55 protein-coding genes, 1 tRNA gene and 1 pseudogene (1 of these 57 cut by a window edge) are annotated in these 56,272 nt (G+C 72.0%); 24 read left to right on the top strand and 33 right to left on the bottom strand.

The features are described from left to right. The 4 genes from IF06_RS0125885 to IF06_RS0125870 form a co-directional block, all read right to left on the bottom strand. Window positions 1-1,502: the 5' portion of a glycoside hydrolase family 13 protein gene (locus IF06_RS0125885; RefSeq protein WP_030274108.1), read on the bottom strand. Its footprint begins 310 nt before the window's first position; the window shows 1,502 of its 1,812 coding nt (coding positions 1-1,502); its start codon is at window positions 1,500-1,502; the stop codon falls past the left edge of the window. A gap of 142 nt (window positions 1,503-1,644) precedes the next feature. Beyond that, window positions 1,645-2,544, bottom strand: coding sequence for a sugar ABC transporter permease (locus IF06_RS0125880; protein ID WP_013283974.1), 900 nt, complete (start codon window positions 2,542-2,544; stop codon window positions 1,645-1,647). Beyond that, entirely contained in the window at window positions 2,541-4,184 is a 1,644-nt protein-coding gene (locus IF06_RS0125875; RefSeq protein ID WP_013283973.1) for an ABC transporter permease subunit, read from the bottom strand. The genes IF06_RS0125880 and IF06_RS0125875 overlap by 4 nt, the downstream gene beginning before the upstream one ends. Continuing rightward, window positions 4,184-5,437, bottom strand: a complete 1,254-nt coding sequence (locus tag IF06_RS0125870) for a sugar ABC transporter substrate-binding protein (protein ID WP_030274105.1) — start codon at window positions 5,435-5,437, stop codon at window positions 4,184-4,186. Before IF06_RS0125870 ends, IF06_RS0125875 begins: the two co-directional genes overlap by 1 nt. A 199-nt stretch (window positions 5,438-5,636) precedes the next feature. Here IF06_RS0125870 and IF06_RS0125865 point away from each other — a divergent pair, with 199 nt between their 5' ends. After that, window positions 5,637-6,713, top strand: a complete 1,077-nt coding sequence (locus tag IF06_RS0125865; protein ID WP_013473959.1) for a LacI family DNA-binding transcriptional regulator — start codon at window positions 5,637-5,639, stop codon at window positions 6,711-6,713. 266 nt (window positions 6,714-6,979) lie between these two features. Further along, entirely contained in the window at window positions 6,980-8,614 is a 1,635-nt protein-coding gene (locus IF06_RS0125860; RefSeq protein WP_030274103.1) for a glycoside hydrolase family 13 protein, read from the top strand. A gap of 153 nt (window positions 8,615-8,767) precedes the next feature. On the opposite strand, the gene IF06_RS0125855 is transcribed toward IF06_RS0125860, so the two are convergent. The 6 genes from IF06_RS0125855 to IF06_RS0125830 form a co-directional block, all read right to left on the bottom strand. After that, a complete protein-coding gene (locus IF06_RS0125855; RefSeq protein ID WP_030274101.1) occupies window positions 8,768-9,211 on the bottom strand; it encodes a hypothetical protein in 444 nt (147 codons plus the stop codon). A gap of 73 nt (window positions 9,212-9,284) precedes the next feature. Beyond that, window positions 9,285-9,659 (bottom strand): GntR family transcriptional regulator, encoded by a 375-nt coding sequence (locus tag IF06_RS0125850; RefSeq protein ID WP_030274100.1) that lies wholly within the window; start codon window positions 9,657-9,659, stop codon window positions 9,285-9,287. Continuing rightward, complete coding sequence (locus IF06_RS0125845) at window positions 9,656-10,597, bottom strand: YhjD/YihY/BrkB family envelope integrity protein (protein ID WP_013283967.1); 942 nt, start codon at window positions 10,595-10,597, stop codon at window positions 9,656-9,658. Before IF06_RS0125845 ends, IF06_RS0125850 begins: the two co-directional genes overlap by 4 nt. A 56-nt stretch (window positions 10,598-10,653) precedes the next feature. Next, window positions 10,654-11,241 (bottom strand): 2'-5' RNA ligase family protein, encoded by a 588-nt coding sequence (locus tag IF06_RS0125840; RefSeq protein WP_013283966.1) that lies wholly within the window; start codon window positions 11,239-11,241, stop codon window positions 10,654-10,656. A gap of 22 nt (window positions 11,242-11,263) precedes the next feature. Next, entirely contained in the window at window positions 11,264-12,289 is a 1,026-nt protein-coding gene (gene trpS, locus IF06_RS0125835; RefSeq protein ID WP_030274098.1) for a tryptophan--tRNA ligase, read from the bottom strand. Window positions 12,290-12,322: 33 nt separating this feature from the next. Beyond that, window positions 12,323-13,339: a hemolysin family protein gene (locus IF06_RS0125830; protein ID WP_176739734.1), complete on the bottom strand. Its 1,017-nt coding sequence runs from the start codon at window positions 13,337-13,339 to the stop codon at window positions 12,323-12,325. A 177-nt stretch (window positions 13,340-13,516) separates the two neighbouring features. Between IF06_RS0125830 and galE the strand changes: the two genes are divergently transcribed. Next, entirely contained in the window at window positions 13,517-14,503 is a 987-nt protein-coding gene (gene galE / locus IF06_RS0125825) for a UDP-glucose 4-epimerase GalE (protein ID WP_013283963.1), read from the top strand. Beyond that, window positions 14,500-15,651 carry a galactokinase gene (galK, locus tag IF06_RS0125820; RefSeq protein WP_030274095.1) on the top strand — a complete coding sequence of 384 codons (1,152 nt, stop codon included), beginning with the start codon at window positions 14,500-14,502 and terminating at the stop codon, window positions 15,649-15,651. Before galE ends, galK begins: the two co-directional genes overlap by 4 nt. 90 nt (window positions 15,652-15,741) lie before the next feature. Here galK and IF06_RS0125815 read toward each other — a convergent pair whose 3' ends face one another. The 9 genes and pseudogenes from IF06_RS0125815 to IF06_RS0125775 form a co-directional block, all read right to left on the bottom strand. After that, the gene (locus IF06_RS0125815; RefSeq protein ID WP_013283961.1) at window positions 15,742-17,043 is read right to left on the bottom strand and encodes a sulfate adenylyltransferase subunit 1; all 1,302 of its coding nucleotides are present in this window, start codon (window positions 17,041-17,043) and stop codon (window positions 15,742-15,744) included. After that, the gene (cysD, locus tag IF06_RS0125810; protein WP_013283960.1) at window positions 17,043-17,954 is read right to left on the bottom strand and encodes a sulfate adenylyltransferase subunit CysD; all 912 of its coding nucleotides are present in this window, start codon (window positions 17,952-17,954) and stop codon (window positions 17,043-17,045) included. The genes IF06_RS0125815 and cysD overlap by 1 nt, the downstream gene beginning before the upstream one ends. A 79-nt stretch (window positions 17,955-18,033) precedes the next feature. Beyond that, on the bottom strand, window positions 18,034-18,867 hold the full coding sequence (locus IF06_RS0125805) for an inositol monophosphatase family protein (protein ID WP_030274093.1): 834 nt from the start codon (window positions 18,865-18,867) through the stop codon (window positions 18,034-18,036). Between the two features lie 65 nt (window positions 18,868-18,932). Continuing rightward, on the bottom strand, window positions 18,933-19,523 hold the full coding sequence (pth, locus tag IF06_RS0125800; protein WP_030274091.1) for an aminoacyl-tRNA hydrolase: 591 nt from the start codon (window positions 19,521-19,523) through the stop codon (window positions 18,933-18,935). A 100-nt stretch (window positions 19,524-19,623) separates the two neighbouring features. Next, window positions 19,624-20,319, bottom strand: a complete 696-nt coding sequence (locus IF06_RS0125795; protein ID WP_013283957.1) for a 50S ribosomal protein L25/general stress protein Ctc — start codon at window positions 20,317-20,319, stop codon at window positions 19,624-19,626. A 284-nt stretch (window positions 20,320-20,603) separates the two neighbouring features. Then, window positions 20,604-21,584, bottom strand: a complete 981-nt coding sequence (locus IF06_RS0125790) for a ribose-phosphate diphosphokinase (protein ID WP_013283956.1) — start codon at window positions 21,582-21,584, stop codon at window positions 20,604-20,606. A 56-nt stretch (window positions 21,585-21,640) separates the two neighbouring features. Continuing rightward, a pseudogene (glmU, locus tag IF06_RS0125785) lies at window positions 21,641-23,164 on the bottom strand (bifunctional UDP-N-acetylglucosamine diphosphorylase/glucosamine-1-phosphate N-acetyltransferase GlmU); the annotation flags it as partial. A gap of 73 nt (window positions 23,165-23,237) precedes the next feature. Further along, window positions 23,238-23,308: transfer RNA gene (locus IF06_RS0125780), tRNA-Gln, on the bottom strand. A gap of 47 nt (window positions 23,309-23,355) precedes the next feature. Then, window positions 23,356-23,976: a resolvase gene (locus IF06_RS0125775; RefSeq protein WP_145754449.1), complete on the bottom strand. Its 621-nt coding sequence runs from the start codon at window positions 23,974-23,976 to the stop codon at window positions 23,356-23,358. Window positions 23,977-24,168: 192 nt separating this feature from the next. On the opposite strand from IF06_RS0125775, the gene IF06_RS0125770 reads away from it, so the two are divergent. Continuing rightward, window positions 24,169-24,837 carry a TetR family transcriptional regulator gene (locus IF06_RS0125770; protein WP_013283952.1) on the top strand — a complete coding sequence of 223 codons (669 nt, stop codon included), beginning with the start codon at window positions 24,169-24,171 and terminating at the stop codon, window positions 24,835-24,837. 41 nt (window positions 24,838-24,878) lie between these two features. Here the strand turns inward: IF06_RS0125770 and IF06_RS0125765 are convergent, their stop codons facing one another. The 6 genes from IF06_RS0125765 to IF06_RS0125740 form a co-directional block, all read right to left on the bottom strand. Continuing rightward, complete coding sequence (locus IF06_RS0125765; protein ID WP_030274086.1) at window positions 24,879-25,346, bottom strand: DUF4383 domain-containing protein; 468 nt, start codon at window positions 25,344-25,346, stop codon at window positions 24,879-24,881. A 115-nt stretch (window positions 25,347-25,461) separates the two neighbouring features. Beyond that, window positions 25,462-25,917: a DUF4383 domain-containing protein gene (locus tag IF06_RS0125760; protein WP_013283950.1), complete on the bottom strand. Its 456-nt coding sequence runs from the start codon at window positions 25,915-25,917 to the stop codon at window positions 25,462-25,464. Between the two features lie 97 nt (window positions 25,918-26,014). Continuing rightward, window positions 26,015-27,814 carry an ABC-F family ATP-binding cassette domain-containing protein gene (locus IF06_RS0125755; RefSeq protein ID WP_030274084.1) on the bottom strand — a complete coding sequence of 600 codons (1,800 nt, stop codon included), beginning with the start codon at window positions 27,812-27,814 and terminating at the stop codon, window positions 26,015-26,017. Between the two features lie 65 nt (window positions 27,815-27,879). Beyond that, window positions 27,880-28,833, bottom strand: coding sequence for a 4-(cytidine 5'-diphospho)-2-C-methyl-D-erythritol kinase (locus IF06_RS0125750; RefSeq protein ID WP_013283948.1), 954 nt, complete (start codon window positions 28,831-28,833; stop codon window positions 27,880-27,882). A gap of 86 nt (window positions 28,834-28,919) precedes the next feature. Further along, complete coding sequence (gene rsmA, locus IF06_RS0125745) at window positions 28,920-29,789, bottom strand: 16S rRNA (adenine(1518)-N(6)/adenine(1519)-N(6))-dimethyltransferase RsmA (RefSeq protein ID WP_013283947.1); 870 nt, start codon at window positions 29,787-29,789, stop codon at window positions 28,920-28,922. Between the two features lie 101 nt (window positions 29,790-29,890). After that, a complete protein-coding gene (locus IF06_RS0125740; protein WP_030274082.1) occupies window positions 29,891-30,796 on the bottom strand; it encodes a TatD family hydrolase in 906 nt (301 codons plus the stop codon). Window positions 30,797-30,877: 81 nt separating this feature from the next. Between IF06_RS0125740 and IF06_RS0125735 the strand changes: the two genes are divergently transcribed. Together IF06_RS0125735 and IF06_RS0125730 are read left to right on the top strand one after the other, a co-directional pair. Beyond that, window positions 30,878-32,122 (top strand): hypothetical protein, encoded by a 1,245-nt coding sequence (locus IF06_RS0125735; protein ID WP_030274080.1) that lies wholly within the window; start codon window positions 30,878-30,880, stop codon window positions 32,120-32,122. A 61-nt stretch (window positions 32,123-32,183) separates the two neighbouring features. Next, window positions 32,184-33,035 carry an alpha/beta fold hydrolase gene (locus tag IF06_RS0125730; RefSeq protein ID WP_013473944.1) on the top strand — a complete coding sequence of 284 codons (852 nt, stop codon included), beginning with the start codon at window positions 32,184-32,186 and terminating at the stop codon, window positions 33,033-33,035. Between the two features lie 56 nt (window positions 33,036-33,091). Here the strand turns inward: IF06_RS0125730 and metG are convergent, their stop codons facing one another. Next, a complete protein-coding gene (gene metG / locus IF06_RS0125725) occupies window positions 33,092-34,894 on the bottom strand; it encodes a methionine--tRNA ligase (protein ID WP_030274078.1) in 1,803 nt (600 codons plus the stop codon). A gap of 127 nt (window positions 34,895-35,021) precedes the next feature. Here metG and IF06_RS0125720 point away from each other — a divergent pair, with 127 nt between their 5' ends. Beyond that, window positions 35,022-35,852 carry a hypothetical protein gene (locus tag IF06_RS0125720; protein ID WP_232236769.1) on the top strand — a complete coding sequence of 277 codons (831 nt, stop codon included), beginning with the start codon at window positions 35,022-35,024 and terminating at the stop codon, window positions 35,850-35,852. Window positions 35,853-35,912: 60 nt separating this feature from the next. Here the strand turns inward: IF06_RS0125720 and rsmI are convergent, their stop codons facing one another. After that, on the bottom strand, window positions 35,913-36,752 hold the full coding sequence (gene rsmI / locus IF06_RS0125715) for a 16S rRNA (cytidine(1402)-2'-O)-methyltransferase (RefSeq protein WP_030274076.1): 840 nt from the start codon (window positions 36,750-36,752) through the stop codon (window positions 35,913-35,915). Window positions 36,753-36,844: 92 nt separating this feature from the next. On the opposite strand from rsmI, the gene IF06_RS0125710 reads away from it, so the two are divergent. From IF06_RS0125710 to IF06_RS0125700, 3 genes are all read left to right on the top strand, one after another. Beyond that, the gene (locus IF06_RS0125710; protein ID WP_013283940.1) at window positions 36,845-38,515 is read left to right on the top strand and encodes a dolichyl-phosphate-mannose--protein mannosyltransferase; all 1,671 of its coding nucleotides are present in this window, start codon (window positions 36,845-36,847) and stop codon (window positions 38,513-38,515) included. A 306-nt stretch (window positions 38,516-38,821) separates the two neighbouring features. Then, complete coding sequence (locus tag IF06_RS0125705) at window positions 38,822-40,111, top strand: VWA domain-containing protein (RefSeq protein WP_013283939.1); 1,290 nt, start codon at window positions 38,822-38,824, stop codon at window positions 40,109-40,111. 2 nt (window positions 40,112-40,113) lie between these two features. Further along, window positions 40,114-40,887, top strand: a complete 774-nt coding sequence (locus IF06_RS0125700) for a hypothetical protein (protein WP_013283938.1) — start codon at window positions 40,114-40,116, stop codon at window positions 40,885-40,887. Between the two features lie 52 nt (window positions 40,888-40,939). Here IF06_RS0125700 and IF06_RS0125695 read toward each other — a convergent pair whose 3' ends face one another. Next, window positions 40,940-41,215, bottom strand: coding sequence for a hypothetical protein (locus IF06_RS0125695; RefSeq protein ID WP_013283937.1), 276 nt, complete (start codon window positions 41,213-41,215; stop codon window positions 40,940-40,942). 126 nt (window positions 41,216-41,341) lie between these two features. Between IF06_RS0125695 and IF06_RS0125690 the strand changes: the two genes are divergently transcribed. The 5 genes from IF06_RS0125690 (at window position 41,342) to IF06_RS0125670 (ending at window position 44,808) form a co-directional block, all read left to right on the top strand. Next, window positions 41,342-41,998 carry a 4'-phosphopantetheinyl transferase family protein gene (locus IF06_RS0125690; RefSeq protein WP_030274071.1) on the top strand — a complete coding sequence of 219 codons (657 nt, stop codon included), beginning with the start codon at window positions 41,342-41,344 and terminating at the stop codon, window positions 41,996-41,998. A 75-nt stretch (window positions 41,999-42,073) separates the two neighbouring features. Next, window positions 42,074-43,114, top strand: coding sequence for a hypothetical protein (locus IF06_RS0125685; protein ID WP_030274069.1), 1,041 nt, complete (start codon window positions 42,074-42,076; stop codon window positions 43,112-43,114). 127 nt (window positions 43,115-43,241) lie between these two features. Beyond that, a complete protein-coding gene (locus IF06_RS0125680) occupies window positions 43,242-43,958 on the top strand; it encodes a hypothetical protein (protein WP_030274067.1) in 717 nt (238 codons plus the stop codon). Between the two features lie 111 nt (window positions 43,959-44,069). Then, on the top strand, window positions 44,070-44,261 hold the full coding sequence (locus tag IF06_RS0125675; RefSeq protein ID WP_013283933.1) for a hypothetical protein: 192 nt from the start codon (window positions 44,070-44,072) through the stop codon (window positions 44,259-44,261). Window positions 44,262-44,346: 85 nt separating this feature from the next. Then, a complete protein-coding gene (locus IF06_RS0125670) occupies window positions 44,347-44,808 on the top strand; it encodes a hypothetical protein (protein WP_030274065.1) in 462 nt (153 codons plus the stop codon). Between the two features lie 35 nt (window positions 44,809-44,843). Here IF06_RS0125670 and IF06_RS0125665 read toward each other — a convergent pair whose 3' ends face one another. From IF06_RS0125665 to IF06_RS0125655, 3 genes are all read right to left on the bottom strand, one after another. Then, on the bottom strand, window positions 44,844-45,707 hold the full coding sequence (locus tag IF06_RS0125665) for an alpha/beta fold hydrolase (protein ID WP_030274063.1): 864 nt from the start codon (window positions 45,705-45,707) through the stop codon (window positions 44,844-44,846). A gap of 110 nt (window positions 45,708-45,817) precedes the next feature. Continuing rightward, window positions 45,818-47,938 carry a cellulase family glycosylhydrolase gene (locus tag IF06_RS0125660; RefSeq protein ID WP_030274061.1) on the bottom strand — a complete coding sequence of 707 codons (2,121 nt, stop codon included), beginning with the start codon at window positions 47,936-47,938 and terminating at the stop codon, window positions 45,818-45,820. 131 nt (window positions 47,939-48,069) lie between these two features. Next, a complete protein-coding gene (locus tag IF06_RS0125655; protein ID WP_030274059.1) occupies window positions 48,070-49,080 on the bottom strand; it encodes a saccharopine dehydrogenase family protein in 1,011 nt (336 codons plus the stop codon). A 94-nt stretch (window positions 49,081-49,174) separates the two neighbouring features. On the opposite strand from IF06_RS0125655, the gene IF06_RS0125650 reads away from it, so the two are divergent. From IF06_RS0125650 to rox, 3 genes are read left to right on the top strand one after another with little or no spacing between them, the layout of a single operon-like run. Next, window positions 49,175-50,113, top strand: coding sequence for a helix-turn-helix domain-containing protein (locus IF06_RS0125650; RefSeq protein WP_030274057.1), 939 nt, complete (start codon window positions 49,175-49,177; stop codon window positions 50,111-50,113). 53 nt (window positions 50,114-50,166) lie between these two features. Continuing rightward, window positions 50,167-50,346 carry a hypothetical protein gene (locus tag IF06_RS0125645; RefSeq protein WP_030274055.1) on the top strand — a complete coding sequence of 60 codons (180 nt, stop codon included), beginning with the start codon at window positions 50,167-50,169 and terminating at the stop codon, window positions 50,344-50,346. 20 nt (window positions 50,347-50,366) lie between these two features. Next, window positions 50,367-51,794, top strand: coding sequence for a rifampin monooxygenase (rox, locus tag IF06_RS0125640; protein ID WP_030274053.1), 1,428 nt, complete (start codon window positions 50,367-50,369; stop codon window positions 51,792-51,794). A gap of 25 nt (window positions 51,795-51,819) precedes the next feature. On the opposite strand, the gene IF06_RS0125635 is transcribed toward rox, so the two are convergent. After that, on the bottom strand, window positions 51,820-52,578 hold the full coding sequence (locus IF06_RS0125635) for a hypothetical protein (RefSeq protein WP_030274051.1): 759 nt from the start codon (window positions 52,576-52,578) through the stop codon (window positions 51,820-51,822). A 146-nt stretch (window positions 52,579-52,724) separates the two neighbouring features. On the opposite strand from IF06_RS0125635, the gene IF06_RS0125630 reads away from it, so the two are divergent. From IF06_RS0125630 to IF06_RS0125610, 5 genes are all read left to right on the top strand, one after another. Then, a complete protein-coding gene (locus tag IF06_RS0125630; protein ID WP_030274049.1) occupies window positions 52,725-53,351 on the top strand; it encodes a DUF1963 domain-containing protein in 627 nt (208 codons plus the stop codon). Window positions 53,352-53,378: 27 nt separating this feature from the next. Next, window positions 53,379-53,726 (top strand): ArsR/SmtB family transcription factor, encoded by a 348-nt coding sequence (locus IF06_RS0125625; RefSeq protein ID WP_013473924.1) that lies wholly within the window; start codon window positions 53,379-53,381, stop codon window positions 53,724-53,726. Beyond that, complete coding sequence (locus IF06_RS0125620; RefSeq protein WP_030274045.1) at window positions 53,723-54,202, top strand: SRPBCC family protein; 480 nt, start codon at window positions 53,723-53,725, stop codon at window positions 54,200-54,202. The genes IF06_RS0125625 and IF06_RS0125620 overlap by 4 nt, the downstream gene beginning before the upstream one ends. Before the next feature lie 78 nt (window positions 54,203-54,280). Continuing rightward, the gene (locus IF06_RS0125615; protein WP_013283921.1) at window positions 54,281-54,499 is read left to right on the top strand and encodes a hypothetical protein; all 219 of its coding nucleotides are present in this window, start codon (window positions 54,281-54,283) and stop codon (window positions 54,497-54,499) included. 152 nt (window positions 54,500-54,651) lie between these two features. Further along, window positions 54,652-55,347, top strand: coding sequence for a 20S proteasome subunit A/B (locus IF06_RS0125610; protein WP_013283920.1), 696 nt, complete (start codon window positions 54,652-54,654; stop codon window positions 55,345-55,347). An 81-nt stretch (window positions 55,348-55,428) separates the two neighbouring features. Here IF06_RS0125610 and IF06_RS0125605 read toward each other — a convergent pair whose 3' ends face one another. Further along, window positions 55,429-56,154, bottom strand: coding sequence for an RICIN domain-containing protein (locus tag IF06_RS0125605; RefSeq protein ID WP_013283919.1), 726 nt, complete (start codon window positions 56,152-56,154; stop codon window positions 55,429-55,431). Between the last annotated feature and the right edge of the window lie 118 nt (window positions 56,155-56,272).

Raw genomic sequence — 56,272 nt, 5'->3', positions numbered from 1 at the left:
TGGCGCCGGTGCCACGGCATCGGGGTACGCGAGCCCTCCCCGTTCGTGCCGGTCAGGCCCAGCTCGTCCCCGGCGAAGACCACAGGCGTGCCGGGCATGGTGGCGAGCAGTCCGGCCGCCACCTCCTGCCGGGCGGCGTCGCCGACCACGGTGCGGATCCGGGCCGAGTCGTGCGAGCCGAGCAGCTGCCACGAGTGCGTGTAAGACCGCCAGGACACCAGCGACCGGTAGGTGTTCATGGTGGCGAGCACCGCGCTCGCGTCGCGCCGCCGTACCCCGCCCGGGGTGCCGAGGAAGTTCGGCACCGGCTCGTCGCCGTGGCGCAGCCAGGACCAGACCGGGTCGGTGAAGCCGACGTAGTTCATCGTCCCGTGCCAGCCGTCGCGGTCCAGGTCACCGGTGTGGTCGTGGCCGTGCTCGGCGAGCAGCAGCCCGCCCGGCCGGGTGTCGGCGACCACCTCGCGCAGCAGCCGCGCCACCTCGTGGGTGTACGCGTCCGCACCCCGCCGCCCGGTCATGTTCGCCACGTCCACCCGCCAGCCGTCCAGCCCGTACGGCGGGCGCAGCCAGCGGCGCAGCAGCGAGTCCTCGGCGGTGGCGAACCGGCGGCGCAGTTCGGCGCTGCCCCAGTTCAGCTTCGGCAGCGACTTCACCCCGTTCCACGACTCGTAGTCCGAGCCGGGCAGGTCGAAGTAGTACAGCTCCCGTTCGGGCGCGTTCACGTCGGAGACGGCGGCGGTGAACCAGTCGTGGGCGTCGCCGGTGTGGTTGCTGGTGATGTCGCCCAGCAGCCGCCAGCCCCGGGCGTGCACCGCGTCGGCGAGCCGGGCCAGCGCCGCGTCGCCGCCGAGCAGCGGGTCGACGGTGTCGAAGCTCGACGCGTCGTACCTGTGGTTGGACCGCGCCGGGAAGACCGGCGTGAGGTAGACGGTGTTGACGCCGAGCCGGTCCAGGTGGTCCAGGTGCTCGGTGACGCCGTCGAGGTCGCCGCCGTAGAACTGGCGGGGCGTCTCCGGGCCGCGGCCGACGACCGGGGTGTCCCAGTCGCATGGAATTGCCCAGTCCGGCACGGTCCGGCCGTCGGCGGCGGCCGAGCGGGCGAACCGGTCCGGGAAGATCTGGTAGATCACCGCGTCGCGGGCCCAGGCCGGCGGCGGGGCGTAGCTGACCAGCTTGAAGTCGCCGTTGTCCGGCACGTCGTGTCCGGCCAGGCCGGCGGCGTTGAGCCAGCGGGTGCCGCGTTCGCCGTCGAGCAGGAAGCGGTAGTTGCTGACCGGGTTGCGGACCTCGACGTCGGCCCGCCACCACACGTCGCCGCTCTCGGTGCGGTCGATCCGCGCCTCGGCGAAGCGCGGCTCGCCGTCGCCGGTGGTGCGCACGTGTACCTGGGAGACGCCGGTTCCGGCCGGTACCCGGACGAAGACCGGCACGGTCTGCCCGAGCGCGGGCTCCTGCTCCGGGACGTAGGTTGCGGAGCCGTCGTGGTGCGGCTGAAGGGACATGGTGCTGCCTTTCGCGTCGTACCGACAGGGAGAGGGGGCGGGCACCCGCCGCGGTCGGTTCACCCGACCACGGCGGTCCGCCCGAGAACCGCTCCGGTGTACGCCGACACGACGCCCTTGCCGCAGCGTGAGCCGAGGAGGCTCAGCCCTTGACCGCTCCGGAGGTGAGTCCGGAGACGATGTAGCGCTGGAGCAGTTGGAACACCAGCACCGTCGGGATCGCGGTGAGCAGCGTGCCCGCCGCGAACATCCCGAAGTTGTTGTTGCGCTCGCCCGCGACCAGGCCGAACATGCCGACCGCGAGGGTCTTCGACTCGGGTTCGGTGAGGAACACGTTCGCGATGATGAACTCGTTGATCGACCCGATGAACGCGAGCAGGCCGGTCACCGCCAGGATCGGCGCCACCAGCGGCAGCATGATCCGGAAGAAGACCTGCACGTGCGACGCGCCGTCCATGGTCGCCGACTCGTCCAGCTCCTTCGGCAGCGTGTCGAAGAAGCCCTTCATCAGCCAGGTGTTCGCGCCGAGCGCCCCACCCATGTAGAGCAGGAACAGGCCCCACGGGGTGTTGAACCCGATCACCGGGTAGAGGTCGGTGAGCGTGGTGAAGATCAGGAAGATCGCCACGATCGCCAGGAACTGCGGGAACATCTGGATCAGCAGCAGCGCGAGCAGGCCGACCCGGCGCCCGGCGAAGCGCATCCGGGAGAACGCGTACGCCGCGAGCGACGACAGGAAGATCGACGCGAAGCTGGCCACGCCTGCGAGCAGCAGCGAGTTGAGGAACCAGTGGCCGAACGCGGTCTTGTCGAACAGGTTCGTGAAGTTCTCCAGCGACGCCCCGGTCGGCAGCAGCTCGGTGGAGGAGAGCGTGCCGAGCGGGTTGAACGCCGCCGAGATCACGAACAGGATCGGGAAGAGGCTGAACGCCACCGCCAGCACTCCGACCAGGTGCCGCCAGCCCACCTGCGCGAACCAGCGGCCGCGCGAGCGGCGGGCCGGCCGGCGGGTGGTCGTGGGCGTCTCCGCGATGGTGGTCACGAGTACACCTCCTCCTGCTTGCGGGTCCGCCGGAAGCTGATCGCCGACACCGTCGCCACGATCGCGAAGATGAAGATCGAGACGGTGGCGGCCAGGCCGAACTCGGCGCCCTGTGCGCCGAACGCGAGCCGGTACGTGTAGGTGATCAGCAGGTCGGTGGCGCCGTTGGTCGGGTTGTCCGGCGCGAACGGGCCGCCCTCGGTGGTGAACAGGATCGCGTTGACGTTGTTGAAGTTGTACGCGAACGACGCGATCAGCAGCGGCGACAGCGCCACCAGCAGCAGCGGCAGGGTGACCGCCCGGAACGACTGCCAGGGCGACGCGCCGTCGACCGAGGTCGCCTCGGTCAGCTCCCGCGGAATGGCCTGCAAGGCGCCGGTGGCGACCAGGAACATGTACGGGTAGCCGAGCCAGAGCTGCACCAGCAGCACCGCGATCCGGGCCGACCAGTTGCCGCCGAACCAGTCGACGTCCAGCCCGAACAGGTTGTTGAGCAGGCCGAAGTCGGTGTTGAACATGTCCCGCCAGATCAGCAGCATGGCGAACGACGGCATGGCGTACGGCAGGATCAGCACCATCCGGTACAGGTTGGTGCCGCGCATCCGGGGTGAGTGCAGCGCGAGCGCGATGGCCATGCCGAGCAGGAACGTCAGCCCGGTGGAGCCGATCGCGAACGCGAAGTTCCAGGCGAGCGTGCCGAAGAACGGCCCGGAGATGTTCGGGTTGGTGAGCACGGTGCTGAAGTTCTTCAGCCCGACGTCGACCTTCCAGCCCTGGGCGAGGCGCTCGCCGTCGGCGGCGACGAAGGAGCCGGACTTCTCGTCGGCGGTCCACGTCCTGCCGGTCTCGCTGTCCTTGACGCAGTCGCATCCGGCGTCGTACGCCCGGATGGCCTTGCCCTCGTACGCCCGGGTCAGGCCGTTGGAGCGGATGGCGCCCTCGTCGGTGGGCACGATGAGCGCGGTGACGGCGTCGCTGCGGTTGCTGGCCTGCCCGATGTTCAGCAGGGTGTAGCCGTCCGCCGCGGTGATCTTGCCGCTGAGGCTGCTCACCTCGACGTCGGCGGCGTCGAGCTTGCGCAGCCCGTCCGCGTCGCCGGCGAAGACGTCCTTGGTCTTCGGGTCGCTGAGCAGGAAGGTCAGGGCGCCGGTCGCCGGGTCGCCCTTGGTGGCGATGGTGAGGTTGTACTCGGTCGAGCCGGGCACCTGCTTCACCGAGGCGGTCTGCACGGCGACGATCGCGTCGTCCTTGCTGCCGCGGTGGCCGTCGCCGAAGTTCGTGAACGCGGTGCTCGCGGTGTAGAGCACCGGGAAGACCTGGAACGCGATCAGGAAGAGCGTGCCGGGGACCAGGTACTTGGCCGGGATGTGCCGGCGGCTCAGGTAGAGGTAGAACAGGCCGGCGGTGGTGACCGCCAGGACGCCCAGCGCGAGCCAGTGCTCGGCCTCGATGAGCGGGAAGGCCGCCCAGATCGCGATCCCGGCCACCAGGCCGAGCAGGACCACCTTGACGACGAGGCCGGTCGCGGTGATCGGCGCGTGTTGCCGCGCGGTACGGGACGTGCGCGGGAGCCCACGGCGTACGGGCTCCCGGCCCGGGGCCTGCGGTGCAGACCCCGGGCCGGACAGCGGCGCGCTCATTACTTGATCTGACCCTGGATGGTCTTGCCGGCGGCCGTGATCGTCTTGGCCGGGTCGGCGCCACCGATGATGGCGGCCTCCGCCTTGCCGAACGGATCCCAGATCGCGGCCATGGCCGGGATCGCCGGGAGCACCTGGCCGTTCTTGCCGGCCTCGGAGAACTTGGCCAGGTCCGGGTCCTCGCCCTTGACCTGGTCGAAGGCGGCGGTCAGCGCCGGCGGGCGCGGCTCGGCCTTGTACAGCGCGACGGCCAGCTCGGGCTTGGTCACGTAGTTGGTGACGAACTCCTGGGCCAGGGCCTTGTTCTTGCCCTTGGCGGCCACGTAGAACGCCTGGACACCCACGAACGGCTGGGCCTCCTTGCCACCGGCGAAGCCGGGGACCGGGGAGATGTCGTACGCGATGTTGGCCTTCTTGGCGTCGGCCACGGCCCACGGGCCGGAGACCAGGAACGCGCACTTCTTGCCGGTGAAGGTGGCGATGGAGTTCTCGCCGGTGATGGAGCGCTTCAGCGCACCCTCGCCCTTCTCACCCAGCTTGGCGATCTTCTGGAAGGCAGCGATCGACTCCGGCTTGCCCACGCCCAGGTCCTTCGGGTCGTAGTCGCCGTTCGCCGCGGTGCCGAACAGGTAGCCGCCGCCCGAGGTGTAGAGCGGGTAGATGTGGTAGGCGTCGCCGTTCTGGCCGGACTGCAGGCACAGGATCTCGCTGGCCTTCTTCTCCGCCTTGAGCTTCTTGCCGGCGGCGACCAGGTCCTCGATCGTCTTCGGCGCCTCGGGGGCCAGCTCGGTGTTGCGGATCAGCGCGACGTTCTCGGTGGCGTAGGGCACGCCGTAGAGCTGGCCGTTGAACGTGACGGCCTTGATGGCGGTCTCGTTGAAGCCGGACTTCTGCTCGGCCGGGAGCTGCACCGGGTCGATGGCGCCGTTCTGGACCAGGTTGCCGATCCAGTCGTGCGCGCCGACCACGACGTCCGGGCCGCTGCCCTGCTGCGAGGCGGTGACGAAGTTGGTCTGCAGGTCCTTGGAGACGGCCTGGACCTCGACGGTCACGCCGTTCTTCTTGCCGAACTCCTCGGCGAACGGCTTGAGGGCGGCCGTGCGCTTGTCGTCGGCCCAGATGACCAGCTTGCCGCCGGTCGCCTTGGCGGACTCGCCGGCGGCCGGCTTGTCGTCGCTGCCGCTGTCACCACAGCCGGAGGCGGCGAGCGCCAGGCCGAGGACGGCGACCACACCCGCGGTACGGATGCGCATCGGTACTCCTGTCGTCATGGCGGCCCGCCGGGGGAAGGGCGGCCCGCCAGTGGAAACCTCTGTAATTTCTTGCTGACCGGCGCCGGGGTGCTGCGCCGCTGCTCTCGCATGTTGCGGGGACGTTAGCAAGAGGTTGCAGAGAATGGAAGGGCTTGCAGAAGTGTACGCAAGACTTTGCCGTTGGGCTAAAGTGCCGCACATGCGCGCTCGACTGTCCGACATCGCCCAACAGGCTGAAGTCAGCGAGGCCACGGTGTCGCGGGTGCTCAACGACCGCCCCGGTGTGGCCCCCGAGACCCGGCAGGCCGTCCTCACCGCCCTCGATGTGCTCGGCTACGAACGACCGGCCCGGCTGCGCAAGCGCAGCGCCGGGCTGGTCGGTCTGGTCGTGCCGGAGCTGGACAACCCGATCTTCCCGGCGTTCGCCCAGATCATCGAGTCCGCGCTCGCCCCCACCGGCTACACGCCGGTGCTCTGCACGCAGACGCCTGGTGGCGTCCGCGAGGACGAGTACGTGGAGATGCTGCTCGACCGGCAGGTCTCCGGCATCGTCTTCGTCTCCGGCCTGCACGCCGACACCGCCGCGGACCACGACCGCTACCGCACGCTGCTGGCCCGGCCGCTGCCGATCGTCATGATCAACGGATACGCCCCGGGCATCCCCGCGCCGTTCGTCTCCTGCGACGACCGGGAGTCCGCCGAACTCGCCGTCGCCCACCTGGTCGCGCTCGGGCACCGCCGGATCGGCCTGATCACCGGCCCGGACCGGTTCGTGCCGGTGCAGCGCAAGGTCGCCGGCTACAAGGCCGCGATGGGGCGCCTGACCGACATCAGCGAGGACGAGCTGGCCGAGCTGACGGAGCTGTCGCTGTTCGGCGTGGAGGGCGGCGAGGCGGCCGCGGGCCGGCTCATCGAGCGCGGCGCGACCGGGCTGGTCTGCGGCTCGGACCTGATGGCGCTCGGCGCGATCCGGGCCGCCCGCCAGCGCGGGCTGTCGGTGCCGGGCGACATCTCCGTGGTCGGGTACGACGACTCCCCGCTGATGGCGTTCACCGACCCGCCGCTGACCACCGTGCGCCAGCCGGTCGCCGCCATGGCCGTGGCCGCGGTGCGGGCCCTGGTCGACGAGATCAACGGCCACCCCTCCCCGAACTCGGAGTACCTGTTCCGGCCCGAGCTGGTGGTACGCGGCTCCACAGCGGTGGCCCGCCCCGCCGACCCTCCGAAGCGCCAGCGCTCCGCCACCCCCACCCCGTCCCTCCCCATCCCCGCCTGACCCCACCCGCCCCTGAGCGGGGGCGATCATGAGGTTGGCGGGGACAAATCGGGCGACGAAGGCCGCCAACCTCATGATCGACGGGAGTCGGCGGGCGGTGAGGGTGGGTCGGTGTCCCGGGATTCGGGAGAGGGTGCCGGAGCATCGGCGGGTGATGGCCGTCATTTCTTGCGCAAGGAATGCTTGACTCTTGCAGTGCGATGGCGGCATTCTGCTCAGACACCCTGCGCCGCACCAGAAGCCGCCACAGAACGGGATCGACACCGATGACCTCCGTCCCCAGCACCACCCCACGCACCGCCGACGACGACTGGTGGCGGTCCGCGGTCGTCTACCAGGTGTACGTCCGCAGCTTCGCTGATGCGAACGCCGACGGTGTGGGTGACCTCCAGGGCATCCGGCAGCGCCTGCCGTACCTGCGCGACCTCGGCGTGGACGCGCTCTGGCTGACGCCGTTCTACACGTCGCCGCAGGTCGACGCCGGCTACGACGTGGCCGACTACCGCGACGTCGACCCGCTGTTCGGCAACCTGACCGACTTCGACGAGATGATCACCGACGCGCACGCGCTCGGCCTGCGGATCATCGTGGACATGGTGCCGAACCACACCTCCAGCGCGCACCCGTGGTTCGCCGCCGCGCTGGCCGCCGGACCGGGTTCGCCGGAGCGTGAGCGCTACCTGTTCGCCGACGGCAAGGGCGAGCAGGGCGAGCTGCCGCCGAACGACTGGGAGAGCATCTTCGGCGGTCCGGCGTGGACGCGCGTGGTCGACGGCCAGTGGTACCTGCACCTGTTCGACCCGGCCCAGCCCGACCTGAACTGGCGCCACCCGGAGGTGCGGGCCGAGTTCGAGGACGTGCTGCGCTTCTGGCTGGACCGTGGCGTGGACGGCTTCCGGATCGACGTGGCGCACGGGATGATCAAGGCCGAGGGCCTGCCGGACGTGGGCTTCAACTCGATGACCACCGGCCAGCGCCAGTCCGAGCTGCTGGGCAAGGGCCGGCTGCCGTACTTCGACCAGGACGAGGTGCACGACATCTACCGCGCCTGGCGGCCGATCCTGGACAGCTACCCGGGTGGCCGGATGGCGGTCGCCGAGGCGTGGGCCGAGACGCCACAGCGGCTGGCCCGCTACATCGGCCCGGACGAGCTGCACCAGGCGTTCAGCTTCGACTTCCTCGACGCCACCTGGTCGGCCGACTCGTTCCGCAAGGTGATCGACACGGCGCTGGCCGAGTCCACGATCGTGGGCGCGCCGACCACCTGGGTGCTCTCCAACCACGACCGGCAGCGGCACGTCACCCGGTACGGCGACGGCGAGGTCGGCCTGCGCCGTGCCCGTGCCGCCGCGCTGCTGATGTTCGCGCTGCCCGGCTGCGCGTACGTCTACCAGGGCGAGGAACTGGGCCTGCCGGAGGTGCTCGACCTTCCCGACGAGCTGCGTCAGGACCCGGCGTTCCGGCGCACCGGGGAGAGCCGGGACGGCTGCCGCGTGCCGATGCCGTGGGGCGGCGAGCTGCCCCCGTACGGCTTCGGGCCGGACGGCAGCGAGCTGAGCTGGCTGCCGGCGCCGGCGACCTGGCGGTCGCTGTCGGTGGCCGCCCAGACCGGGGTGCCCGGCTCGACGCTGGAGCTGTACCGGACCGCGCTGCGCACCCGGCACGAGCACCCGGCGCTGGCCGGCCTGGACGCCATCACCTGGCTGGAGACCGAGCCCGGCGTCCTGGCGTTCCGCCGCACCGCCGGGGACGCCGAGGTGACCTGCGTGGTGAACATCAGCGGCGCCGAGGTGACTGTGAGCGGCTACGGCCGCCCGCTCGTCGCCAGCGCCGAACTCACCGAGCGGGGCGACGGACACGTCCTGCCGGTGGACGCGGCTGCGTGGTTCGAACGGCGCTGAGCCGGGTAACCCGCCAACGACCTGGCCGTCCGTTGTGCCCCGCGCCGACGGGCGGCTGGGCTGCCGACCCCTTGTGGTGGGGGGTGAGGTGGCCCCGGCCCCTCGGGAGTCCGCTCCCGGGGGGCCGGCGTCCATCGGGGAGCGCGCGCGTCCTCAGCCGCCCTTGGCGGTGAGCAGCGCGGCGATCCGGGCGAACCCGGCCCGGATCTCCTCCCGGTCGGGCGCCTCCACCGGCTCGGGCTCCGGCTCGCGTTCGGCGGCCCGTTCCAGTTCCTCGTCGATGACGTCCTCGAAGTCGCCGTAGAGGTCCGCCTGGTCGATCTCGGCCGCCTCGTCCTCGGCGGCGATCTGCGCGGCCGCGATCTCGCCGCGGATCTCCTCCGGTGTGAGCGCCGGCAGCAGCGGCTCCACCACCGCCATCAACTGCTCGTCTGCCACCACCGCCTCGGCCAGCGCCAGCGCGTGCGGTCGCTCGTACGGGCCGCAGACCACCGGCTCCCAGTCGTCCTCGGCACCGAGCGGGCCGAACGTGATGATCCACGGCAGACTCCGGATCGGGGAGTCGTCCGGCAGGTCCAGTGTCACGAGTGCGCCCACCGGCCCATCATGGTCGCCGCACATCGGCCCGGGGAACGCATTCATCGGACTCTCCCCGCTTCGGGGACCACGCTCAGCCACGCGTACCGGCGTCCAGCGCCGCACGGACCAGCGCGACAGCCCGCTCCGGCGCGACACCCAGGCGCCGCGCCTCGGCGGCGTACTCGGCGGCGGCCCGCTGCAGCCGGTCGGTGGCGTCGTCCCGGCCGGGGGCCACCACCGTGCCGTGCCGGCCGCGCGTCTCCACCAGGCCGGCGCCCTCCAGCTCCCGGTACGCCCGCGCCACGGTGTTCACGGCCAGCCCCAGGTCGGCGGCGAGCTGCCGCACGGCCGGGAGCCGGGTGCCCACCGGCAGCCGCCCGTCGCCGATGCGCGCGGCGAACTGCGCCCGCACCTGCTCGTACGGCGGCACCGCCGACTCGGCGTCGATCCGGATCCGCGCGCTCATCCCGCTCCCCCCGGTGTCCCCGGTTCCGTCTCCTCGTCGAGCACGTCCGCCTCCACGTCCACCTCCCGGGCACCGCCCTCGGCCAGGTCCACCACCCGGCCGTACCGGCTGGTGGCGGCGAGCGCGGCGCCGAAGAGCACCAGCTGGTTGAGCAGGTAGAGGTAGAGCAGCAGGCCCACGGCGGTGGCGACCACTGTGTACGCGGGGTTCCGCTCGGTGCGTACCACGTAGTAACGCCCCACGGTGTTCAGCAGGGTGATACCGACGGCGATGGTCAGGATCGCCGGGCGCAGCCGGCGCCGGCTCATCCGCAGCCGGGGCACTGCGAGCAGCAGCGCGGCGGCGAGCACGGCGTTGACGAGCACGCTCAGCAGCGCGCTGATCGTGGTCAGGCCCACCGAGCCGGTGCTGCGCAGCAGGAAGCGCAGCAGCGACTCCAGCGCGTCCACGGCGGCGACCGAGACGAACAGCAGCACGAAGACCGCCACCAGCACGCCCAGGTCGACAAGCCGCCGCACCACGAGGTTGCCGGGCTGCTGGTTGAAGCCGTACATCAGCCGCTGCGAGGAGCGGATCGCCTCCACCCAGCCGATGCCGGTGAAGACCAGGATGACCAGGCCGACCACGCCGACGGTGCTGCTGCTCTCGGCGATCTGCACCGGGTCGAGGAAGGGCAGGTTCTCCTCCAGGAAGTGGGCCGCGCCGCGGCTGACCTCCTCGTTGTCGCGCAGCACCGCGCCGAAGATCCAGTACGCGACGAGCGCGAGCGCGAACACGGCGAAGAAGCCGTAGTACGCGATGGCGGCGGCGAGCCGCCCGGCGAGCAGGTCGGCGTAGAGCGTCCCGGCCCGCCAGACGTGGTCGAAGACCGACGAGCGGCCCCGGGCCGCGTCGATGCGGCGCCCCACCGCCGCCTCGATCCGGCCGAAGACGTTCACCCCGTCATCCTCGCCGATCTCCGCCCGTGGCGGAGGGGCCCCGGCCGGTCGGATGTTCAGCTCCGGCCGCCGAGCCGGAAGTCGCGGCGGGGCTGCCACCGGGTCGCCCCGCTGTGCGAGAACAGCGTGAACGCGTCCACCTGGAACAACGCGGAGAAGTCGGCCAGGTCCTCGTACGCCCTGTCGAGCACCTCGGGCGGCACGTCCTGCGCCACAGTGACGTGCGGGTGGTACGGGAAGCGCAGCTCGCGCCGCAGCTCGGGGGCCGAGTTGATCGCGGCGGCCAGCAGTTCGCACTCGCTGATCCCGGCCGCCACCGCCACGAACACCACCTGGGTGACCGGGCGGAACGTGCCGGTGCCGCGCAGGTGCAGCGTGAACGGCAGGTGCGCGGCGGCGACCCGGTCCAGGTGCTCCTCGACGGCGGGCAGCGCGCGTACCGGAATCTCGGTGGGCCCGAGGAGGGTGACATGCGCGGGGACGGCGAGCGGGTCGCCGGCCTCGACCCGGCGGCGGGTGAGCAGCCCGCCCCAGGGCTCGGGGACGTCGACCGCGATCCCGATCTGGATCGTGTCCGCGCCGCCCGGCGCCGTGTCACTGCCCGCCACGTCGCGCGCCACCCCTCCGGCCACCGGCTGCGTCACCCGTTCCCGCCCGTCCGGGCCGTTACTCGAACCGCACCGGCGGGAAGAAGCCGACCCGCTCGTACGCGTCCCGCAGCGTCCCGGCGGCCACCGACCGGGCCTTCTCCGCGCCCCGCGCCAGCAGCTTGTCGAGCTGGGCCGGGTCGTTCAGGTAGGCGTTCGTGCGTTCCTGGATCGGCGTGACGAACTCCCGCACCACCTCGGCGAGGTCCTTCTTCAGGTCGCCGTAGCCCTTGCCGTCGTACGCGGCGACCAGGTCGTCGACGGACCGGCCGGACAGCGCGGAGTAGATCGTCAGCAGGTTGGTGATGCCCGGCTTGCCCTCGGCGTCGAAGACGATCTCGCGGCCGGTGTCGGTGACCGCCGAGCGGATCTTCTTGGCCGACCGGGCCGGGTCCTCCAGCAGGTCGATGATGCCGGCCGGCGAGGACGACGACTTCGACATCTTGGCCGTCGGATCCTGCAGGTCGGTGATCTTCGCGGTGTCCTTCACGATGTGCGGGGAGGGCACTGTGAAGGTGCTGCCGAACAGCGAGTTGAACCGCTGCGCCAGGTCGCGGGAGAGCTCCAGGTGCTGCCGCTGGTCCTCGCCGACCGGCACCGCGTTCGCCTGGTAGAGCAGGATGTCCGCGGCCTGGAGGATCGGGTACGTGAACAGGCCGACGCTGGCCCGCTCGCTGCCCTGCTTCTGCGACTTGTCCTTGAACTGGGTCATCCGGCCGGCCTCGCCGAAGCCGGTGATGCAGCCGAGCACCCAGGCCAGCTGCGAGTGCTCGGGCACCTGCGACTGCACGAACAGCGTGCTGCGCTCCGGGTCCAGGCCGAGCGCGAACAGCTGCGCGGCGGCGAGCCGACTGCGGCGCTTGAGCACCAACGGGTCGTGCCCCGCGGTGATCGCGTGCAGGTCGACGACGCAGTAGTAGGCGTCGTGGCTGTCCTGCAACGCCACCCAGTGCCGCAGCGCGCCCAGGTAGTTGCCGAGGTGGAACGAGTCGGCCGTCGGCTGGATGCCGGAGAAGACGCGCGGGCGGGCGGGTACGTCGGACATGGCGGCAATTCTGTCAGCAAGCCCCGGCGTCCGTCATGACGGGCCGGTGGATCGGGCGGGTACGGGCGGAAGCGGACCGTTCACCTCACGCCGGGGCTCGGGCAGCCGCGCGGCGGAGACCGCCAGGCGGGACACCCGCCGGCCGTCGAGCGTGAGCACCCGCAGCAGCCAGCCCGCCGGATCGGCGGGGACCGATCCGGTGGCCGGGTCGACAGCCACCGGCACCTCGTCGCCCGCCACGGGCAGCCGGCCCAGGGCGGCCATCACGTACCCGCCCACCGTCTCGTACGGCCCGGCGGGCAGCGGCACCCCGGTGCGCTCGGCGAAGTCGGTCAGGTTGAGCCGGCCGTCGACGACCGCGGGCAGACCGGCGGGTTCCGGTTCGAGCGGGCCGTGCTCGTCGTCGCGGATCTCCCCGACCAGCTCCTCGACCAGGTCCTCGCAGGTGACGATGCCGGCGGTGCCGCCGTACTCGTCGACGACGACGGCCAGGTGGTGGCCCTCCCGGCGCATCTCGGTGAGCGCCGCCAGCACGCGTTTGCTGTCCGGCAGGCGCTTCACCTCCCGGATCAGGTCGCCGACCAGGAGCAGCCGGTCCGCGTCTGGGCGCAGCAGCACGTCCCGCAGGTGCACCAAGCCGACCACGTCGTCGTGGGTGCCGTCGACCACCGGGTAGCGGGTGTGCGGGTCGGCCCGGACCAGCCGCTGGGCCTGTGTCAGCGGGAGCGCCGCGCTGAGGAAGACCACCTCGGTGCGGGGCACCATCACCTCGCGGACGAGCCGGGCGCCGGCCACCAGCACCTCGTCGATGATCCGCCGCTCGTCCGGGTCGAGCAGCGTGTTCGCCGCGACCAGGTCACGCAGCTCGGCCTCGCTGATCCGTTCCCGCCCGGCGGTGGGGCTGGCCCCGAGCAGGGCGGTGACCAGGCGGGTGGCGCCGTCGGCGCCGCGCACCACGAGACGGGCCACGGTGCGGGCCAGCGGGCCGGGTTCGCGTCGGGGCCGCCCCGACGGTCGCCGCCGGGGCCCGGGACCACCACCCTCCCGCATGAGAAGGATGGTAGACAGCGGCCACCCTACGCTCGGCCCAATGTTCGGATCTGTTCAATCATGAAGGATTGTGATGGAATGGAGGCGGACTCAACTCGACAGCCGCGACACAGCCCCCGGCCGTAGGGTGATCGCGGGACGGCCGCCGCGGGACGCGGCCCAGGCAGGAGGACCGACGTGAAACTGCTCGTCACCGGCGGCGCCGGCTACATCGGCAGCGTGGTGACCCGGATGCTGCTCGACCACGGCCACCAGGTGACCGTGCTGGACGACCTGCGCACCGGTCACCGGGAGGCCCTCGCCCCCGACGCCACCCACGTCGAGCTGCCGGTGCACGAGGCCGCCCGGGTGCTCACCCCCGACGCCGGGTTCGACGGCGTGCTGCACTTCGCCGCCCTGATCGCCGCCGGCGAGTCGATGATCCGCCCCGAGCTGTACTGGCACACCAACACGGTCGGCTCGATCGCGCTCATCGACGCGGTCCGCGCCGCCCGGGTGCCCCGGATGGTCTTCTCCTCCACCGCCGCCGTCTACGGCAACCCCACCGAGCTGCCCATCCCGGAAACCGCCGTCAAGGCGCCCACCAGCACCTACGGCGCCACCAAGCTGGCCGTCGACATGGCGCTCACCTCCGAGGCGATCGCGCACGACCTGGCCGCCGTCTCGCTGCGCTACTTCAACGTCGCCGGGGCGTACCTGCGCGACGGGCTGGCCATCGGCGAGCGGCACGACCCGGAGACGCACCTCATCCCGATCGCGCTCGACGTGGCCGCCGGACGGCGGGAGAAGCTCCAGCTCTTCGGCGACGACTACCCCACAGTCGACGGCACCTGCGTCCGCGACTACATCCACGTCGAAGACCTGGCCCGCGCCCACCTGCTCGCGCTGGACGCGGCCACCCCGGGCCGGCACCGCATCTACAACCTCGGCAACGGCAACGGCTTCACCAACCGGCAGGTGGTCGACGTGGTCCGCGAGGTCACCGGGCACCCGGTGCCGGTCGAGGTGGCCCCCCGCCGCGAGGGCGACCCGGCCGAGCTGGTCGCATCCTCCGCGCTGGCCCGCGACGAGCTGGGCTGGACGCCGGCCAAGCCCACCCTGCACGACATGGTCGGCGACGCCTGGGCGTTCTACCGGGCGCACGTCGCGGGACAGCCCTCATGAATGTCGCCGACCGCGCCACGGCCGGCTTCCGGCAGCGGTACGGCACCGAGCCGGCGGGCCGCTGGGCGGCTCCCGGACGGGTCAACCTGATCGGCGAGCACACCGACTACAACGACGGCTTCGTGCTGCCCTTCGCGCTGCCGCTGCGTACCGTGGTCGCCGCCGCGCCCGCCCCCGACGGGCGCTGGACCGTCTGGTCGGAGCTGGACGACGAACCGGTCGAGTTCGGCGCGGCGGAGGCCGACGAGCCCGGCCGGGTCGACGGCTGGGCCGCCTACGTGGCCGGGGTGGTGTGGGCGCTGCGCGCCGACGGCCACGACGTGCCGGGCGCACGGCTCGCCGTCGCCTCCGACGTGCCGGTCGGCTCCGGGCTCTCCTCGTCGGCGGCGATCGAGTCGGCGGTGCTGGCCGCGCTGGTCGACCTCGGCGGGCTCGACCTGCCCGCCGGGCGGTGGCCGCGGCTCGCCCAGCGGGCCGAGAACGACTACGTCGGCGCACCCACCGGGATCATGGACCAGTCCGCGGTGATCCGCGGCCGGGCCGGGCACGCGCTGTTCCTCGACTGCCGCACCGAGGAGGTCGAGCAGATCCCGTTCGACCTGGACGGCGCCGGGCTGGCCGTGCTGGTGATCGACAGCCGGGCGCCGCACCGGCACGCGGACGGCGAGTACGCCGCTCGGCGCAAGAGCTGCGAGCAGGCCGCCGCGACGCTCGGGGTGACAGCGCTGCGCGACGTCGACGTGGCCGGCCTCGACGCCGCGCTGGCGCGCCTCGACGACGACGAGACCCGCCGCCGGGTCCGGCACGTGGTGACCGAGAACCAGCGGGTGCTCGACACCGTCGCGCTGCTGCGCGCCGGGCGGGTCCGCGACACCGGTCCGCTGCTGACCGCCTCGCACGCCTCCATGCGCGACGACTTCGAGATCACCGTGCCGGAGATCGACACCGCGGTCGAGGCGGCGCTGTCCGCCGGGGCGTACGGCGCGCGGATGACCGGCGGTGGCTTCGGCGGCTGCGTGCTCGCCCTGGTCGATGCCGACGCCGCCGACGCGGTGGCGGCCGCCGTGACCGAGGCGTACGCCGAGCGCGGCTTCACCGCCCCCGGCACGCTCACCGTCCTGCCCGCCGGTGGCGTCACCCGCCTGTAAGGAAGGGCCCCTTATTAACGCCTGCGGTAGAGGAAGGGCCCCTTGTTAACAGCGCACTGTTAACAAGGGGCCCTTCCTTACAAACCAGGGTCAGCCGGCCTCGACGATCATGCCGGCGCCGACCGTACGGTTCGTCGACTCGTCGATGATCACGAAGCCGCCGGTGGTGCGGTTACGGCGGTACTCGTCGGCCAGCAGCGGAACCGTGGTGCGCAGCCGGACCCGGCCGATCTCGTTGAGCTTCAGCTCACCGGCCGTCTCGTCGCGGTGCAGCGAGTTGATGTCCAGCCGGTAGTGCAGCCCGCGCACGATCGCCCGCGCCGAACGGGTCGTGTGCTTGATCGCGTACTTGCCGCCGACCTGCAACGGCCGCGTCTCGTCCATCCAGCAGATCATCGCCTCGATGTCCTGCACGGCCATCGGGGCGTTGTTCGGCCGGCAGATCATGTCGCCGCGGGAGATGTCCAGCTCGTCGGTCAGCCGGACCGTCACCGACATCGGCGGGAACGCCTCGTCCACCGGGCCGTCCGCGGTCTCCACCGCGGCGATCCGGCTGGTGAAGCCCGACGGCAGCACCATCACCTCGTCGCCCGGCTTGAGCACGCCGGAGGCCACCTGACCGGCGTAACCCCGGTAGTCGGTGACGGTGGTGGACTGCGGCCGGATCACGTACTGCACCGGGAACCGCACGTCGACCAGGTTGCGGTCCGACGCGATGTGCACCCGCTCCAGGTGGTGCAGCAGCGACGGGCCCTCGTACCAGGGCATGTTCTCCGAGCGGGTGACGATGTTGTCGCCCTGCAGCGCGGACACCGGCACCACAGTCAGGTCCGGCACGTCGAGCTTCGCGGCGAACGCGGTGAACTCGTCCGCGATCCGCTCGTAGACCTCCTGCGACCAGTCCACCAGGTCCATCTTGTTCACGCACAGGACCAGGTGCGGCACCCGCAGCAGCGAGCAGAGGAACGCGTGCCGGCGGGACTGCTCCACCAGGCCCTTACGCGCGTCCACCAGGATCAGCGCCAGGTCGGCGGTGGAGGCGCCGGTGACCATGTTCCGGGTGTACTGGATGTGCCCCGGGGTGTCGGCGATGATGAACTTCCGCCGCGGCGTGGCGAAGTAGCGGTACGCCACGTCGATGGTGATGCCCTGCTCCCGCTCGGCGCGCAGGCCGTCGGTGAGCAGCGCCAGGTTCGTGTACTCGTCGCCCCGGGCCGCGCTGACCGCCTCGACGGCGGCGAGCTGGTCACTGAACAGCGACTTGGTGTCGTAGAGCAGACGGCCGATCAGCGTCGACTTGCCGTCGTCGACGCTGCCCGCGGTGGCGAACCGCAGCAGGTCCATCGGCCGCGCGGTCTCACTCTCGGCCGGGGCCAGGGTCTCGACGCTCATCAGAAGTAGCCCTCTCGCTTGCGGTCCTCCATGGCGGCCTCGCTGACCCGGTCGTCGCCGCGGGTCGCGCCGCGCTCGGTGATCCGCGTGGCGGCCACCTCCTCGATCACCTTCTCCACCGTGTCGGCGTCCGAGCGGACCGCCGCGGTGCAGGAGGCGTCACCCACGGTCCGGTACCGCACCTGCGCCTTGAACGGCTGCTCACCGGCGCGGGCCCGGAAGAACTCGTTCACCGCGTAGAGCATGCCGTCGCGCTCGATCACCTCGCGCTCGTGCGCGTAGTAGATCGACGGCAGCGGGATCCGCTCCCGCTCGATGTAGTGCCAGACGTCCAGCTCGGTCCAGTTCGACAGCGGGAACACCCGGATCGACTCGCCCGGGTGGTGCCGGCCGTTGTAGAGCGCCCACAGCTCCGGACGCTGGTTCTTCGGATCCCACTGGCCGAACTCGTCGCGGAAGCTGAACACCCGCTCCTTGGCCCGCGCCTTCTCCTCGTCGCGCCGGGCGCCGCCGAACAGCGCGTCGAAGCGGTGCTTCTCCACCGCCTCCAGCAGCACCGGCGTCTGGATCCGGTTGCGCATGCCGTCGGCCGACTCGCGGACCAGGCCCTTGTTCAGCGCCTCCGGCACGCTCGCCACGATGAGCTGCAGGCCCAGCTCGGCCACCCGCTGATCGCGGTAGTCGAGCACCTCGGGGAAGTTGTGCCCGGTGTCCACGTGCATCACCGGGAAGGGGATGTTGGCCGGCGCGAACGCCTTCTGGGCCAACCGGAGCATCACGATCGAGTCCTTGCCGCCGGAGAACAGCAGCACCGGCCGTTCCATCTCGGCGACGACCTCGCGCATCACGAAGATGCTCTCCGCCTCGAGCGCGTCGAGGTGCGACACCTGGTACGCGGCGGGGGACGTCATGACACGAACTCGATTCGCACGGATCCGTACATCGGATTCCAGACCTTTCAGGTCGGACTCGTGAAGAAGAACGCTCAGGTTACCCGGAATGCCGCTGCAACGCTGCAAGCAACCGACTCGCGAGATCCTTGCGGCAGACCAGCAGATCCGGTAGGCGTGGGTCGGCCCCGTTGTATTTCAGCGCAGAACCGTCGATCCGGGAAGCATGCAGACCGGTGGCCGTCGCCACAGCGACCGGAGCGGCCGAATCCCACTCGTACTGACCGCCCGCGTGGATGTACGCGTCGACCTCACCCGTGACCACGGCGGCGATCTTCGCGCCCGCCGAGCCCATCGGAACCAGATGAGCGCCGACGTCCTCTGCCAGGTCGGTCAGGAAAACCGGCGGACGGCTACGGCTGGCCGCCAAGCGGATGACCCGCGCGCCGCCCCCGGTGGCCGCCTCCACTGTCATCGGCGGGTACGCCGGCGGGTGGTCCGTGCCGAGCACCCGGTGCTGGGCCGGCAGCGCCACCGCGCCCGCCACCAGACCGTGCGGCCGCGACGCGTTACGCGACCAGAGCGCCACGTGCACCGCCCAGTCCGCGCGCCCCTCCTCCGCGTACTCCCGGGTGCCGTCCAGCGGGTCGATGATCCAGACCCGGTCCGCGGTCAGGCGCGACAGCGCCGCGTCTGTCACCTCCGCCGTCCAGGCCAGCCGCGAGCCCTCGTCCTCCTCCGACAGCACCGCGTCCGCCGGCCGCCACTTCGCCAGCTCGGTGCGGATCAGATCGTGCGAGACCTTGTCGCCGGCCGACCGGAGCGCGCCCGCGTCGGCGAAGCCCATCTCCGCGCGCAGGGCCGTCAGCGCCTGACCGGCCCGGGACGCCAGCCACCGGGCGAACCCGCCGTCGATCATCGGAGGACTGCCCATGCTGCTCCCGTCACCCGCCTTCGCTCCCGTCGCCCGAGGCTACCGGCCGGGCTCCGCCCCGCCGCTCAACTCCCGTGGTACAGGTTCTGCGTCGGCTCCACGCCCTTCAGAACCACGGACTCCACCACGTCCGCCGCGCGGTCCACCAGGAACTCCAGCTCCTTGCGCTCCGACGAAGAGAAATCCGAGAGTACGTAGTCAGCCGGGTCCTGCCGGCCCGGCGGCCGGCCGATGCCGAACCGCACCCGCACGTAGTCCTTGGTGCCGAGCGACTTCGACATCGAGCGCAGGCCGTTGTGCCCGCCCTCGCCGCCGCCGCACTTCACCCGCACCTGCCCGTACGGGATGTCCAGCTCGTCGTGCACCGCGATCACGTGCGCCGGCGGGATCTTGTGGAACTGCGCCAGCCCGGCCACCGGACCGCCGGAGAGGTTCATGTACGTCAACGGCTTCAGCAGCACCAGCTTCGGACCGCCGAACCCCAGCCGCCCCTCCGCGGCCTCGGCCATCGCACGCTTGTGCCGCCCGAACTTCGCGCCCACCCGGGCCGCCAGCAGGTCGGCCACCATGAACCCGACGTTGTGCCGGTTGCCCGCGTACTCCCGGCCGGGGTTGCCCAGGCCGGCCACCAGCCACGGTCCCGCCTCGTCCGTCACCCGACGCCCCTTCCCGCTCGCTCGCCCGACCAGCCGTCCCGATACGCCGACAGGCGCCCCCGGGAACCGGGGACGCCTGTCGCACAGCCTTGCGGACCGGTCAGGCCTCGGTCTTCGCCTCGGCCGGGGCCTCCTCGCCCTCGGCGGCCGGAGCGCCCTCGGCACCCTCGGCGGTCTCCTCGCCGACCTCGGCCTCGGCCTCCTCGGTGGCCTCCTCGACCTCGGGGAGGGTGGCCTCGAGCTGCTCGGCGGTCGGAGCGGCGGTCACCGAGGCGACAGCGGTCTCCTCGTCGGTGGCCAGCTCGACGCCGGCCGGCAGCTCGACGTCGGCGGCGGTGATCGTGGTGCCCGGCTCGGCGCCCTCGATCGACGCCTCCAGGTGGTCCGGCACCTTGGTCGCGTCGGCGGTTACCGACAGCGTGTCGTGGTCGTGCACGATCAGGGTGTCCTTCGCGGCCTCACCGGTCAGCTGGACCGGGACCTCGACGGTGACCTTCTCGCCACGGCGGACCAGCAGCAGGTCCACGTGCTCGAAGGTGTCCTTGATCGGGTCACGCTGGATCGCCTTCGGCAGCGCCAGCACCTGGGTGCCGTCGCTGACCTCGATCGCGAAGAGCTGGTTCGCGCCGCCCTTACGGATCGCGGCGGCGAACTCCCGCGCCGGAAGCGCGATGTGCTTGGGCTTCTCGCCGTGGCCGTACAGCACGGCGGGCACCTTGCCGGCCCGGCGGGTACGACGGGCACCACCCTTGCCGAACTCGGTACGGGGCTCGGCGCTGATCTTTACCTCGGACACGGGGAAACTCCTGATGCTTCGCTGCGGCGGCTTGTCGTCTGGCGGTGCTGGGGCGAGGGGCTCGCTGGGGCTAGGGTCATGAACGACCGCCCGGAGCACCGCGTCGATGACGGCGCCTCCGTGCGGTGCTTGTCAGCAGCCCGCCGGGCACCCTCGCCGTGGCAACCGCACCAGTCTACCCGAGGGAATTCCCGGCTCTCCGGCAGTCCCCCATATCACCGCCCCGCCGGTTCCGCAGGGCATCGGCCCGGCCGCCGGGAACTCCCGGCGACCGGACCGCACGCTCAGCTCAGGCCACCGAACAGGGTGGTCACCGAGCCGTCGTCGAAGACCTCCCGGATCGCCCGCGCCAGCAGCGGGGCGATCGACAGTACGGTCAGCTTGTCCAGCTGCTTCTCCGACGGCAGCGGCAGCGTGTTCGTCACCACGACCTCGCTGATCGGGCTGTTCTTCAGCCGCTCCGTCGCCGGGTCGGACAGCAGCGCGTGGGTCGAGGCGACCACGATCTCCGCCGCGCCCTGCTCCTTGAGGATGTCCGCCGCCTTGGTGATCGTGCCACCGGTGTCGATCATGTCGTCCACGATCAGGCACACCCGGCCCTCGACCTCACCGACCACCCGGTTCGCCACCACCTGGTTCGGCTTGAGCGGATCGCGGGTCTTGTGGATGAACGCCAGCGGGCAGCCGCCCAGCCGGTCGGTCCAGCGCTCGGCCACGCGTACCCGGCCCGAGTCCGGTGCCACCACGGTCATCGGCCGGCCCGCGTACTTGTGCTCCACGTACTCGGCCAGCACGTCCATCGCGAACAGGTGGTCCACCGGGCCGTCGAAGAAGCCCTGGATCTGCGCGGTGTGCAGGTCCACGGTCAGGATCCGGTTCGCGCCCGCCGTCTTCAGCAGATCCGCGATCAGCCGGGCCGAGATCGGCTCCCGGCCGCGGTGCTTCTTGTCCTGCCGCGAGTACGGGTAGAACGGCAGTACCACTGTGATCCGCTTGGCCGAGCCGCGCTTCAGCGCGTCGACCATGATCAGGGTCTCCATGACCCAGGTGTTCACGCCGTGCGTCACGGACTGCACCACGAAGGCGTCCGAACCACGGACCGAGTCCTTGTACCGTACGAAGATCTCGCCGTTGGCGAAGTCGTACGCGTCGGCCGGCGTCGGCGCGACGCCGAGCACCTCACCGATCTCCTTGGCCAGCTCCGGAAAACCCCTCCCGGAGAAGAGCATCAGGCTCTTGCGGTTTTCGGCGACGATGCTGCCCATGGGCCCGTCTGCTCCCGTATGTCGGTGGTGCCCGGCGGCGGTGGGGCCGGGGACTGTTCGGTTGCAGTATGCCCCCGGTTCAGCGATCCACCCACGGCCCGCCGATCCCCGTGGATTCAGTCACCTTCGCTTGCGGCGCCGCCCGTGTCCGGCGCACCCTCACCGGCCCGCCGCGCCGCCTCCGCGGCGTCCGTACCGGCCCGCTTGCGCAGCACCCAGCCCTCCACGTTGCGCTGCTGACCACGCGCCACCGCCATCGCGCCCGGCGGCACGTCTCCGGTGATCACCGAGCCCGCAGCGGTGTACGCGCCGTCGCCCACCCGTACCGGCGCCACGAACATGTTGTCCGCTCCGGTACGGGCGTGACTGCCGATGGTGGTGTGGTGCTTGCGTACCCCGTCGTAGTTGACGAAGACGGTGGCCGCGCCGATGTTGCTGTGGTCGCCGATCGTCGCGTCGCCCACGTACGACAGGTGCGGCACCTTCGACCCGTCACCGATCGACGCCTTCTTGGTCTCCACGAACGTGCCGACCTTCGCCTTGCGGCCCAGCCGCGACTCCGGCCGCAGGTACGCGTACGGGCCGACGCTCGCCTGCGGGCCCACCTCGGCGCCGAGCGCGTGGCTGCGCACGATGCTCGCGCCCGCGCCCACAACCGTGTCCACGAGCGTGGTGTCCGGGCCGACGAGCGCGCCCTCGCCGACCACCGTGGCGCCCTGGAGCTGCGTGTTCTGGTCAATCACCGCGTCCCGCTCGACGGTCACGGTCACGTCGATCCAGGTGGTGTGCGGGTCGAGGATGCTGACCCCGGTACGCATCCAGCCCTCGTTGATCCGGTCGCGCAGCAGGCGGCGCAGCGCGGCCAGCTCGACCCGGTCGTTGCAGCCGAGCGTCTCCACGTGGTCGGCGGCGCAGTGCACGGCCACCGGCTCACCGGCGTCGCGCAGCAGCGCGAAGACGTCGGTCAGGTACTCCTCGCCCTGGTCGTTGTCCGTGGAGAGCTTGCCCAGCGCCTCCCGCAGGCGAGCCGCGTCGAACGCGTAGATGCCCGCGTTGATCTCCCGCAGCGCGCGCTGCTGGGGGGTGGCGTCGCGCTCCTCGACGATCTGCTCCAGGTGCCCCTGCGCGTCCCGCACGATCCGGCCCAGACCGGTCGGGTCCGGCACCTCGGCGGCCAGCACTGTCGCCGCCGCGGCGGCCTCCTCGTGCGCCTCGACGAGCGCCTGGACCGTCTCCGGCCGCAGCAGCGGCACGTCCCCGTTGATCACCACGACGGTGCCGGTCGCGTCCGGCACCGCGTCCAGCGCGATGCGGACCGCGTGCCCGGTGCCGAGCTGGCGCTCCTGGAGCACCGGCGTGGCACCCGGGGCGACCTCGGTCAGGTGCTCCCGGACCTGGTCGGCGCCGTGGCCGACCACGACCACCGAGCGGTCCGCGCCCAGCGGACCGGCTGCGGCCAGGACGTGACCGAGCAGGGTACGGCCGAGCAGCGGGTGCAGCACCTTGGGCAGGGACGACTTCATCCGCTTGCCCTCACCGGCGGCGAGCACGACAACGGTGCGGAGGTGGGGCTGGGACACGACGTGGCTCCCGTCGGGACGGCGACAGTCTCGCGGTCATGCTAACCACGCGACGGAGGGCAAACAGCAGAAGCTCCCGGGAGAGGATTCGAACCCCTATAATCAGGACCAAAACCTGACGTCCTGCCATTAGACGACCCGGGATGGTCGAAAACGGGCAAATAGTATTACGCCCGTCGGCTGCCTACACCTTACCGGTCACGAGGTGGATCTTCATTGCTCATTCCTTTCATGATCCCTTCGATCCTCCAATAGAGACGGGTTCCACCCACGACGTGCACGGTCAGGCAGCCGTGGTAGTCGGCTCCGACGTTCTTGCGCCTGGTCAGCGGCCGGTGCCTCTTGATCGTGGTGGGCTGGAAGCTCTCCGCCGGCACGCCTACCCGAGCCGCCCACCACCGCACCGCAGCCGCGTCGTCCGCCGTCTCGTGGATGCTCACCCGGAACCTCCGGTCCTCGACCGGCACCTCGACGGCGTTCAGGAAGCGAAGGAAGAGCATCACCAGCAACGGATCGCTGTTGACGAATTTGATCCGGCAGTCGTTCGGACGCCAGGGCTTCGCCTTGCCACCCTCACACCAGTAGATCGCCGCGCCGATCAGCAACAACTCGCGCCGGTCGAGGCGCCGCACCCAGTCCGCCGACGCGGCCACCACCTCGGCCCGGGCCGCGTCCCGCGCCGCCCGGTGCGCGCTCCACTGCGCGTCGGCACGCGCCTGCTGGGCGACCCGCCGGCGCCGGCGCACCAGCTCCGGATCCAGCGGCACATGCCGGGTCCACAGGTATGCCGTGGACTTCGAGACGTCGAGCACCCTCGCGATCTCCCCCACCGGTGAGCCGGCTCGCCGCAGAGCCAGCGCCCGCGCATGCAGCTCCGGCTTCCACCCCCGGTAAGAGGGCGGACGACTACCGGACTCATCATCGACGGCCACCGGCGCAGATTAGGACGTACGTACGACAGCAGCCGGTCTGACCAAGAGCGTCGCGCCTGGCAGGATGGACGGGTGACCGACGTATCCGGCAGCGACCGCACCCGTCGGCGGCCCGTGCCGGCGGCGAAGCCCTCCCGGGTGCGGATGTCCGCGACGCAGCGGCGCGAGCAGTTGATCTCGATCGCCCGGCAGATCTTCGCCGAGCGCGGCTTCGACGCGACCTCGATCGAGGAGGTGGCGGCGCGCGCCAAGGTCTCCAAGCCGGTGGTCTACGAGCACTTCGGCGGCAAGGAGGGGCTCTACGCGGTGGTGGTGGACCGGGAGGTCCGCGCGCTGCTTGACCGGATCACCACGGCGCTGACCGCGGGCAACCCGCGGGAGCTGCTGGAGCAGGCCGCGCTGACGCTGCTGACCTACATCGAGGAGGAGACCAGCGGGTTCCGGGTGCTGGTCCGGGAGTCGCCGCTGATGTCGGCGACGGGCAACTTCAGCAGCGTGATGAACGACGTGGCGCACCAGGTGGAGCACATCCTGGCGGGCGAGTTCTCCATCCGGGGGTACGACCCGAAGCTGGCGGAGCTCTACTCCCAGGCGCTGGTGGGCATGGTGGCGCTGACCGGCCGCTGGTGGCTGGAGGTGCGCAAGCCGCGCAAGGAGACGGTGGCGGCGCACCTGGTGAACCTGGCCTGGAACGGGTTGTCGCACCTGGAGTCGAAACCCGGGCCGATCCCCCGGGGCTGACGCCGCGTCAGCGCAACAGCCGCTTCAGCGCAACAGCCGCGTCAGCGCTCACCGATGGGGTGGTAGCGGCGCTGCCGCTCCTCCTCGGCGTGCTCGGCGGTGCCGACCTTGTCGTAGAGGCCGGTGGCGAGCAGGACCAGCCCGAACAGCAGCGACACGATGACTGTCGACATCGAGAAGTTCAGGAAGTTCGCCGGGGTCTGGAGCACCGACATCATCAGGATGCCGGTGACCAGGAAGACCACGCCGGCGGTGAGGTTCATGTAGTGGCCGAGGTTGTCGCGGCGGGACGCCCCGACCAGCAGGACCGCGCCGAAGACCACGGAGACCAGCGAGAAGGCCAGGTTGGTACGCAGGCCGAGCGCCCAGTCGCTGTCCCGGCCGAACAGTCCTTCGCCCCAGGTCTGGAAGACGCCGAAGACGCCGAAGACCAGGATGTAGAGGCCGATGAGCCCGGACAGCACCCGGTAGAGCGGCCGCGCGGGGTGGTTCACCGGGAAGTGCGCCATGATGCCCTCCAGCCGTGTGACTGATTCGGGGCAATTGTCACCTGCGTTGTCCGGTCGCGTCCGGAAAACACCGAAGGCCCGGCGCAGCGCGCCGGGCCTTCGGTGAGAGACGGGATCAGAGCACCAGGCGGGCCTTCTGCCAGGCCTCGTGCTCGTCGTCGGAGCCGACCTTGCCGTACATGCCGACCATCAGGAGCACCAGCGCCAGGGTCAGGACCACGACGTCGGTCATGATCGAGAAGTTGAAGATGTTGGCGTCGGTCTGCAGGAACGCCAGCGCGGCCAGGCCGATCACCATCAGCGTGTAGGCCAGCCACTGGTTGATCGCCACGTCGAGGTTGCGGCCGATCGCGGTGCCGACCAGGATCACGACGCCGACCAGCACCGACAGCAGCGAGAACGCCATGTTGGTGCCCTGGCCGAGGACCTTGGTGTCGTCCTGGGCGAGGAAGTCGTTGCCGGCGCTGGCGATGATGCCGAGGCCGCCGAAGACGACGAAGTACAGACCAACGAGCCCGCCGATCGCCCGGTAGATCGGCCGCGCGGGGTGGTTGACGGGGGTGTGGGCCATCTCTGCGTCTCCAAAAGACCGTTCGGACGAGGGTTCCACCGGTGATTGTCCCGTACGCCGGTCAGTGACGCCGCACACCCCCCACCCCGGCGGCAGGTCAGCCGCCCGGGAGCTCCTCGGCGAGGGACAGCCAGGTCTCCTCGGTGCGGTCCCGCTCGGCCCGTACCTCCTTGAGCTGGGCGTCCAGCTCGGCGACCCGGGCGTAGTCGGTGGCGTTCGCGGCGAGCTGCTCGTGCAGGCCCGCCTCCTTCTGTTCGAGCTTGGCGATCTGCCGTTCCAGCCGGTTGAGTTCCTTCTTCGCGACGCGTACCTCGGCCGCTGACATGCCCTCGCGCGCCGGCGCCGCCGCGGCCGGGGTGAGGTCGGCGGGTGCCGGGCCGCCGGCCGCGGCGGCGCGCGCGAGGTACTCGTCGACGCCGCCGGGCAGGTGCACCAGGCGGCCGTCACCGAACATGCCGTACGCGACGTCGGTGACCCGCTCGATCAGGTAGCGGTCGTGGCTGGCTACCACGATCGTGCCGGGCCACGAGTCGAGCAGGTCCTCCAGCGCGGCGAGCGTGTCGGTGTCCAGGTCGTTGGTGGGCTCGTCGAGCAGGAGCACGTTCGGCTCCCCGGCGAGCAGCCGCAGCATCTGGAGGCGGCGGCGCTCGCCGCCGGACAGGTCGCTCACCGGGGTCCAGAGCCGCTTGTCGTCGAAGCCGAAGATCTCGGCGAGCTGGGCGGCGCTGATCTCCCGGTCGCCGAACTGCACGCGCCGGGCCACCTCCTCGACGGCTTCCAGCACGCGCAGGTGGCCGGGGAGTTCGGCGAGTTCCTGGGACAGGAACGCGGGCCGGACGGTCTGCCCGGCGGCGAAGCGCCCGCCGTCGGGGCCGGTCACCCCGGCGAGCATCCGCAGCAGGGTGGTCTTGCCGGCGCCGTTGCGGCCGAGGATCGCGACCCGGTCGCCGGGCCCGACCTGCCAGGTGGTGTCGTGCAGGATCTCCTTCGGGCCGGCGTGCAGCCGGACGTGTTCGAGGTCGTACACCTGCTTGCCGAGCCGGGCGGTGGCGAGCCGTTGCAGCGACATGGTGTCGCGGGGTTCCGGCACGTCGGCGATGAGCGCGTTCGCCGCGTCGATGCGGAACTTGGGCTTCGAGGTGCGTGCGGGGGCGCCCCGGCGCAGCCAGGCGATCTCCTTGCGGAGCAGGTTCTGGCGGCGGGCCTCGGTGGCGGCGGCGACGCGTTGCCGCTCGACGCGGGCCAGCGTCCACGCGGCGAAGCCGCCCTCGTACGCCCGGACGGTCTGGTCGGCGACCTCCCAGGTGGTGGTGCAGACGGCGTCGAGGAACCAGCGGTCGTGGGTGACCACGACGAGCGCGCCCTTGCGGGTGACGAGGTGCCGGGCCAGCCAGTCGACGCCGCCGACGTCGAGGTGGTTGGTGGGCTCGTCGAGGACGAGCAGGTCGGCGTCGCGGACCAGCAGCGCGGCGAGCGCGACCCGGCGGCGTTCCCCGCCGGACATCGGGCCGACCGGCGTGTCCAGGCCGAGGTGGGGCATGCCGAGGCCGTCGAGGATGGCGCGGACACCCGCGTCGCCGGCCCACTCGTGCTCGGCGCCCATGCTCTCGCCTAGCCAGGCGGTGCCGAGCACGACGTCCCGCACGGTCAGTTCGGGGGCGAGGTCCAGGCGCTGCGGCAGCCAGGCCACCCGCAGGTCGCGGCGGTGGGTGACGCGGCCGTCGTCGGGTTCCTCGGTGCGGGTGAGCAGGCGCAGCAGCGTCGACTTGCCGGCGCCGTTGAGGCCGACCACACCGACCCGGTCGGCGTCGTCGAGGCCGAGCGAGACGTCGGTGAGCAGCGGCCCCGCGGCGCCGTACCCCTTGGACACCCGGTCCAGGTTGACGATGTTGGCCACTGACCCACCCTTCACGACTCAGGCGTCCCGGGGGCCCGGGACGCCTGAGTCAAGGGTACGGGGCGTCAGACCACGCGGGCGCCGGCGACCGGACCGTGCGCGACGCGGGCCTCCCGGCACACCCCGGCGGCGGTGATCTCGGCGGCGATCCGGACGGCGTCGGCCTCGCCGGTGGCGAGGAAGACGCAGGTGGGTCCGGAGCCGGAGACGATGCCGGCGAGCGCCCCCGCGGCCTCGCCGGCCTTGAGCGTCTCGGCCAGCGAGGGGCGCATGGTCAGCGCGGCGTCCTGGAGGTCGTTGCCGAGCGTGGCGGCGAGCACCCGCGGGTCGCGCTGGCGCAGCGCGGCGAGCAGCGCGTCGGTGCTGCCCAGCGGCGTGCCGGCGGCTCCGGCGTCACGCAGCCGGTCCAGTTCCCGGTACGCGGCCGGGGTGGACAGGCCGGCGTCGGCGATCGCCACCACCCAGTGCCAGGAGGTGGGGCGGGCCAGCACCGGGCTGACCGCCTCGCCGCGGCCGGTGCCGAGCGCGGTGCCGCCGTGGATGAGGAACGGGACGTCCGAGCCGAGGTCGGCGGCGATGCCGGCGAGCTCGTCGCGGGACAGCCCGGTGCCCCAGAGCGTGTCGCAGGCGACGAGCGCGGCGGCGGCGTCGGCGCTGCCACCGGCCAGCCCGCCGGCGAGCGGGATCTGCTTGCGCAGGTGCAGCCGGGCGTGCGGGGCGACGCCCGCGTAACCGGCCAGCGCGTGCGCGGCGCGCAGCGCCAGGTTGGTGTCGTCCAGCGCCAGCTCGCCGGCGCCCTCGCCCTCCATGGTGAGGGTGAGCGTGTCGCCGCGACGGGCGGTCAGCTCGTCGTAGATCGAGATCGCGTGGTAGACGGTGTTCAGCTCGTGGTAGCCGTCACGCCGCAGCGGTCCGACCCCGAGATGCAGGTTGACCTTGGCGGGCACCCGCACCTTGACCGGGCCGCTGGCCCCGCGCCGCTGCCCGTCCTCGTCCCCCGGTCGCCATGCCTCGGTCACCGGGTGGACTCCACCGGACGTGGGCGGATGTCGAACGGCTTCGGCACTGTCAGCTCCTCGGCGAGGGGTCGGGCAACGGCGCCAGCCTACTGCTCGCCGCCGGGGGCGTCCGGGGCCGACGCGGCGATGGCGGCGAACTGCTCGACGGTGAGCGATTCGCCCCGCGCGGACGGGTCCACGCCGGCGGCGGTGAGCGCGGCGGCGGCCCGGTCCGCGCCGCCGGCCCAGCCGGCCAGGGCGGCGCGCAGCGTCTTGCGGCGCTGGGCGAACGCGGCGTCGACGACGGCGAAGACGGCCTTCCGGGGTACGTCCGGCCGGGGCGGCTCGCGCCGGGTGAACGCGACCAGGCCGGAGTCGACGTTCGGCACCGGCCAGAACACGTTCGGCGGGACCTTGCCGGCTGCGCGGGAGCGGGCGTACCAGGCGAGTTTGACCGACGGGATGCCGTACACCTTGGAGCCGGGACCGGCGACGAGCCGGTCGGCGACCTCCTTCTGCACCATCACCAGGCCGTGGCGCAGTGTGGGCAGCTCGGCGAGCAGGTGCAGCACGACCGGCACGGCGACGTTGTAGGGCAGGTTCGCCACCAGCGCTGTGGGCGCCGGGCCGGCCAGGTCGTCGGCGGTGACCCGCAGCGCGTCGGCCGGATGGACGGTGAGCCGCTCGGCGGCCGTCCCGGCGAAGCGGGCGGCGGTCTCCGGCAGCGCGGCGGCGAGCGCCGGGTCGAGTTCCACAGCGTGCACGTGCGCGGCGACCGGGAGCAGGGCGAGCGTGAGCGAGCCGAGCCCGGGGCCGACCTCCAGCGCCACGTCGTCGGGGGTCAGCCCGGCGGTGGTGACGATCCGGCGCACGGTGTTGGGGTCGTGCACGAAGTTCTGGCCGAGTTTCTTGGTCGGCGTGACGCCGAGGCGCGCGGCGAGTTCCCGGATCTCCGCCGGGCCGAGGAGTCCGGTCACGCCCCGTAGCGTAAGCGCCCCCGCCCGCGGGGAAGGAAGGGCCCCTTCTTAACGCCTCGCGATATGGCGGGGCCCTTCTTAACGCCGCGGACCGAACGCGCTCAACGCCACGGGCCGAACGCTTGCTCACCGTTCGTGGAGAGGGCGGCGCAGAGGGCGTCCACGTCGATGCCGGTGGTCTCGGCGAGGAAACGGACCGTGAGCGGGATCAGGTACGACGCGTTGGGCCGTCCCCGGTACGGCATCGGGGTCAGGTAGGGCGCGTCGGTCTCCACGAGCATCTGCTCCGGCGGGGTGACGGCGGCGGCCTCGCGCAGCGCGGCGGCGCTGCCGAACGTGACGGTGCCGGCGAAGCTGAGCAGGAAGCCGCGCCGGACGCACTCGCGGGCGAAGTCGGCGTCGCCGGAGAAGCAGTGCATGACCACGGTTTCCGGGGCGCCCTCGTCGTCGACGATGCGCAGCACGTCGGCGTGCGCGTCCCGGTCGTGGATGACGAGCGCCTTGCCGTGCCGCTTGGCGATGGCGATGTGCGCCCGGAAGCTCTCCTCCTGCGCAGCCCGCCCCTCCTCGCCGGTACGGAAGAAGTCCATCCCGGTCTCGCCGACGCCCCGGACCCGGTCCCGGCCGGCGAGCGTCTCGATCTCGCGCAGTGCCTCGTCCAGGTCGGCCAGCCGGGGCGCCTCGTTCGGGTGCAGCGCGACGGTGGCGAGCACCGGGGCGTACCGGTCGGCGACGTCGGCGCTCCACCGGGACGAGTCGACGTCCACCCCGACCTGGACGAGCCGGTCCACGCCGGCCCGGGCGGCGACGTCGATCGCGGCGGCCACCGGGTCGTCGCCGGTGGTGCTGCCGGGAGGCGTGCCGAACTCGCCGACGGTGATGTCGAGGTGGGTGTGGCTGTCCGGCACGGGTACGGGCAGCGGCTCGGGGGCGGGCGGGAACTCCCCGGCCCGGCGGGCGGCGCGCTGCTTGCGGGTCTCGGTCTGCTCGGTCATCGCGGCCAGCATCACACACCCGCCCGGGGCGGCGTTCCCGGACCGCCACCGGCTGTTCACGTGCCTCACATCTGGCGGGCTTAGCGTCCTGGAGTGACCGTCACCGACCAGGCCGGCGGGCCCGCCTCCGACCGGGCCGGGTTGCGCGTGACGTACGGCGGCCGGGTGCATCCGGCGGAGGAGATCGCCCGGGGCGCGGCGTACGAGTTGTTCAGCGCCGACGAGGCGCCCGGGTTCGAGTGGTGTCCCCGGCCCGGGGGCGGCTATCCGTGGCGCCGGTTCGTGCACGCGACCGAGGTGGACGCGGTGCACGGCGCCGACGGTCCGGCCGACGAGACGGACGCGCCGCTGCTGATGCCGGTGCACCGCGACCGGGGCTGGGAGTACGTACACCGGCTCAGCCAGCAGCCGGGCGCGGCGGGTGATCCGACGCTCGCCGCCGTGCGGGCGTCGGCGGTGATCCGGCCGGGTACCCGCATGGTGAAGGTGCTCTCCGCCCGGCAGCTCGCCGGGTACGTGCGGGGCGTGCTGCCGCACGGCTTCTGCTACCGGGAGCACGACGTCGCGCACCTGCGGACACCGGCCGGGATGGCGGTGCTGCGGGGCGACTCCGAGGGCGGCGACGTGGCGTACGCGGTGCGCTGGCGGGCCGCCGACCCGGCCGACTACGACGTGCCCGTGGGCCCGGCACACCGGGGACTCATGGCGTTGCCGCCCCGGGACCGGCTCGGGCCGCCGGTGCTGGGTACCGGGTTCGTGCCGAGCAGCGCGCAGCTCGTACCGGAGTTCGTCACCCGGGAGTTCGCCGACCTGCCGATGCCGGCGAACGCCACCCTGCTCGCCTACCCGGCCGACGGGGTGGAGGTGGTCCTCTACACCTACCAGGCGGAGCAGCGGGGCTGGCTGCGCCTGGCCGGCCCGCAGTGGCGGCATCTGCTCGCCGCGGTGCCGGGTCTCTCCGCCGACCAGGAGTACGTGCCGACCGGCGAGGCGCCGCGCTCCACCCGGCTCGTCGGCGCGTACGCGGGTTCGGAGTACGAGGCGGTGGCCGACCAGCCGGGCGGGTTCCGGGTGCTGGCGATGACCCGGGCGGCCCGGTACCCGGTGGACGCGGCGGCCCGGCGGGTGCGCACGGCGGCCTGGCGCGGGGTGCCGTGCCTGGTGCTGCGGGAGGAGGGCGGCTGGCTGCGGTTGCGGCTGCGCCGCCCGGATCCGGACGCGGTGGCCGCGACCGGCGCGCAGTGTCTGGAACGCGGCGTGTACGAGGTCTGGGCGCCCGGCGCCGAGCTGGCCGACGACCGGGTGGTGGACCTGCCCTATCCGGCCCGGCACGAATAGACGAGGGCAGGTCGGGAAGGCGTGGGGTGTCCGAGAAACCCGCGCGAGGGGGAATCCCGACATGCCTTTCGTCACCGTCGGTACGGAGAACTCCGCACCCATCGACCTGTACTACGAGGATCACGGTTCCGGTCAGCCGATCGTGCTGATCCACGGTTTCCCGTTCAACGGGGCGACCTGGGAGAAGGTGAGCGGTCCGCTGCTGGACGCCGGATACCGGGTGATCACGTACGACAGGCGTGGATTCGGCAACTCCGCGCAGCCGGCCATGGGCTACGACTACGACACGTTCTCCGCCGACCTCGACGTGCTGATGACCGAACTGGACCTGCGGAACGCGATCCTGGTCGGGCACTCCATGGGCACCGGTGAGGTGACCCGCTATCTGGGCGCGTACGGGTCGGACCGGGTGGACCGGGCGGTCCTGATGGCCCCGTTGGCGCCGTACCTGCTCAAGGCGCCCGACGACCCGGAGGGCGTCGACAAGAGCATGTTCGACGGGTTCCAGAAGGCGATCATCCAGGACCGGTTCGCCTACCTGACCCAGTTCTGCGACGCGTTCTTCAACGCCAGCGAGAACCGGGGGACGCTGGTCAGCGACGAGGCGTACCACGCGCACTGGCAGATCGGCGCGCAGGCGTCGGCCAAGGGCACCCACGACTCGGTGGACGCCTGGCAGACCGACTTCCGCGGTGACCTGCCGAACATCAACGTGCCGGTGCTGATCATCCAGGGCGACAAGGACAACGTGCTGCCGTACCCGGTGACGGGCCAGCGGCTGGTGAACATGCTGTCCGACGCCAAGCTGGTCACGCTGAAGGGTGCGCCGCACGGCACGCCGTGGACCCATCCCACCGAGGTCAACAAGGCCATCATGGAGTTCATCGGCAAGCCGAGCATGGCCCGCGCCTGACCGGCGCGCACGACCGCGGCCCGGGGATCTCCCCGGGCCGCGGTTCGCGCGCGTGTTCAGCCGGCCAGGCGGGCCAGCTCCTCCTCGACGATGGACGGGTCGAGCTTGCGGAACACCGGCTTCGGCGCCGCGAGCGGCCGGCCCACTTCCAGGGGTACGGACTCCCAGCGCGCCCCGACCGTGTAGTCACCGGTCAGCACCGGGTACGACGGCCCGCCGTCGAGGTCGTCGACCTCCTCGATGACGGGCATCGGCGCGTGCACGCCGGTGCCGCCGAGCAGCTCGTGGATCTTCTGGGCGGAGTGCGGCAGGAACGGGGTGAGCAGCGTGTTGGCGTCGCTGACCACCTGGAGCGCGACGTGCAGGACGGTGCCCATGCGGGGCTTCTCGTCCTCGCCCTTGAGCTTCCAGGGCGCCTGCTCGGAGAGGTACTTGTTGGCCTCGGCGACGACCTTCATGGCCTCGCCGATGGCCTGCTTCTGCCGGTGCCGGGCGATCAGGTCGCCGACCACGCCGAAGCCGGCCTTCGCGATGTCCAGCAGCGCCTGGTCGGCCTCGGTGAGCCCGGCCGGGTCGACCGGCGGGATCGCGCCGAAGTTCTTCGCCGCCATCGACACGGACCGGTTGACCAGGTTGCCCCAGCCGGCGACCAGCTCGTCGTTGTTGCGGCGCAGGAACTCGGCCCAGGTGAAGTCGGTGTCGTTGCTCTCCGGGCCGGCCACCGCGATGAAGTACCGCAGCGCGTCGGCGTCGTAGCGCTCCAGGAAGTCCCGGACGTAGATGACCACCTTGCGGGAGGAGGAGAACTTCCGTCCCTCCATGGTCAGGTACTCGCTGGAGACGACCTCGGTGGGCAGGTTGAGCCGGCCCAGCTCGCCCGGTTCGCCGTCGCGGGCGCCCTCACCGGAGTAGCCGCCGAGCAGCGCCGGCCAGATCACCGAGTGGAAGACGATGTTGTCCTTGCCCATGAAGTAGTAGGAGCGGGCGTCCTTCCCCTCCCCGTCCGCCGACCACCACTTGCGCCAGGCCTCCGGGTCGCCGGTGCGCCGGGCCCACTCGATGGACGCGGACAGGTAGCCGATGACCGCGTCGAACCAGACGTAGATCCGCTTGTCCGGGCGGTCGCGCCAGTCGTCGAGCGGGATCGGCACGCCCCACTCCAGGTCGCGGGTGATGGCCCGGGGCTGGAGGTCGTCGAGCAGGTTGCGGGAGAACCGCAGTACGTTCGGGCGCCAGCCGTCGCGGGTGTCCAGCCACTGCCGCAGCGCGTCGGCCAGGGCGGGCAGGTCGAGGAAGAAGTGCTCGGTCTCGACGAACTCCGGGGTCTCCCCGTTGATCTTCGACTTGGGGTCGATCAGGTCGATCGGGTCGAGCTGGTTGCCGCAGTTGTCGCACTGGTCGCCGCGCGCGCTGTCGTAGCCGCAGATCGGGCAGGTGCCCTCGATGTAGCGGTCGGGCAGCGTCCGGCCGGTGGACGGGGAGATCGCCCCGGTGGTGACCTTCGGGACGATGTAGCCGTTGCGGTGCAGCCCGGTGAACAGCTCCTGCACCACCGCGTAGTGGTTGCGCGTGGTGGTGCGGGTGAACAGGTCGTACGACAGGCCCAGCGCCCGCAGGTCCTCGGCGATCACCCGGTTGTAGCGGTCGGCCAGCTCGCGCGGGGTGACCCCCTCGGCGTCGGCCTGCACCTGGATCGGGGTGCCGTGTTCGTCGGTGCCGGAGACCATGAGCACGTCGTGACCGGCCATCCGCATGTACCGGGAGAAGACGTCGGAGGGAACGCCGAATCCGGATACGTGGCCGATGTGGCGCGGGCCGTTGGCGTAGGGCCAGGCGACCGCGGCGAGAACGTGACTCATGAGCAGCAAGCCTAGTGATTGCCGTGGGCGTGCCGCGAACCAATGGGGTGCGCGCTCCGACCGTACGTCCGATTTGTCGCCGACACGCGGCGTGAGCTGCCCGACAAGCCAGACGTACCGGTGTGAAATGAACATCGTGACCAGCAGACCAGCGGCGCCCGAGCCGTCGGCGGCCGCCACGCGGCGGGCGGCGCGGCCCACGCCGCCCGGCGGGCCCGTCGCTCCCCAGCCACGGCTCGACCCGGCGGACCCGCCGGTGGAGGTGGAGCCGACCACCGGAGCGCCGGTGGACGCGGTGCCGAGCCGGGTGCCGGTACGCCAGCCGCGCTGGCAGCGCGAGGCCGCCCCGTCCGGCGGCTGGGCACCGATCGAGGAGGTGCACTGGGACGGCACGCCGCTGCGCGACGAGCCGCGCCCACGTCCGGGCCGCCCCTCGGCGCGACGGGAACGCGCCCGCCCGGCCGCGCCGCCGAGCCCGCCCGCCGGGCTGGCCGTGCTGCTGACGCTGAGCCTGCTCGCCGCGTTCTTCGCCTGGGTGAGCGCCGGGCCGTTCTGGCTGGCGGTGGGGCACTCGACCGGCGGCACCGTGATGATCACCGAGTGCGCGGGCGGCGGGCTCACCCAGCGCTGCCGGGGCATCTTCTCCGCCGACGGCGACCGGTTCCAGGCCCACGGGGTACGGGTCAGCGGCGTACCGGCCGGGCGCACCGACACCGGCAGCTCGCTGCGGGCGCGGATGACCGGGCCGGACGGGTCCACCGCCTACGCGGACACCGGGGTGGGACGGCACCTGCGCTGGCTGCTGGGGCTGGCCCTGGTGGCCGGCTGCGCCGCCGGGATCGCCAGGTGGACCGGGGCGACCCGGCTCGCGGACGAACGGCAGCGGCACTGGGCGGTCGGCCTGGCGCTGGCCGGGCCGGCGTTGATCACCGTCGGCTTCCTGGCCGCCGCCTGGTGAGGTGAGGCGTTAAGAGGGGGCCCTTCCTCTACCGCAGGCGTTAAGAAGGGGCCCTTCCTTTCAGCTGTGCACGACGGCGTACACCTCGCGCCGCCGCAGCCCGTACGCGGTGGCGACCTCGGTGATCGCGTCCCGGCGGGACAGCCCGGCCGCCTCGCGCTCGGCCACCGCGGCGCGCAGCGTCTCGTCGTCCGGCCGGACCGCGGGCGTGGCCGGTGCGCCCGCAACGACGAGCGTGATCTCGCCCCGCGGATCGCCCTCGGCGGCCCACTCGGCCAGTTCGCCGAGCGGCCGGCGGACGACCTCCTCGTAGGTCTTGGTCAACTCGCGGCAGAGCGCGGCGGGCCGGTCCCTGCCGAACGCCTCGGCCAGGTCGGCGAGCGCACCGGTGATGCGGTGCGGCGCCTCGAAGAACACCAGCGTGCGGTCCTCGGCGGCGAGCGCGCGCAGCCGGGAGCGGCGGGCGCCGGGGGTACGCGGCAGGAAGCCCTCGAAGCAGAACCTGTCGCAGGGCAGCCCGGACAGTGCCAGCGCGGTGGTGACCGCGCTCGGCCCGGGCGCGGCGGTGACCGGCACACCGGCGTCCAGTGCGGCCCGGACCAGCCGGTAGCCGGGGTCGGAGACGCTCGGCATGCCGCCGTCGGTGACCAGCGCGACCGTGTAGCCGGCGGCGAGCACCTCGGCCAGCTCGGGGGTACGCCGCTCCTCGTTGCCCTCGAAGTACGAGACGATCCGGCCGGGCACAGTCACGTCCAGGTCGCGGGCCAGCCGGGTGAGCCGCCGGGTGTCCTCGGCGGCGACCACGTCGGCGGCGGCCAGAACCTCGCGGAACCGGGCGGACGCGTCGGCCGGGTTGCCGAGCGGCGCGCCGAGCAACACGAGCCGCCCTACCTCGGACATTTCCCCCACGGCGTGCGCTCCCTCATCGACGGTCGTACCAATTTCGGAGACGAGAGACGCCACCGGGCACCCTCGCAGCCTACGATCGCCGGGTGACGAGTGCGTCGACAGCACAGAGCGCGAACCCGGACCCTTCCACCACCGACCGGGGCGACGGCGCCGGGCGCGGGCTTCCCGCCGCCGTGCGGCGCCGGCTCGCCACCGTCGATGATCGCATCGGTCGAGGTCAGGCGTGGCTGGCGACAGCGGTGGTGGTGGCCGTCGCGGCGATCCTGCGCTTCGTGGGGCTCAGCTTCCCGCCCGGGAAGATCTTCGACGAGACCTACTACGCCAAGGACGCGTACGGGCTGATCGACCGCGGCTTCGAGTGGAACTACAAGGACAACGGCCCCTCGTACGTGGTGCATCCACCGCTGGGCAAGTGGATGATCGGCATCGGCGAGTGGGCCTTCGGCTACCAGGACGCGGACAGCGGCGTCTCGGTGCCGGGCCACCTGATCACCACCTCGCCGGAGTTCGGCTGGCGGTTCGGAGCGGCGGTGGCGGGCACGCTGTCGGTGCTGCTGCTGGTCCGTATCGGGCGGCGGATGTTCCGCTCCACGGTGCTCGGCTGCGCGGCCGGCCTGCTGCTCGCGCTCGACGGCTACCACCTGGTGCTGTCCCGCACGGCCATCCTCGACATCTTCCTGCTGCTGTTCGTGCTCGCCGCGTTCGGCGCGCTGGTGCTCGACCGGGACGCCCGGAGGCGGCGCTGGGCGCGGGCGCTGGAGGGCGGGCTCGACCCGACGCAGCCGGGCCGGGCCGGCCGTCCGTCGTCGGGCTGGCGGGACTGGCCGTGGTGGCGGCTGGCAGCAGGTGTGCTGCTCGGCTGCGCCTGCTCGGTGAAGTGGAGCGCGCTCTACTTCGTACCGGCGTTCGCGTTGCTGGTGCTGCTCTGGGAGGTGGGCGTCCGCCGCTCGTCCGGGGTACGCCGGCCGTGGCGCGACGCCGTGCTCGACGAGCTGCCGTGGCTGCTCGCCGCGGGCGTGCTGATGCTCGTGACCTACGTGGCGACCTGGTCGGGCTGGCTGCTCGGCCAGGACGGCTACTACCGCCTGGCGGAGCGCTACCCGAACAACCCGGAGCTGAGCGACACCCCGATCATCGGCGCGCTGATCAACCTGTGGGAGTACCACAAAGCGGCGTACGGCTTCCACACCCAGCTCGACGACCCGCACAAGTACCAGTCCTGGCCCTGGCAGTGGCTGCTGCTCGGCCGCCCGGTGGCGTTCCACTGGTCCGGCGACGGCAGTTGCGGCGCACCGAGCTGCGCCTCGGAGGTGCTGCTGCTGGGTACGCCGCTGCTGTGGTGGTCGTTCCTGCCGGCGCTGGCCGCGACCGCCTGGCTCGGGCTGGCCCGGCGTGACTGGCGGGCGGGCGCGATCCTGCTCAGCGCCGCCGCCGGCCTGCTGCCCTGGTTCTGGTTCGCCCTCGACGGCCGGACGATGTTCTCCTTCTACGCCGCGCCGGCGGTGCCGTTCCTGGTGCTGGCGGTGGTCTACGTGCTCGGCGCGATCGCCACCCCGGCGCCGGTGTCGAACACGGCCGCGCCACCGGACCCGCAACAGGTCCACGACCGCCGGCTGGTGGGCGGGATCATCGCGGGCGCGTACGTGTTGCTCGTGGCGCTCTGTTTCGCCTACTTCTACCCGATCTTCGTGGGCCGGGTGCTGCCGTACGCGGACTGGTCGGCGCGGATGTGGCTGGACGGCCGCTGGATCTGACGCGGGGCGCCGGGCACTGCGCGGCGCCGGGGCACAAAGAAGCGCGCCCCGATCGCCTGCCACGGGGGAAGCGGGCGATTGGGGCGCGCAAGACAGAGCTTAACCACACTCCGGCAACGGCACAACGGGTGCGGGCCGGTCAGATTTCCGACGAGTGCACCACCGGCCGAAAGGTTTACATGGTGCAGCTAACGGTGGGTGGCCGAGCGCGACCGTGACGGCCCCGGCGGACGCCGGAGACGGGCCTCCGGCGGGCACCTCCGACCCGGATGATCTTCCAAAGTGGATCTCACTACACTTCGCCCGGTGATCAACAAGAGACGATCGACGGCCGTCCTCATCGGACTGCTGGCGGCGGCCGCGCTGATCGGGCCGAGCCCCGCCGGGGCCGACGACGAGACCACCGAGCCCGTCGCCGAACCACCCAAGGTCGAGCTGGTCCTCGACGTCAGCGGATCGATGCGGGCCCGCGACATCGACGGGCGCAGCCGGATCTCCGTCGCCCAGCAGGCGTTCAACGAGGTGGTCGACGCCCTGCCGGACGAGACACAGCTCGGCATCCGGGTGCTCGGCGCCACCTACCGGGGCAAGGACAAGAAGCAGGGCTGCCTGGACACCCAGCAGATCGTGCCCGTCGGCCCGGTGGACCGTACCCAGGCCAAGGCCGCCGTGGCCGGGCTGCGACCGACCGGTTTCACACCGGTCGGGCTGGCGCTGCGCTCCGCCGCGCAGGACCTGGGAACCGGCAGCACCGCCCGCCGGATCGTGCTGATCACCGACGGTGAGGACACCTGCGCGCCGCCCGACCCGTGCGAGGTGGCCCGCGAGCTGGCCGCCCAGGGCACCCGCCTGGTGGTCGACACGCTCGGCCTGGCGCCGGACGAGAAGGTACGCAAGCAGCTGCTCTGCATCGCCGGCGCGACCGGGGGCACCTACACCGCCGCGCAGAGCGCCGACGAGCTGACCGGCCGGATCAAGCAGCTCGTCGACCGCGCCCGGGACACGTACACCGCCGCTCCGGCTGTGGTCGGCGGCGGCACGGCGTGCGAGGGCGCGCCGCTGCTCGCCCCCGGCGTCTACAGCGACCGGGAGGCGTTCTCCGAGCACCGCTGGTACCGGGTGCCGGTGCGTCCCGGGCAGGAACTGCGCGCTTCGGTGAGCGTCGCGCTGGACCGGCCGGTCAACCCGGACTACGGCGTGCTGCTGCGCGCCACCGCGCCGGACGGGCGGGAACTGGTCCGGGGCGTCGACGCCGGCAGCGGGCGTACCGACGTGGTCTCCGCCGGGCTGCGCTGGTCGGCCGCCGAGGAGGAGGACGGGCCGAGCCCGGAGCCGAGCGCCGGCGCGGAGCAGCCCGTACGGACCGTCTGCCTGGTGGTCAGCAACTCGTTCGCGGCCAAGCCCGGCACCCAGGCCCGGCCCGGCATGCCGGTGGAGCTGACAGTCGACGTGGTGGCCGCCTCCCCCGCGCCGGACGGGCCGGATCTGGGCCGCGGCTGGGTGCTGCTGCTCCTGCTCGCGCTCGCCGGACTGCTCACCGGGCTGGTCGCCGGACTGCTCACCCGCTGGTGGGTGCACACGTGGAGGGTGAACTGAGCATGCGTACGCTGATCCGCTCCGCGGCGGCGATCACCGCCGCCGGACTCGCCCTCACCCCGGCGGCGGCCCTGGCCGCGCCCAGCCCGTCACCGGGTGCGACCACGGTGACCAAGGCGGGCACCTCGTTCCTCACCGCCACCACAGTCACCGCCGGCCAGCCGGTGCAGGTGGGCGCGTCGACCGGCGACCACCTGTACTGGTCGTTCCGCGCCGACGCCGGGCAGGTGCACGAGGTCACCGCCACCGTCACGTTCCCGAAGCCACGCAGCGGCGCGTCCACCTGGACCGTCGACGTCTTCGACGGGCTGCGCCGCCGGCAGGCGTGCACCGCTGGCGCGCAGACCCCGACCGCCGGCGCGTCGGCGACGAGCGTCGCGCTGGGCTGCACGCTGCGCCGGGTACGGCCGTGGGCCGAGCCCTGGTCGGGCGACCCGCTGCCCGGCACCTACTACATCCGGCTCTCCGTCACCGATCTGCCGGAACCCGACCTCGGCCTGCCGATCGACGTGGAGATGCTCGTCGGCGCGACCGACGAGGGCGGCGCGTCCGGCGACGACGGCGAACTGGCCGCGCCGCTGGTGCCGAACACCAGGGCCGGCACCGTGCTCAGCGCCGAGCCGACGCCCGAGCCGGTGGCCGACGAGGAGACCGACCTGACCGGGTGGCTCCCCGAGGCCGGATCGCGCTGGGTGTGGACCACAGTGGGCGGCGTGCTCGCCGCCGTGGCCGGCGTGGTCGGCTTCGGGCTCACCCGGCGGCCGCGCCGCCCCTGAGGACCGCAGCCGGTGGCCGCCGCGAACCCGACGCGGCGGCCACCGGACGCGCTCATGCCTCGGCGATACGCGGGCCGCGCGGCACCCAGCCGATGAACCGGTCCTGGAGCGCGGTGACCGGCACGGAGCGCAGATCCTGCGTCGCCGCGGCGAGGCAGGACCCGAGATAGACGCTCAACGACGCCCGGTCCACCTGGTACTCGCGCAGCAGATGATGACGTTTCGTGGCGCAGGGCCAGTCGTCACCGCACGAGCCGCAGGTCCAGTCGGGGGTCACCGGCACGTGCTCGCCGCCGGTACTTCCCGAAACCTCCGCGCCAGGCGTCATCGGCCGCTCCTTCCGAGTCAGGAATGGTGGTGATGGACCGGTTGCCTCCCCGCAACATTCCTTCAGCGCAGCGGCACGCCCAAGCGTTACGGTACGTTCACCGCGTGTCCCCGTCATCCACCTCTCGTGCGTGATCTGCTCCCGGCCGAGGTCGCCGTGGCGGTGGCCGACGCGGCCGACTGGGCCGGTGAGCTGCTCCCGGCCGAGCTGGCCGCCCTGGGTGAGCGCGCGGTACCCGGCCGACGCCGAGACTTCACCGCCGGGCGGGTCTGCGCCCGCCGGGCACTCGGCGCGCTCGGCCTGCCCGCCACGCCGGTACCGGCCGGCGCCGACCGGGCCCCGATCTGGCCGCCCGGCGTGGTCGGCGCCATCACCCACACCCGCGACTACTGCGCCGCGGCAGCCGCCCGCGCCACCGACGTACGCGCCGTCGGTATCGACGCCGAGCGCTACCGGCCGCTCTCCCCGGGGGTACGCCGGAAGGTGTGCCGCCCCGACGAGGAGGCGGACCTGGCCCGGCTGCCGCCCGGCACGCCCTGGCCGACCGTGTTGTTCAGCGCGAAGGAGACCGTCTACAAGGTCTGGCACCCGCTCGTCGGCACGTGGCTGGGCTTCGCCGACGCGCACGTCACGCTGGACCCGGAGGCGGGCACCTTCCACGCCGCCATCGCCCCGGCCCGGCTCGCCGCCGCACCGGTGCCCGATCCACCGTCAGCGGTGACCGGACGGTTCGCCGTGGACGACGACCTGGTCCGCACCGCGGCCGTCCTGCTTCGTCGATGAGGCACTGCCGGGCGGGTTGTGCCCGGCTTGTACCGTCGTTCCGACTGAAAATCCCGAAGGCGCCCAAGGAGTACGGTGAGCCACCCTCAGCCTCCGTCCGGGTCACCGGACCCGAACCAGCAGCCGCAGGAACCGCCGACGCAGGCGTTCCCCACCGCCCCGATGCCGCCGGTGCCGGGCAACCCGTACGCGCCACCGCCCGCTCCGACGTCGGGCTCGCCCTACCCGCCGCCCTCGGACGCGCCGCAGCCGCCCGTCTCGGGCGCGCCGTACCCGCCGCCGGGCAGCGAGTACCAGCCGCCGGGTGCCGCGTACCAGCCACCGGGCGGTGCGTACCCGCCGCCGGGGTCCGAGTACCAGCCGCCGGGTGCGGCGTACCCGCCCCCGGGCGGCGAGTACCAGCAGCCGGGTGGCTATCCGCCCCCGGGTGGTTACCCGCCGCCGGGTGGTGGCGCGTACCCGCCGCCGCCCGGAGCGCCCTTCGGACCGCCGGCGAAGAAGTCGAACAAGAACATCTGGATCACTGTCGGCATCATCGCGGTGATCCTGCTGCTGCTGTGCTGCGGTGGCGGCATCTTCGCCATCTACAGCGGCGCGAAGAAGACCCAGGAGGCGATCGACTCGCTGCCCACCCCGGGCGTCACCTACGGCCAGCCCACAGGTGACACCCCGACGGGCGCTCCCACCGGCACGCCGCAGCCGGGCAACACCGACGACAAGACGTTCAACATGCCGGCCGGCGACAAGCTGGTCGTCAACGACGACCGGGGCACCATCGAGATCACGGTCGGCAACTTCCGGACCAGGAACGCCGCCTGCAGCGAGGTCATGCCCGGCCCGAAGAACGGCATGTTCCTGATCGCCGACGTGACCGCCGAGATCACCAAGGGCACCGGCTCGATCAACCCGTTCTACTTCACCTGGGTCGCTGCGGACGGCACCGAGGAGAGCGGCATCGGCGGCGCCTTCTCGGGTTGCGGCAAGCTGATGACCTCGGGCAACAACCTGCCCGAGGGTTCCAAGCGCAGCGGCCAGCTCATCTTCGACGTGAAGGACCAGAACGGCGTCGTGGAATACAAGCACCGCTTCCGTTCCGCCGGGTCCTGGAAGCCCTGACCCGAACGAAACCCCGCACGGGGGCCGGTCCACTACGGACCGGCCCCCGTGTCCGTTCGGACGGCGCCAGGAGCCGAACGGACATTTCCATGTGCACGAGCCGGCCCTCGGTCGCCAGGCTCGGAGCATGGCTAACGAGACGACGATCCCGCTGCTGCCGTGCCGCTCCCTGGACGACGTGGCGCCCTTCTACCAGGCCCTCGGCTTCGAGATCACGTACCGGCAGGAGCGCCCGAACCCGTACCTGACACTGCGGCGGGAGGATCTCCATCTGCACTTCTTCGGGATGCCGCAGTTCGATCCCGCCGACTCGTACGGCTCCTGCCTGGTGGTGGTGGACGACCTGGTCGACATCCACCGGGCCTTCACCGACGGCCTGCGTGCCACGTACGGCAAGGTGCTCGTCTCCGGCGTGCCCCGGATGACCCGGCCCCGGCCCCGCCGCAACCAGGAGGGCCACTTCGGGTTCAGCATCGTCGACCCCGGCGGCAACTGGATCCGGTTCGTCGGCCGGAGCGATACCGCGGAGACCGACGACAGGGGCGGGCTGGCCCGTACGCTGCAGAACGCGGTGGTGCAGGCGGACTCTCGCGGCAATCCCCAGCAGGCCGCGCGGATCCTCGACGGCGCGCTTGCCCGCCCGGATGCCGCCGACGACCCGGCCGTCCAGGTGGAGGCGCTGGTCTACCGGGCGGAGCTGGCGCTGCAACTCGACGAGCCGGAGTCCGCGCGGGAGCTGGTGCGGCAGGCCCGCTCGATCCCGCTGGACGACGGATCGCGCTACGCGCTGGCCGACACGCTGCGGCACGCCGAGGACCTGATCACCGCCCTGCCGCCCGCATGACCGCACGGCGGGCGGGCGCCCGGCCGGTGGCGGCGGTTTGCCGGCCGGGTCAGCGGGGACGCGCCTCGGCAGGCGGCGAGGGCCGCCACGCGACGATCCGGGGAGGCGGCAATGAGCGTCGAGCGCGCGAAGAACGACCTGGAGGACCTGGCCGGTCCGGCCCGGGCGCGGCTCGGTGACCTGAACCAGGACGAACACGCCGAAGCGGACCGGGTACGCGAACAGGATGAGATCCGGGGCAAGCGCCCCGGCGAGCACATCCAGGCGGACGCCCGCGACGCCGACGACGACTTCTCCGCCTGACCCCGTCCTGCCGGAGATCCGAGGTCGGGCCGCGCCGCACGCGCGGCGGGCGTGCGCTGTCGGGGTTGGCTCCTATCCTGGGACGATGGTTCTCACCGACGTCACCGGGTCCTGGGCAGGCACCAACGGCTTCCGGCTGATGCCCGCCGATCCGCTCGCCGAGTCGCCGGCCGCGCTCACAGTCGCCACCGCGGCCGGCGGGCACCTGACCACCGTGTCGTACTCGTGGGAACATCCCGACGACGGCCCGCAGGACGGCCTGCTGGTGGTCGGCGCCGGCGACCGGCCGGGCTCGCTCGTCGCCTGGTGGGGCGACTCGTGGCACCAGCAGCCGACCCCGATGACGCTCACCGGCGCGGCGGGCGGGGCGGCGGTCGAGCTGACCGCCGAGTACGGCGGCGGCTGGGGGTGGCGGATCGTCCTCGACACCGCCGACCCGGTCACGCTGCGGCTGCGGATGGAGAACGTCGTCCCCGCGGACCAGGCCGGGCCCGGCACACCGGCCGGGCCCTACCCGGCGATGGTCACCGACGTGCGCCGGGCCTGACCGTCGCGGGCATCCGCGACGCGGCGACGCCGCGGTCAGGCGTCGAGGATCTCCCGCAGCCGGCGCGCGAACGCCTCCGGCTGCCCGGCGTGGCCCATCCCCTCGCCGAGGAACCCGCCGTGGTGGCTCGGGAAGACCGCGGCCTGTCCGCCGAGCAGCTCGGCGGTGGCCACCGACGTCCGCGCGGTGAGGGTGTCCGCCGACTCCTCGCCCACCGCCACCACGACCCGGGTAGGCGCGGCGCGCAGCGCGTCGGCGTCCGGCCGGAAGACGGTGACCGCCGCGGACCGGTCGGAGAGCAGCGGGTCGTCGCGGCTGCCGTCGTCCTCGGCCGGCATTCCGAACGCGGCGGGATCGGGCGCGGGCTGGGCGAAGTAGTCGTCGGTGAACTCGCCGCGCCACGACGTCATGACGATGAACGCCGCCATGCCGGCACCCCAGCCGTTCTTCCGGTACGCCTCCTGGCAGGCGGCCATGGCCCGTCCGGCCGCCTCGGCGTCGGGGAGCAGCGTGACCAGCGGCGGCTCGTGCGCCACGAGCGTGGTCACCACGTCCGGGTAGGCGGCCACCAGGGCGAGCGCGGTCACCGCGCCGCCGCTGCTGGCGAACATGTCGACCGGGCCCACGCCGAGGGCGTCGACGATGTCGCGGACGTCCCGGGCCTGCACCTCGGGCAGTGAGTCGTTCCGGCCGTCCTTGCGGACGCTCCGGCCGAGCCCGCGCGGGTCGTACGTGATGACTGTGCGGTCCGGGAAGTACGACGCGAGCGTGGTGAAGCCGTCGGCGCACATCGGCTGGCCGATCATGAACAAGGGGCGGTGCCCGGCCTCGGCCGCCTCGGGGGCGTGGACGTCGTAGACCAGGTCGACCTCGGGCGTCTGGAGAGTGAGCGTCTTCATGCCTCTGTCGACCGGCGCCGACCTCGGAAATCATCGGTCCGGCGGAAACTCGTGCCGGGCACGGCTCGCGGCGGTGTCGACGCCCACCGCCGCGAGCCGTGCCGTCGCGGTCAGCTCACCGTGCCGGTGACGGTGCTGCCGGACTTGGTCACGTAGTAGGTCAGCTTCGTGCCGCTCCAGAAGTGGAACGTCAGCGTGACCCGCTGGCCGTCGTTGACCTCGGCGAAGAACTCCGGCTTCAACGCGATCGTGTTGCCGGTGTAGTTCGGCGCGAACGTCACGTCGAACTCCTTGTACGAGGTCCAGTTGTGCGGCCCGGCGTTGCTGCCGTCGGCGTACTTCGCCTCCATCGTGGCCAGCTGGTCACCGCGGAACTGCGCCGGGAGCGTGAACGCCGCCGTGGTGCCCGTGGCGTTCGACAGCACCGGCGGGTCGTACGTGATGATGCTGATCCGCCACGGCACGCCCGCGGAGAAGCGGGCCTGGAGGTTGGCGTTCACCCCGTACGCGCGGGAGCCGACCAGCCGGGTCAGCGCCGACGCGGTGAGCGTCAGAGTGCTGCCGGAGACCGTGTAGTCGGTGCCGTTCACCAGGTCGGTGGTGCCCTGGCGCAGCCCCTGGAACGTGGTGCCGTTCAGGTTGAGCGTCAGGCTCTTGGCGGTGATCGTGCCGGTACGCGGCACGTACACCTGGTCGCTGGACGCGGTGCCGGAGCGGGTCGTCCAGCTCGACTTGATCTGCGCGAACAGCTCGGGGTCCTTCCACACGAACGACGTGCGGTCGAAGTGCTGGCCGTTGTCCCAGAGCTGGGTGGTCAGCTTGCGGCTACGCGCGTAGTGGCCGAGGAACTCGAAGAACTTGAGCTTCTCGCCCTGCTCGATGGTGCCGGTGTGGCGGTCGAAGCCGAGCAGCCCGTACTCGCCGATGATCACCGGGATGTTGCGGGTGACGAAGGCGTTGTAGACCCGGTCGAACTGGTCGGTCAGGTCCTGCTGGACCGTCGCGTCGAACCGGGTGCCGCCGGCGACGTTCACGCTGAACGGCCAGTACCCGTAGAAGTGCACGGTGGCGATCAGGTTCGGGTCGTTGAGCGTGTTGAACGTGCTGACCAGCTCGTTCACCCGGGCCTGCTCGGCGGAGGTGTGCAGGGTCGGCAGGACCAGCAGCCGGGTGGCGTTGCCCCCGCCGGACTGACGGACGATGCGGTGGAACGAGGTGTTCAGCTCGTTGAGGAGCGTGGCGTTCTGCGCGTCGCCGGAGCTTCCGGTGAACTGCGGCTCGTTGACGCTCTCGAAGGTCAGCTTCGGCGAGGAGTCCTTGAACGCGGCGGCGATCTGGGTCCAGAGCGCGTTGTAGCGGTTCAGCACGCCTGTGCGGTCGGTGGGCATCGTGTTGATCCACTGCCACGAGTCGTGGTGGATGTTGAGCACCACGTAGAAGCCGTCGGCGAGCGCCCAGCCGACCACCTCGCGTACCCGGTTCAGCCAGGCCGCGTCGATCGTGTAGTTCGGCGCGGCGCCGTGGTGGTTGCTCCAGGTCACCGGGATGCGGATGCTGTTGAAGCCCTGCGCCCGGACGTTGTCGAGCAGCGCCTCGGTGACCCGCGGGTTGCCCCACGCGGTCTCGTCCGCGCCGACCGCGTCGAAGGAGTTGCCGAGGTTCCAGCCGGGCTGCATGGCGGCGACGGCGGCCATGGCGTTGCCTGCGGGCGGCGGGGTCGTGGGCGGTGGCGTGGTGGGCGGCGGGGTGGTCGGGGGCGGAGTGGTCGGCGGTGGCGTGGTGGTCGGCGGCGGGGTGGTCCCGCCGACGCCGCCGGTGCAGGCCACACCGTTGAGGGAGAACGCGGTGGGCGCGGTGTTCGCGCCGGACCAGGAGCCGTTGAAGCCGAACGAGACGCTGCCGTTGGTGGCGATGGAGCCGTTGTAGCCGACGTTCGTCGCGGTGACGTCGGCGCCGGAGGAGGTGACTGTGGCGCTCCAGGCCTGGGTGACCCGCTGGCCGGACGGGAACGTCCAGCGCAGGTTCCAGCCGTTGATCGGGTCACCGAGGTTGGTCACGTCGACGTTCGCGGTGAAGCCGCCGGGCCACTGGCTGGCGGTCGTGTAGGTGACGCGGCAGCCGGCCGCCGCCTGGGCGTTCGTCGCCATCACGGCGGTGCCTGTCACGAGTGCCGCGGCGGTCGCGGCGACCAGGCCGACCCGCAATCGGGCGGTACGGGGAGAGCGGAACATGGTGGTTCCTTCGTGGTGGGGTGGGGCGCGTGGACGGGGAAGGCGGGGCGCGCACCCGCCCAGCGCGAGAGTAAGTTTGGATTCCAAACATTGTCAATCGGTAGCCGTGGATGCAGGAGGCCGACGGGGCATCAGGCGGCCGACGGCGTCTCGACGGTGAGGTGCGCCGACAGCGCGCCCAGGAAGTCCGGCGCGTCGAAGATCCGGCCGGCCGACGCGACACCGGTCGCCCGCGTCTGCCCGGTCAGGATCCGGTGGACCGCCTCGACCGCCAGCGGCGCGCTGATCGCGTAGATGTCCTGCCCGTGGGCCACCACCCGCCGGCGGACGTCGCCCGAACGCACCACCACGTCGACGGTGAACGTCTGCGCGGACCGGCCACGCTCGTCCACAGCGGCCGGTGCCTCCCCGGCGGCCAGATCCCCTGCCGCGTTCGCGGTCATGTACGTGCACACCTCCGGGATGTCCAGGTGGCTCGGCACCGTCACCACGTCGGCCATGGTGAACTCGCCGAGCACCGGCCGGACACCGAGCGGCGCCGGGAACTCCCAGTCCCGCCGGGGCAGGTCGCCGTCGGCGTACACCAGGCGCCCGTCGGTGAAGCGGACCCGCCGGCCGTCGCGGCGCTCGCGCGAGACGACGCCGGAGGCGACCGTCCCGGCCGTCGGGTGCCAGCTGCTCAGCCCGTACGAGACGTGCGCCTCGTCGGCCGCCGCCCAGTCCCCCATCGCGACGGTGACCAGCAGGTCGCCGAGCCCGCCGAAGAACGCCATGGCGGGCACCACCGCGACTCCGGCGGCCTCGGCACGCTCGGCGTAGTGCGCGAACGTGTCCCGGTTCGCCTCGATCTCGGCCGCCACGTCGACGTAGGGGATCCCGGCCCGCAACGCGGCCTCGATCAGCGGGCCGGCGGTCGAGGCGAACGGCCCGGCGCAGTTGACCACGGCCGCCGCCCCGGCCAGCGCCCGGTCCAGCGAGGCCGGATCGTCCACCGACGCCACCCGCTGCTCCACCCCCGGGAACGCGGCCGACAGCCTCCCGCCGTCACGTCCCACCGGCAGCGGCTCGTACCCCCGCTCCCGCAGCTCCGCCACCACGAACCGTCCGGTGTGCCCGTACGCCCCGAACACCGCCACCTGCATGACATTCCCCCTCGAAGATCGACTGGAATGATCCTCGCCGGAATTCGAGAGCCGGGACAGTGGCGCAAACGCCAATGCCCGTACAGTTTCGGACATGACCCTGATAGCGCTCGCCGCCACCGACGGGATGCTGCACTTCGAGCTGGCGGCGGCCTGCGAGATCTTCGTGCGCGACCCGACCGGCCTGGCCGACCCCTGGTACGACCTGGTGGTCTGCGGTCCCGGCCCGGTCGGCGTCGGCCGGTTCGCGGTCACGCCCGACCACGGGCTGGACCACCTGGCCCGCGCCCACACGGTGATCGTCCCGGCGATCGAGGACACCGACGCCGAGCCGCCGTCCGACCTGGTCGACGCGGTCCGCGCCGCGCACGAGGCGGGCGCCCGGATGGTCTCGTTCTGCACCGGCGCGTTCGTCCTCGCCGCCGCCGGCATCCTCGACGGGCTGCGCGCCACCACCCACTGGGCGCACACCGACGCGCTCGCCGCCCGCTACCCACGCGTCCAGGTCGACCCGGACGTGCTCTACGTGGACAACGGTGACGTGCTCGCCTCCGCCGGCAAGGCCGCCGCGATCGACCTGTGCCTGCACCTGATCCGCCGCGACCACGGCTCCACAGTCGCCAACGCCGTCGCCCGCCGCCTGGTGGTGCCGCCGCACCGCGCGGGCGGCCAGGCCCAGTACGTCACCACACCGGTCCCGGCCCGCGAGGACCACCCGCTCGCCGCGCTGCTCCCCTGGGCGATGGCACGGCTGGACCGCCCGCTGACGGTCGCCGACCTCGCCCGCCAGGCCACCATGAGCACCCGCAACCTGGTCCGGCACTTCACCGCCGCGACCGGCGCCACGCCGTCGCAGTGGCTGGCCACGCAGCGCATCCGGCGGGCGCAGGAGTTGCTGGAGAACACCGACGACGGCATCGACGCCGTCGCCGAGGCATCCGGCATGGGTACGGCGACGACGCTGCGCCGCCACTTCCAGCGCACCGTCGGCGTACCCCCGGACACCTACCGCCGGACGTTCCGCCGCGGCTGACCGGGGTTGCCCGGCGGTTGTAGCGCCGGCCACCCGACCACCGGGAGCAGACCATGGCTGAGCAGGTACGGGTGCCCGACGACGGCGCCGGCGGCAGCGAGTTCATCGAGGCCCGCGCGTTCCGGCACGGCGGCTATGGTCGATTCGACCACCAGCCGATCGTTGCTGCGCTCGTGGCACGCATCCGCGCCCTCTCCGGCGGCTTCGTGCCGCCGAAGGGGACGGTCGCCTGACACTCGGCACGGGGGAAGATGTGTTCGACGTGATCGTGGTCGGCGGTGGGCCGACCGGCATGATGCTGGCGAGCGAGTTGCGCCTTCAGGGCGTCGGCGTGCTCGTCCTGGAACGCGACGCCGAGCCGCCGCCGTACGTGCGCTCGCTCGGCCTGCACGTCCGCAGCATCGAGGTGATGGACCAGCGCGGGCTGCTGGAGCGGTTCCTCGAACACGGCGGCACCCATCCGATCCGGGGGTTCTTCGCCAGCATCGACAAACCCGCGCCCGCCGACCTGGACACCGCACACCCGTACGTCCTCGGCATCCCGCAGACGCTCACCGACCGGCTGCTCGCCGACCACGCCGCCGAGGTCGGCGCTGAGATCCGGCGCGGCAGTGCGGTGACCGGGCTGGAGCAGGACGACGACGGCGTGACAGTCCACCTCGACGACGAGAGCGCGTCACCGCTGCGGGCGCGGTTCGCCGTCGGCTGCGACGGCGGGCGCAGCACCGTCCGCAAGCTGCTCGGCGTCGGCTTTCCCGGCGAGCCGTCGACGATCGACACGCTGCTCGGCGAGATGGAGGTGACCGCGTCCGCGGACGAGATCACCGCGATCATGACCGAGGTACGCCGCACCGAGAAGCGGTTCGGACTCGGGCCGTCCGGCAGGCCCGGCGTGTTCCGGGTGGTCGTACCGGCGGCCGACGTGGCCTCGACACCGCCGACGCTCGACGACGTCAAGCGGCAACTTCACGCGTACGCGGGCACCGACTTCGGCGTGCACTCCCCCCGCTGGCTGTCGAGGTTCGGCGACGCGACCCGCCTGGCCGAGCACTACCGGGTCGGGCGGGTGTTCCTGGCCGGCGACGCCGCGCACATCCATCCGCCGCTGGGCGGGCAGGGGCTCAACCTGGGCATCCAGGACGCGTTCAACCTGGGCTGGAAGCTGGCGGCGACGGTGAACGGCTGGGCGCCGGACGGCCTGCTGGACACCTACGAGACCGAGCGACGCCCGGTCGCCGCCGACGTGCTGACGAACACCCGCGCGCAGATGCTGCTGACCACGAACGAGCCCGGACCGCAGGCCGTGCGTCAGATGCTGGCGCAGCTCATGGACTTCGACGAGGTCAACCGCTTCCTGATCGAGAAGGTCACAGCGATCAGCGTCCGGTACGACGTCGGCGAGGGGCATGCGCTGCTCGGGCGGCGGCTGCGCGACGTACCGCTGCGGGAGGGACGCCTGTACGAGCTGATGCGTACCGGCGGCGGGTTGTTGCTGGACGGGACCGGGAAGCTGTCGGTGGACGGCTGGGCCGACCGGGTCGGGCACGTCGCCGGCACCGGCGACGAGCTGGACGTGCCGGCGGTGTTGCTGCGGCCGGACGGGCACGTGGCCTGGGTGGGTGACGATCAGCAGACGCTGGAGGATGCGCTGACCAGGTGGTTGGGTGGCGCGACGAGGTGAGCTGCCGCCGACCGCCCGAGGGCGTTCAGGGTCCGGTCGTCTGGTAGCTGCGGAGCGCGGCTTCGGCGAGTCGGGGGAGGTGATCGTCGCCGCCGGGCTCGTTGCCCTGCTCATGAACGACCACCAGGGTGGTGCCGATCCGGACGAGGATGCTGTCCCATGCCAGGGTGATCGATCCGGAAGTCGTGCTGGAGTCGACGCGCATGCTCTCGTCGCCCAGTCGCGGCCCCGGTACCACCGCGAAACGGTAGCTGCCTCCGTCCTGGCCCGGTGACGCGACGGCAGGGCATCGACCGATGAACGTCCGCAGGTCCGCCATCGCCTCTCGGGCGCCGTCGTCGGCGTACGTCCTGAGCACTTCGCTTGCCACCCACGGGTAATCGGAGCCCTCGCCAGAGCTGACGGTGGCGGCGGCCATCGCCGACGGAGCACCGGTCAGCCGGTTGGCCGACAACAGCGGAATCATGTCCGCACAGGGCACCTCGGGGCCGGGGCGCTGCCGGCCCGCATCCGGAGCCATGACCGTCGCGATGTCCACAGTGAAACCTCGTGGTAGCGCGTCCGTGGTCACCAGCCGCGCCGACAGTGCCGCGGAGTAGCCGGCGCCGCCGGTCGCCGGAATCGCGGACGCTTTCCCGGTGGTGGGCGTGCCGGTCGCCTGGGCCGTGGAGGGGGCAGCTTCGCCCGCCGAACGATCCGCTGGATCAGCAGTCGAGGGTCCGCACGCAGCCACCAGGCAGACCGCGCCCGCCGCGCCCAGCCTCCGCAGCACCATCCTGAGCACCGGGCAGACTCCATCTGTCGTACGGACGCGTCAGGCTACCAACGGACGTGACTCCGATCGGCCGCCCGGCTGCGGGCCGGGTGCCGGACGGACCCGGGCACATCTGAGCGCTGCGAGAGATCGTCAACTCCCCTACGCTGCGCCGCGTGACGATTCTGATGATCTACAACGGTGACACGGCGCCAGATGCGCCCGGCACGCGTACCGGCGGTGTTCCGCTCGTGCCTGCGGGCTTCGACTGGCCGGTGTGCGACGAGTGCGACGGACCGATGCAGTTCCTGGCCCAGGTCCGGCTCGACGACATCGACGCGGACGACGCCGCGCTCTTGTCGATCTTCATGTGCCAGAACGATCCGGGCCTGTGCGACGAGTGGGATGCGACAGCCGGCGGCAACCGCGCGTTCGTCTTCCCTTCCGGGGCGCTGGCTCCGTCTGCCGTGCCCCCGGGCGACACCGTCCTGGCGGCCGAGACGTCCGCCGTCACGTACGTGCCGATGCACGACTCCGACGGCTACGACGAGGCGCGCGAGCGCTGGCGCGGTGAGTCCGGCCGACCGCTGCGAGACGTCCTCGGGCAACTCGGCGGACTGCCGGCGTGGCTCCAGTTCGACCAGACGCCCACCTGTCCCGCCTGCGCCCTGCCCATGTCGTTCGTCGTCCAGTTCGAGGAAGGCCACGATCACCGCACCGGCTTCAACTTCGGTGGCGGTGGCTGCGGGTACGGATTCCGCTGCCGGCCGTGCTCGACGGCGGCGTTCCTGTGGCAGCAGTGACCTGCTTTTCAGGCTTGACGAACGCCAATGGTAAGTCGTAGCTTACCGTTCGTGGGAACTTACCGAACCGAGGACGGATGGGACGCCCTGGGCGACCCGACTCGGCGGGCGATCATCGCGTGTCTCGCGGAGCAGCCGCGGGCGGTCGGCGAGCTGGCCGCGGTGCTGCCGGTCAGCCGGCCGGCGGTGTCGCAGCATCTGCGGGTGCTGAAGGACGCCGGCCTCGTGACGGACCGCACGGCGGGCACAAAGCGTGTCTACCGGCTCAATCCCGCCGGCGTGGCCGCCTTACGAGATCAGCTCGACACCTACTGGAGCCGCGCGTTGGACGGCTTCAAGGACGTCGCCGAGCGCCCTGACGAGGAGGAATCATGAGTGGCACGGATGCGGTGGTACAGCGGCAGATCGTGGTCGACGCGCCGGTGGAGCGCGCCTTCGCGGTATTCACGGAGCGGTTCGGCGACTTCAAGCCGAAGGAGCACAACCTGCTGTCGTCGCCGATCGCGGAGACGGTGTTCGAGCCGAAGGTCGGTGGGCACATCTTCGACCGCGCCGAGGACGGCAGTGAGTGCGCCTGGGCGCGAATCCTCGTCTTCGAGCCGCCGGACCGGCTCGTCTTCAGCTGGGACATCAGCCCGGCATGGCAGCTCGAACAGGATCTGGACAACGCCAGCGAGGTCGAGGTCCGGTTCGTCGCCGAGACACCGCAGCGCACCCGGGTCGAGTTGGAGCACCGCAACCTGGACCGGCACGGTCCGGGTTGGGAGTCGGTTCGTGACGGCGTCGGCCACGACGAGGGCTGGCCGCTGTACCTGGACCGCTACGCCGGACTGTTCACCGAGGCCGGATAGCACGTGCCCTGGCAACCGCCGGCACGATCATTCACGAGGCTCGAAAGGCTCGGAGAGAGGCACTGGCAGACTGCCGTCGTGCCGTCCGAACCGCCGTCGTGGACAATCAAGCACTTCTCGCAGGCCAACCCGGCGGGACCGGGTCAGGACAGCGTCCCGGCCTTGCTACGCCGCATCGCCGACAGCATCGAGCAACGGCCTGGTATCGAGGTCCAGGACGTCGTCATTCAAAGCGAGATCACTGCCGACGGTGACTGGTGGTCGGCCACCGTCTACTTCCACGAGCCGTCGCCGTAACGCATCCGGCCGGCCGCTCGACCGCGTCGCCGCCGACGGGCGGCAGCCTTCCCGTAGTCCGGCCACGAGTGGGCCAACACTCGTCGGGGTGTAGGCAGGCGGGATGGCGGGTACGTCGCGCCCTACCCCTTACCCCTGCTCAGGAGGACGCTATGACCGTCGTACTCGCCGTTGTCTGCAAAGACGGGGTGGTGATCGGCGCCGACTCCCAGATCACCGAGAGCGACCGCGGTCTGAGCTTCCCCGCCCAGAAGCTGCACCCGCTGGGCGACTGCGCCGCCTGGGGCGGCAGCGGTGCGCGGGGGGTACTCAACGACCTGCGCCCCCTCCTCCAGGACTCGGCCACCGCCATCCTCGAAGCACCCGACATCGGCGACGAGTTGCAGGAGCGCGTCCTGCCCGTCTTCAAGAAGCACTACGAGAACTACATCCCGGACGTACCAGGCGAGGGCGCCGGCGGCGGGGTGTCGGCGTACCTGCTCGCGGCCGGCTTCAGCCAGGGCGGCCCGTGGATCGTGGAGATCAACCCCAACGGGCTGATCGGCCGCTACGAGGACGTGGGCTTCCACGCCATCGGCTCCGGCGCGCCCATGGCCCAGCAGGCCGGCGCGCTGCTGTCCCACTTCCGGATGACCACGCGCACCGTCGAGTACGGCGTGGTGGGCGTGGTACGGGTGCTGGAGGCGCTGGAGCGGACCTCGCCGTCGGTCGGCGGGCCGTTCAGCGTCGCGTGCATCCGCGAGGAGGGCGCCCACCACCTCGACGAGAAGGAGATCGCCAAGGCGCTGAAGGACGCCGAGCGCTGGCGCGATCTCGAACAGAAGGCGCTCGACGGCCTGTTCGACTGACGCCGGGGCGTGCGAGCAAACCGTCATCCGCGCGGAGGAGCCCGGACAACAGTCCGGGCTCCTCCGGTCAATGCGGTGTCGTCAGGCAGGGATCGCGGTGAGGTACCAGAGCTGCCCGGTCACGTTCTGGCACTTGTCGGTGAACGCCGCACCCTTCAGGACGGACGTCGGCGCGAATCGGTTACCTTCCAGGCATTCGCCTTCCTTCTCCCGGAACTTTGTCTGCAGCCGGAAGAGGTTGTCTCCGGCCTTGACCAGCTTCCACTGCTGTCCGGTGACCTCGCGGCACGTGTCCAGGAACGCGGCGCCGCCGAGGACCTTCCCGGCGATCTGGTTGCCTTCGAGGCACTTCTGCTCGCCGAGGAACTTCGTCCGCAGCGTGTAGTAGCCGTCGGGGCGCTTGGTGAGACTCCAGGCCTGCCCGTCAACGTCCTTGCAGGTGTTCTGGAAGGCGGCGCCGGCGAGGGTTGAGTTGCCGTCGACGCGGTTGCCTTCCAGGCACTCGTTCTCACCGCGGAACACGGTCTTGAGCTTGTAGTATCCCCCCGCCGAGGCTGGGGCCTGGGCCGCCGGCTGCGCCGCGACATCCACCGTCTTCACGGCAGCGGCGTCTGAACCGTCCACCGGCTTCTCGTTGATGGACGTGTCGACCGCCACCGCGGGCGCGGACGCGGCGGCGGATGCAGAGGCGGATGCCACGCTCGTCGGCGTGGCCGACTCGGACGCAGACGGGCTTGACTCACTGGCCTGCTCGCATCCCGCCGCGGCCATGGCCAGAACCGCCAAGACCACCACAGACTTTCGCATGTTTTTCACTGTCGTTCCCATGAGCCATTTTCATCGTGACGGCGCAGGTCACGGGCGGTGTGGGAGGCCGGTGTCCAGGTAGGACGAGGCTCCCGGTAAGACAGCAATCGACCAAGAT

It is taken from the genome of Micromonospora globosa, assembly GCF_000717585.1.
Taxonomy (GTDB): Bacteria; Actinomycetota; Actinomycetes; order Mycobacteriales; family Micromonosporaceae; genus Micromonospora; species Micromonospora aurantiaca.
The sequence above is the reverse complement of the archived record's forward strand: the minus strand, read 5'-3'. Positions and strand labels throughout refer to the sequence as shown.

Bases quoted from the DNA above. Each gene is read 5' to 3' on its own strand.
- IF06_RS0125875 (WP_013283973.1), bottom strand. From the start codon at position 4,184: ATGAGCGCGCCGCTGTCCGGCCCGGGGTCTGCACCGCAGGCCCCGGGC.
- IF06_RS0125870 (WP_030274105.1), bottom strand. From the start codon at position 5,437: ATGCGCATCCGTACCGCGGGTGTGGTCGCCGTCCTCGGCCTGGCGCTC.
- IF06_RS0125865 (WP_013473959.1), top strand. From the start codon at position 5,637: ATGCGCGCTCGACTGTCCGACATCGCCCAACAGGCTGAAGTCAGCGAG.
- IF06_RS0125860 (WP_030274103.1), top strand. From the start codon at position 6,980: ATGACCTCCGTCCCCAGCACCACCCCACGCACCGCCGACGACGACTGG.
- IF06_RS0125850 (WP_030274100.1), bottom strand. From the start codon at position 9,659: ATGAGCGCGCGGATCCGGATCGACGCCGAGTCGGCGGTGCCGCCGTAC.
- trpS (WP_030274098.1), bottom strand. From the start codon at position 12,289: ATGTCCGACGTACCCGCCCGCCCGCGCGTCTTCTCCGGCATCCAGCCG.
- IF06_RS0125830 (WP_176739734.1), bottom strand. From the start codon at position 13,339: ATGCGGGAGGGTGGTGGTCCCGGGCCCCGGCGGCGACCGTCGGGGCGG.
- galK (WP_030274095.1), top strand. From the start codon at position 14,500: ATGAATGTCGCCGACCGCGCCACGGCCGGCTTCCGGCAGCGGTACGGC.
- IF06_RS0125815 (WP_013283961.1), bottom strand. From the start codon at position 17,043: ATGAGCGTCGAGACCCTGGCCCCGGCCGAGAGTGAGACCGCGCGGCCG.
- cysD (WP_013283960.1), bottom strand. From the start codon at position 17,954: ATGACGTCCCCCGCCGCGTACCAGGTGTCGCACCTCGACGCGCTCGAG.
- IF06_RS0125805 (WP_030274093.1), bottom strand. From the start codon at position 18,867: ATGGGCAGTCCTCCGATGATCGACGGCGGGTTCGCCCGGTGGCTGGCG.
- IF06_RS0125790 (WP_013283956.1), bottom strand. From the start codon at position 21,584: ATGGGCAGCATCGTCGCCGAAAACCGCAAGAGCCTGATGCTCTTCTCC.
- IF06_RS0125765 (WP_030274086.1), bottom strand. From the start codon at position 25,346: ATGGCGCACTTCCCGGTGAACCACCCCGCGCGGCCGCTCTACCGGGTG.
- IF06_RS0125760 (WP_013283950.1), bottom strand. From the start codon at position 25,917: ATGGCCCACACCCCCGTCAACCACCCCGCGCGGCCGATCTACCGGGCG.
- IF06_RS0125740 (WP_030274082.1), bottom strand. From the start codon at position 30,796: ATGCTGGCCGCGATGACCGAGCAGACCGAGACCCGCAAGCAGCGCGCC.
- IF06_RS0125730 (WP_013473944.1), top strand. From the start codon at position 32,184: ATGCCTTTCGTCACCGTCGGTACGGAGAACTCCGCACCCATCGACCTG.
- metG (WP_030274078.1), bottom strand. From the start codon at position 34,894: ATGAGTCACGTTCTCGCCGCGGTCGCCTGGCCCTACGCCAACGGCCCG.
- IF06_RS0125720 (WP_232236769.1), top strand. From the start codon at position 35,022: ATGAACATCGTGACCAGCAGACCAGCGGCGCCCGAGCCGTCGGCGGCC.
- rsmI (WP_030274076.1), bottom strand. From the start codon at position 36,752: ATGTCCGAGGTAGGGCGGCTCGTGTTGCTCGGCGCGCCGCTCGGCAAC.
- IF06_RS0125700 (WP_013283938.1), top strand. From the start codon at position 40,114: ATGCGTACGCTGATCCGCTCCGCGGCGGCGATCACCGCCGCCGGACTC.
- IF06_RS0125695 (WP_013283937.1), bottom strand. From the start codon at position 41,215: ATGACGCCTGGCGCGGAGGTTTCGGGAAGTACCGGCGGCGAGCACGTG.
- IF06_RS0125680 (WP_030274067.1), top strand. From the start codon at position 43,242: ATGGCTAACGAGACGACGATCCCGCTGCTGCCGTGCCGCTCCCTGGAC.
- IF06_RS0125675 (WP_013283933.1), top strand. From the start codon at position 44,070: ATGAGCGTCGAGCGCGCGAAGAACGACCTGGAGGACCTGGCCGGTCCG.
- IF06_RS0125670 (WP_030274065.1), top strand. From the start codon at position 44,347: ATGGTTCTCACCGACGTCACCGGGTCCTGGGCAGGCACCAACGGCTTC.
- IF06_RS0125665 (WP_030274063.1), bottom strand. From the start codon at position 45,707: ATGAAGACGCTCACTCTCCAGACGCCCGAGGTCGACCTGGTCTACGAC.
- IF06_RS0125660 (WP_030274061.1), bottom strand. From the start codon at position 47,938: ATGTTCCGCTCTCCCCGTACCGCCCGATTGCGGGTCGGCCTGGTCGCC.
- IF06_RS0125655 (WP_030274059.1), bottom strand. From the start codon at position 49,080: ATGCAGGTGGCGGTGTTCGGGGCGTACGGGCACACCGGACGGTTCGTG.
- IF06_RS0125650 (WP_030274057.1), top strand. From the start codon at position 49,175: ATGACCCTGATAGCGCTCGCCGCCACCGACGGGATGCTGCACTTCGAG.
- IF06_RS0125645 (WP_030274055.1), top strand. From the start codon at position 50,167: ATGGCTGAGCAGGTACGGGTGCCCGACGACGGCGCCGGCGGCAGCGAG.
- IF06_RS0125625 (WP_013473924.1), top strand. From the start codon at position 53,379: ATGGTAAGTCGTAGCTTACCGTTCGTGGGAACTTACCGAACCGAGGAC.
- IF06_RS0125620 (WP_030274045.1), top strand. From the start codon at position 53,723: ATGAGTGGCACGGATGCGGTGGTACAGCGGCAGATCGTGGTCGACGCG.
- IF06_RS0125610 (WP_013283920.1), top strand. From the start codon at position 54,652: ATGACCGTCGTACTCGCCGTTGTCTGCAAAGACGGGGTGGTGATCGGC.
- IF06_RS0125605 (WP_013283919.1), bottom strand. From the start codon at position 56,154: ATGCGAAAGTCTGTGGTGGTCTTGGCGGTTCTGGCCATGGCCGCGGCG.